This window comes from Pseudorhizobium tarimense (genome assembly GCF_022968135.1).
Lineage (GTDB): Bacteria > Pseudomonadota > Alphaproteobacteria > Rhizobiales > Rhizobiaceae > Neorhizobium > Neorhizobium tarimense.
The window spans coordinates 1-56300 of record NZ_JALJRA010000013.1 but is presented as its reverse complement, the minus strand read 5'-3'; the positions used below and the strand labels follow the sequence as shown (position 1 = coordinate 56300).

Annotated in this window: 52 protein-coding genes and 9 pseudogenes (1 of these 61 running past the window's edge); 31 read left to right on the top strand and 30 right to left on the bottom strand. The window is 61.6% G+C overall.

Features of this window, described 5'->3' with window-relative positions; all coding sequences use genetic code 11:
- The 7 genes and pseudogenes from gshB to rsmI all read right to left on the bottom strand — a co-directional run.
- Positions 1-7, bottom strand: the beginning of a protein-coding gene (gshB, locus tag MUU54_RS16365; RefSeq protein WP_247245095.1) for a glutathione synthase. The gene continues 944 nt to the left of window position 1, outside the view; 7 of the gene's 951 nt are visible here — the first part of the coding sequence; its start codon is at positions 5-7; its stop codon lies beyond the left edge, outside the window.
- 76 nt (positions 8-83) lie between these two features.
- The gene (locus MUU54_RS16360; RefSeq protein WP_247245094.1) at positions 84-1184 is read right to left on the bottom strand and encodes a sn-glycerol-3-phosphate import ATP-binding protein UgpC; all 1101 of its coding nucleotides are present in this window, start codon (positions 1182-1184) and stop codon (positions 84-86) included.
- Between the two features lie 12 nt (positions 1185-1196).
- Positions 1197-2039, bottom strand: coding sequence for a sn-glycerol-3-phosphate ABC transporter permease UgpE (ugpE, locus tag MUU54_RS16355; RefSeq protein WP_247245093.1), 843 nt, complete (start codon positions 2037-2039; stop codon positions 1197-1199).
- Between the two features lie 10 nt (positions 2040-2049).
- Entirely contained in the window at positions 2050-2979 is a 930-nt protein-coding gene (locus MUU54_RS16350; protein ID WP_247245176.1) for an ABC transporter permease subunit, read from the bottom strand.
- A gap of 103 nt (positions 2980-3082) precedes the next feature.
- Positions 3083-4381 carry an extracellular solute-binding protein gene (locus MUU54_RS16345; RefSeq protein ID WP_247245092.1) on the bottom strand — a complete coding sequence of 433 codons (1299 nt, stop codon included), beginning with the start codon at positions 4379-4381 and terminating at the stop codon, positions 3083-3085.
- A gap of 125 nt (positions 4382-4506) precedes the next feature.
- Positions 4507-4848, bottom strand: a pseudogene (locus MUU54_RS16340) (YraN family protein); the annotation flags it as partial.
- A 6-nt stretch (positions 4849-4854) separates the two neighbouring features.
- Positions 4855-5778 carry a 16S rRNA (cytidine(1402)-2'-O)-methyltransferase gene (gene rsmI / locus MUU54_RS16335; protein ID WP_247245091.1) on the bottom strand — a complete coding sequence of 308 codons (924 nt, stop codon included), beginning with the start codon at positions 5776-5778 and terminating at the stop codon, positions 4855-4857.
- Between the two features lie 249 nt (positions 5779-6027).
- On the opposite strand from rsmI, the gene dnaN reads away from it, so the two are divergent.
- The 11 genes from dnaN to MUU54_RS16280 all read left to right on the top strand — a co-directional run bounded on the left by dnaN (position 6028) and on the right by MUU54_RS16280 (position 14521).
- Positions 6028-7146 (top strand): DNA polymerase III subunit beta, encoded by a 1119-nt coding sequence (gene dnaN / locus MUU54_RS16330; protein ID WP_247245090.1) that lies wholly within the window; start codon positions 6028-6030, stop codon positions 7144-7146.
- A 119-nt stretch (positions 7147-7265) separates the two neighbouring features.
- On the top strand, positions 7266-7862 hold the full coding sequence (pmtA, locus tag MUU54_RS16325) for a phospholipid N-methyltransferase PmtA (RefSeq protein ID WP_247245089.1): 597 nt from the start codon (positions 7266-7268) through the stop codon (positions 7860-7862).
- A 7-nt stretch (positions 7863-7869) separates the two neighbouring features.
- Positions 7870-8469, top strand: coding sequence for a histidine phosphatase family protein (locus MUU54_RS16320; protein WP_247245088.1), 600 nt, complete (start codon positions 7870-7872; stop codon positions 8467-8469).
- Positions 8456-9148 (top strand): orotidine-5'-phosphate decarboxylase, encoded by a 693-nt coding sequence (gene pyrF / locus MUU54_RS16315; protein ID WP_247245087.1) that lies wholly within the window; start codon positions 8456-8458, stop codon positions 9146-9148. Before MUU54_RS16320 ends, pyrF begins: the two co-directional genes overlap by 14 nt.
- Before the next feature lie 25 nt (positions 9149-9173).
- Entirely contained in the window at positions 9174-9461 is a 288-nt protein-coding gene (locus MUU54_RS16310) for a DUF1330 domain-containing protein (RefSeq protein ID WP_247245086.1), read from the top strand.
- A gap of 101 nt (positions 9462-9562) precedes the next feature.
- Complete coding sequence (locus MUU54_RS16305; protein WP_247245085.1) at positions 9563-10543, top strand: complex I NDUFA9 subunit family protein; 981 nt, start codon at positions 9563-9565, stop codon at positions 10541-10543.
- Positions 10544-10734: 191 nt separating this feature from the next.
- Positions 10735-10899 (top strand): hypothetical protein, encoded by a 165-nt coding sequence (locus MUU54_RS16300; RefSeq protein WP_247245084.1) that lies wholly within the window; start codon positions 10735-10737, stop codon positions 10897-10899.
- Between the two features lie 141 nt (positions 10900-11040).
- Positions 11041-12174, top strand: a complete 1134-nt coding sequence (locus tag MUU54_RS16295) for a TRAP transporter substrate-binding protein (RefSeq protein ID WP_247245083.1) — start codon at positions 11041-11043, stop codon at positions 12172-12174.
- A gap of 86 nt (positions 12175-12260) precedes the next feature.
- On the top strand, positions 12261-12845 hold the full coding sequence (locus tag MUU54_RS16290) for a TRAP transporter small permease subunit (RefSeq protein WP_247245082.1): 585 nt from the start codon (positions 12261-12263) through the stop codon (positions 12843-12845).
- Positions 12842-14260 carry a TRAP transporter large permease gene (locus tag MUU54_RS16285; RefSeq protein ID WP_247245081.1) on the top strand — a complete coding sequence of 473 codons (1419 nt, stop codon included), beginning with the start codon at positions 12842-12844 and terminating at the stop codon, positions 14258-14260. Before MUU54_RS16290 ends, MUU54_RS16285 begins: the two co-directional genes overlap by 4 nt.
- Before the next feature lie 93 nt (positions 14261-14353).
- The gene (locus tag MUU54_RS16280; protein ID WP_247245080.1) at positions 14354-14521 is read left to right on the top strand and encodes a hypothetical protein; all 168 of its coding nucleotides are present in this window, start codon (positions 14354-14356) and stop codon (positions 14519-14521) included.
- A gap of 3 nt (positions 14522-14524) precedes the next feature.
- Here MUU54_RS16280 and MUU54_RS16275 read toward each other — a convergent pair whose 3' ends face one another.
- Positions 14525-15331: an undecaprenyl-diphosphate phosphatase gene (locus MUU54_RS16275; RefSeq protein ID WP_247245079.1), complete on the bottom strand. Its 807-nt coding sequence runs from the start codon at positions 15329-15331 to the stop codon at positions 14525-14527.
- Positions 15332-15492: 161 nt separating this feature from the next.
- On the opposite strand from MUU54_RS16275, the gene MUU54_RS16270 reads away from it, so the two are divergent.
- The 13 genes and pseudogenes from MUU54_RS16270 (at position 15493) to guaA (ending at position 28801) form a co-directional block, all read left to right on the top strand.
- Positions 15493-16185 carry a glutathione S-transferase family protein gene (locus MUU54_RS16270; RefSeq protein ID WP_247245078.1) on the top strand — a complete coding sequence of 231 codons (693 nt, stop codon included), beginning with the start codon at positions 15493-15495 and terminating at the stop codon, positions 16183-16185.
- The gene (gene queG, locus MUU54_RS16265) at positions 16166-17341 is read left to right on the top strand and encodes a tRNA epoxyqueuosine(34) reductase QueG (protein ID WP_247245077.1); all 1176 of its coding nucleotides are present in this window, start codon (positions 16166-16168) and stop codon (positions 17339-17341) included. The genes MUU54_RS16270 and queG overlap by 20 nt, the downstream gene beginning before the upstream one ends.
- Entirely contained in the window at positions 17341-18213 is an 873-nt protein-coding gene (locus MUU54_RS16260; protein WP_247245076.1) for an SDR family oxidoreductase, read from the top strand. Before queG ends, MUU54_RS16260 begins: the two co-directional genes overlap by 1 nt.
- Positions 18214-18588: 375 nt before the next feature.
- Positions 18589-18993, top strand: coding sequence for a septal ring lytic transglycosylase RlpA family protein (locus MUU54_RS16255; protein WP_247245075.1), 405 nt, complete (start codon positions 18589-18591; stop codon positions 18991-18993).
- Between the two features lie 81 nt (positions 18994-19074).
- Positions 19075-20367 (top strand): RsmB/NOP family class I SAM-dependent RNA methyltransferase, encoded by a 1293-nt coding sequence (locus tag MUU54_RS16250; RefSeq protein WP_247245074.1) that lies wholly within the window; start codon positions 19075-19077, stop codon positions 20365-20367.
- A 126-nt stretch (positions 20368-20493) separates the two neighbouring features.
- A complete protein-coding gene (locus tag MUU54_RS16245) occupies positions 20494-21768 on the top strand; it encodes an imelysin family protein (protein ID WP_247245073.1) in 1275 nt (424 codons plus the stop codon).
- A 108-nt stretch (positions 21769-21876) separates the two neighbouring features.
- Entirely contained in the window at positions 21877-23346 is a 1470-nt protein-coding gene (locus MUU54_RS16240; protein WP_247245174.1) for a di-heme oxidoreductase family protein, read from the top strand.
- Positions 23346-24452, top strand: a complete 1107-nt coding sequence (locus MUU54_RS16235) for an imelysin family protein (protein WP_247245072.1) — start codon at positions 23346-23348, stop codon at positions 24450-24452. The genes MUU54_RS16240 and MUU54_RS16235 overlap by 1 nt, the downstream gene beginning before the upstream one ends.
- Positions 24453-24454: 2 nt before the next feature.
- Positions 24455-25540, top strand: a complete 1086-nt coding sequence (locus tag MUU54_RS16230; protein WP_247245071.1) for a DUF1513 domain-containing protein — start codon at positions 24455-24457, stop codon at positions 25538-25540.
- Positions 25541-25580: 40 nt separating this feature from the next.
- Positions 25581-26032: pseudogene (locus tag MUU54_RS16225) on the top strand (TspO/MBR family protein).
- 72 nt (positions 26033-26104) lie between these two features.
- Positions 26105-26548: a PaaI family thioesterase gene (locus MUU54_RS16220; protein WP_247245070.1), complete on the top strand. Its 444-nt coding sequence runs from the start codon at positions 26105-26107 to the stop codon at positions 26546-26548.
- Positions 26545-27183, top strand: coding sequence for a 5'-methylthioadenosine/S-adenosylhomocysteine nucleosidase (locus tag MUU54_RS16215; RefSeq protein WP_247245069.1), 639 nt, complete (start codon positions 26545-26547; stop codon positions 27181-27183). Before MUU54_RS16220 ends, MUU54_RS16215 begins: the two co-directional genes overlap by 4 nt.
- 40 nt (positions 27184-27223) lie before the next feature.
- Positions 27224-28801, top strand: a complete 1578-nt coding sequence (gene guaA, locus MUU54_RS16210; RefSeq protein ID WP_247245068.1) for a glutamine-hydrolyzing GMP synthase — start codon at positions 27224-27226, stop codon at positions 28799-28801.
- Between the two features lie 317 nt (positions 28802-29118).
- Here the strand turns inward: guaA and MUU54_RS16205 are convergent.
- Positions 29119-29448: pseudogene (locus MUU54_RS16205) on the bottom strand (TrbC/VirB2 family type IV secretion system protein); the annotation flags it as partial.
- Positions 29445-30425 (bottom strand): P-type conjugative transfer ATPase TrbB, encoded by a 981-nt coding sequence (gene trbB, locus MUU54_RS16200; protein ID WP_247245067.1) that lies wholly within the window; start codon positions 30423-30425, stop codon positions 29445-29447. The pseudogene MUU54_RS16205 and the gene trbB, both read right to left, overlap by 4 nt.
- A 437-nt stretch (positions 30426-30862) precedes the next feature.
- Between trbB and MUU54_RS16195 the strand changes: the two genes are divergently transcribed.
- From MUU54_RS16195 to MUU54_RS16185, 3 genes are read left to right on the top strand one after another with little or no spacing between them, the layout of a single operon-like run.
- Positions 30863-31201: an ArsR/SmtB family transcription factor gene (locus MUU54_RS16195; protein ID WP_247245066.1), complete on the top strand. Its 339-nt coding sequence runs from the start codon at positions 30863-30865 to the stop codon at positions 31199-31201.
- Positions 31198-31662 carry an SRPBCC family protein gene (locus MUU54_RS16190; RefSeq protein WP_247245065.1) on the top strand — a complete coding sequence of 155 codons (465 nt, stop codon included), beginning with the start codon at positions 31198-31200 and terminating at the stop codon, positions 31660-31662. The genes MUU54_RS16195 and MUU54_RS16190 overlap by 4 nt, the downstream gene beginning before the upstream one ends.
- Positions 31659-32243, top strand: coding sequence for a glutathione S-transferase N-terminal domain-containing protein (locus tag MUU54_RS16185; RefSeq protein WP_247245064.1), 585 nt, complete (start codon positions 31659-31661; stop codon positions 32241-32243). Before MUU54_RS16190 ends, MUU54_RS16185 begins: the two co-directional genes overlap by 4 nt.
- A 73-nt stretch (positions 32244-32316) precedes the next feature.
- On the opposite strand, the pseudogene MUU54_RS16180 reads toward MUU54_RS16185, so the two are convergent.
- A pseudogene (locus MUU54_RS16180) lies at positions 32317-32535 on the bottom strand (CopG family transcriptional regulator); the annotation flags it as partial.
- Between the two features lie 2 nt (positions 32536-32537).
- Between MUU54_RS16180 and MUU54_RS16175 the strand changes: the two are divergent.
- Positions 32538-33044, top strand: a pseudogene (locus tag MUU54_RS16175) (substrate binding domain-containing protein); the annotation flags it as partial.
- Positions 33045-33208: 164 nt separating this feature from the next.
- On the opposite strand, the gene MUU54_RS16170 reads toward MUU54_RS16175, so the two are convergent.
- Positions 33209-34669 (bottom strand): MFS transporter, encoded by a 1461-nt coding sequence (locus tag MUU54_RS16170; RefSeq protein WP_247245063.1) that lies wholly within the window; start codon positions 34667-34669, stop codon positions 33209-33211.
- A gap of 97 nt (positions 34670-34766) precedes the next feature.
- On the opposite strand from MUU54_RS16170, the gene MUU54_RS16165 reads away from it, so the two are divergent.
- On the top strand, positions 34767-35582 hold the full coding sequence (locus MUU54_RS16165; protein WP_247245062.1) for a helix-turn-helix transcriptional regulator: 816 nt from the start codon (positions 34767-34769) through the stop codon (positions 35580-35582).
- Positions 35583-35619: 37 nt separating this feature from the next.
- On the opposite strand, the pseudogene MUU54_RS16160 reads toward MUU54_RS16165, so the two are convergent.
- A pseudogene (locus MUU54_RS16160) lies at positions 35620-35742 on the bottom strand (serine hydrolase); the annotation flags it as partial.
- Between the two features lie 129 nt (positions 35743-35871).
- Here MUU54_RS16160 and MUU54_RS16155 point away from each other — a divergent pair.
- Positions 35872-36564, top strand: a complete 693-nt coding sequence (locus MUU54_RS16155) for a TetR/AcrR family transcriptional regulator (protein WP_247245061.1) — start codon at positions 35872-35874, stop codon at positions 36562-36564.
- Here MUU54_RS16155 and MUU54_RS16150 read toward each other — a convergent pair.
- The 8 genes and pseudogenes from MUU54_RS16150 to MUU54_RS16115 form a co-directional block, all read right to left on the bottom strand.
- Positions 36556-36753, bottom strand: a pseudogene (locus tag MUU54_RS16150) (EamA family transporter); the annotation flags it as partial. The gene MUU54_RS16155 and the pseudogene MUU54_RS16150 sit on opposite strands and share 9 nt — an antisense overlap.
- Before the next feature lie 2 nt (positions 36754-36755).
- Positions 36756-37970 carry an MFS transporter gene (locus tag MUU54_RS16145; RefSeq protein ID WP_247245060.1) on the bottom strand — a complete coding sequence of 405 codons (1215 nt, stop codon included), beginning with the start codon at positions 37968-37970 and terminating at the stop codon, positions 36756-36758.
- A gap of 11 nt (positions 37971-37981) precedes the next feature.
- A complete protein-coding gene (locus tag MUU54_RS16140; protein WP_247245059.1) occupies positions 37982-38848 on the bottom strand; it encodes an NAD(P)-dependent oxidoreductase in 867 nt (288 codons plus the stop codon).
- A gap of 65 nt (positions 38849-38913) precedes the next feature.
- Positions 38914-39498, bottom strand: coding sequence for a TetR/AcrR family transcriptional regulator (locus MUU54_RS16135; RefSeq protein ID WP_247245058.1), 585 nt, complete (start codon positions 39496-39498; stop codon positions 38914-38916).
- Positions 39499-39583: 85 nt separating this feature from the next.
- Positions 39584-39697, bottom strand: a pseudogene (locus MUU54_RS16130) (DUF3363 domain-containing protein); the annotation flags it as partial.
- A gap of 453 nt (positions 39698-40150) precedes the next feature.
- Positions 40151-40822 (bottom strand): annotated as a pseudogene (locus tag MUU54_RS16125) (IS256 family transposase); the annotation flags it as partial.
- A gap of 210 nt (positions 40823-41032) precedes the next feature.
- Positions 41033-41863 carry an EamA family transporter gene (locus MUU54_RS16120; RefSeq protein WP_247245057.1) on the bottom strand — a complete coding sequence of 277 codons (831 nt, stop codon included), beginning with the start codon at positions 41861-41863 and terminating at the stop codon, positions 41033-41035.
- Positions 41864-42022: 159 nt separating this feature from the next.
- Positions 42023-43951, bottom strand: a complete 1929-nt coding sequence (locus MUU54_RS16115) for a methyl-accepting chemotaxis protein (protein ID WP_247245056.1) — start codon at positions 43949-43951, stop codon at positions 42023-42025.
- A gap of 371 nt (positions 43952-44322) precedes the next feature.
- On the opposite strand from MUU54_RS16115, the gene MUU54_RS16110 reads away from it, so the two are divergent.
- Complete coding sequence (locus MUU54_RS16110; RefSeq protein WP_247245055.1) at positions 44323-45366, top strand: SMP-30/gluconolactonase/LRE family protein; 1044 nt, start codon at positions 44323-44325, stop codon at positions 45364-45366.
- An 885-nt stretch (positions 45367-46251) separates the two neighbouring features.
- Here the strand turns inward: MUU54_RS16110 and MUU54_RS16105 are convergent.
- From MUU54_RS16105 to MUU54_RS16065, 9 genes are all read right to left on the bottom strand, one after another.
- Positions 46252-47385, bottom strand: a complete 1134-nt coding sequence (locus tag MUU54_RS16105) for an ABC transporter ATP-binding protein (protein ID WP_247245054.1) — start codon at positions 47383-47385, stop codon at positions 46252-46254.
- Between the two features lie 39 nt (positions 47386-47424).
- Positions 47425-48828 carry an NAD(P)/FAD-dependent oxidoreductase gene (locus MUU54_RS16100; protein ID WP_247245053.1) on the bottom strand — a complete coding sequence of 468 codons (1404 nt, stop codon included), beginning with the start codon at positions 48826-48828 and terminating at the stop codon, positions 47425-47427.
- Positions 48825-49694, bottom strand: a complete 870-nt coding sequence (locus MUU54_RS16095) for a PfkB family carbohydrate kinase (RefSeq protein ID WP_247245052.1) — start codon at positions 49692-49694, stop codon at positions 48825-48827. Before MUU54_RS16095 ends, MUU54_RS16100 begins: the two co-directional genes overlap by 4 nt.
- Before the next feature lie 3 nt (positions 49695-49697).
- A complete protein-coding gene (locus MUU54_RS16090; RefSeq protein WP_247245051.1) occupies positions 49698-50537 on the bottom strand; it encodes a sugar phosphate isomerase/epimerase family protein in 840 nt (279 codons plus the stop codon).
- A gap of 7 nt (positions 50538-50544) precedes the next feature.
- Entirely contained in the window at positions 50545-51405 is an 861-nt protein-coding gene (locus tag MUU54_RS16085) for a carbohydrate ABC transporter permease (RefSeq protein ID WP_247245050.1), read from the bottom strand.
- On the bottom strand, positions 51402-52370 hold the full coding sequence (locus MUU54_RS16080; RefSeq protein WP_247245049.1) for a carbohydrate ABC transporter permease: 969 nt from the start codon (positions 52368-52370) through the stop codon (positions 51402-51404). The genes MUU54_RS16085 and MUU54_RS16080 overlap by 4 nt, the downstream gene beginning before the upstream one ends.
- Positions 52371-52380: 10 nt before the next feature.
- Positions 52381-53706, bottom strand: coding sequence for an ABC transporter substrate-binding protein (locus MUU54_RS16075; RefSeq protein WP_247245048.1), 1326 nt, complete (start codon positions 53704-53706; stop codon positions 52381-52383).
- A gap of 85 nt (positions 53707-53791) precedes the next feature.
- The gene (locus tag MUU54_RS16070) at positions 53792-54805 is read right to left on the bottom strand and encodes an SIS domain-containing protein (RefSeq protein ID WP_247245047.1); all 1014 of its coding nucleotides are present in this window, start codon (positions 54803-54805) and stop codon (positions 53792-53794) included.
- A 166-nt stretch (positions 54806-54971) separates the two neighbouring features.
- Entirely contained in the window at positions 54972-55994 is a 1023-nt protein-coding gene (locus MUU54_RS16065) for a LacI family DNA-binding transcriptional regulator (protein WP_247245046.1), read from the bottom strand.
- Positions 55995-56300 lie beyond the last annotated feature (306 nt).

Below are 56300 nucleotides of genomic sequence, written 5' to 3'. Positions count from 1 at the left end.
GTGCCATAGCCCCTACCCCTTGTAAAATGCCCGCCTGATGTAGGACGACGGACCGTCAAAGGCAACGGCTGCTCAACCCGCCGTCAAGCGACTTCCATGACGGACGGCTGACTTGCCGGAGCCGTTCCCGGCGCATGGATGCGCTTGCCGGTGTCACGGGCAAAGAAGTGCAGCCGCCGCGGATCGATCGCCAGCTTCATCTCGTCGGCGAGCGCGACATCGAGAGCCATGGACGCCGTCAGCGCCTGGTCTCCGACGTGGCCGTGCACCAGACGTTGCGAGCCGAGTTCTTCGACATAATCCAGGCGGAACTGCAGGCCTTCCTCGTCCGACGAAGCGACCCGCAGGTCTTCCGCACGCAACCCCACGGTGACCTCCCCGGACGTCGGTGCGTGCCCGCCCAGCGTTAGAAGCGATGGCCCGACCGCAAGGCGATTGCCGTGCAGTTCGCCCTGCACGAGGTTCATCGCCGGAGAGCCGATGAAGCTTGCGACGAAGGTGGAGGCCGGCTGGTGATAGACCTCTAGTGGGGCACCGATCTGCTCGATCCGGCCACCATTCAGCACCACCAGGCGGTCGGCAAGCGTCATCGCCTCGAGCTGATCGTGAGTGACGTAGATGGAAGTCGTGCCGAGGCGGCGCTGCAGGCGCTTGATCTCACCACGCATGGAGACACGAAGCTTGGCATCGAGGTTGGAGAGCGGCTCGTCGAACAGGAAGGCCGCCGGCTGACGCACGATGGCGCGGCCCATGGCGACACGCTGACGTTGGCCGCCAGAGAGCGCACGCGGCTTGCGGTCGAGATACTGGTCGATCTCGAGCATGCGGGCTGCCTCGGCAACCCGCGCATCGATATCGGCACGCGGCGTATTGCGATTCTTCAGCCCGTATTCGAGATTCTGCCGCACCGTCATATGCGGATACAATGCGTAGTTCTGGAACACCATGGCGATGTCGCGCTCGGCCGGCTCAATCGTGTTGACGGTGCGGCCGCCGATCTTCACCTCTCCCTCGGAGATCTCCTCCAGCCCCGCTACCATGCGCAAAAGCGTGGACTTTCCGCAGCCGGAGGGGCCGACCAGCACGATGAACTCGCCGTCCTGGATGGTGATGTCAACGGAGTTGACCGCCTTGTTGCCGCCAGCATAGATCTTGGAAACCTGGTTGATGTCGAGGGATGCCATGACACGTGTTCCTTATTTGTCGCTTTCGGTCAGGCCCTTGATGAACCAGCTCTGGAAGATCACCACGATCACCACGGGAGGCAGCATGGCGAGCACCGCCAGCGCAAAGGCCTCATTGTAATCGGGGATCTGGGAGCCGATCCAGACCTGCAGGATCTGCTTGATGCCGCGCATCAGGGTGAAGAAGCGCTCGTCCGTCGTCATCAGCATCGGCCATAGATACTGGTTCCAGCCATAGACGAACATGATGATGAAGATTGCCGCGATCATCGTCCGCGACAGGGGGACGAGCACGTCGATGAAGAACTTGATCGGACCGGCACCATCGATGCGCGCCGCTTCCAAAAGTTCGTCCGGCACGGATTTGAAGAACTGCCGGAAGTAGAATGTGCCGGTAGCCGACGCCAGAAGAGGCACGATCAGGCCTGTGTAGGTGTTCAGCAGGCTGAGGTCGGACATGACCTGGTAGGAGGGCATAATGCGCACTTCGAGCGGCAAAAGTAGCGTCGTGAAGATCACCCAGAAGGCGAGCGTCGCAAACCGCATGCGGAAGTACACGATCGCATAGGCCGCCAGCATCGACAGCACGATCTTGCCCAGTGCAAATCCGATGCCGAGGATGAAGGAATTCATCACCATGCGCGACCCGGTTACCTGGCCGGTGAACCCGCCTTCGCGGGTGAGCACCTTTTCGTAGGTCTCTGCGAAGTTGCCACCCCATGTCAGCGACAGACCGTTGCTGTGGATGTCGGCGGCCGCATGCGTCGAGGTCATGAAGGCGACCACGACCGGCACCATGAGGAAGAGCGAGCCGAGGATCAGCACCAGATGGTCGGAGAGCTTGTTTTTCTGCATCGTCTTGCCCTCAGGTGTAGTGGATGCGCCGCTCAACGAAGCGGAACTGGAAGATCGTCAGCACGAAGACGACGATCATCAAGATGACTGATTGGGCCGAGGAGCTGCCAAGATCGTTGCCGCGGAAGCCGTCCTCGTAGACCTTGTAGACGAGCGTGATCGGGTTGTTCGCCGCCTTGTCCTTCACCATCACGTCGATGATGCCGAAGGTGTCGAAGAGCGAATAGGTGACGTTGATGATCAGCAGGAAGAAGGCGGTTGGCGCCAGCAGCGGCAGCGTCACCGTCCAGAACCGGCGGAAGCCGGACTTGCAGTCGATTGCTGCCGCCTCGCGCACCGAAACCGGCACGCTCTGCAGCCCGGACAGGAAGAAGATGAAGTTGTAGGGAACCTGCTTCCAGACGGCGACGACGATCATCGCGAAGGCGGTATCGGAATAGCTCAAGCCGACGCGCATGTCCCAGCCGAACCAGCTCGCCACTTCGACGAACGGGCCGATATGCTGGTCGAAGAACATCATGCCGATCAGGGCCGCCACGGGTGCAGCGATCGCATAAACGGAAATCAGCATGGTCTTATAGGCGGAGGAGCCGCGGATCACCGCATCCGCCTTCACCCCCAGCAGGAGGCCGATGGACAGCGAGAACAAAGTGACCAGGGCCGTGAACACCACGGTGAACAGCGCAATCCCGCGATACTGTGCGCTCGTCAGCACGTCCGTGTAGTTGCTCATGCCCACGAAGGTGGAGCCGAAGCCGAACGGATCCTCGATATAGAAGGATGAGCTGACCGCTTGGACGGAAGGCCAATAGAAGAAGATGAAAATCACCGCAAGCTGCGGCGCGAGAAAGAGATAGGGGAGGACGGGCGACGAGAACTGCACCCGCTTGGCACCTTCGGCAAAGACCTTCGGGCGCGGCTTGCGGGTGAGCCAGGGCAGGAACCGGGGTGATGGCGCGACATAGGCCAAGGCATATCCTCCTTACGGGAAGCCAGGCCGCTCCTTTTCAGGGCGGCCTGGCCTGTTCATTCAGAGGCTCAAATCAGCCGGCGGTCTTGGCGAAGCGGGCGAGCAGCTCGTCGCCTTCCTTCTTGATGGTTTCCATCGCGTCCTTGACCGATGTTTCGCCAGCGAAGATGCCGTTGTATTCGCGTTCCATAATAGTGCGGATCTGCGGGTAGAAGCCGAGGCGGTAGCCCTTGTTCCACTCGCCGCTCGGCAGCTGCAGCTGCTGGATGCCGACTTCGGCGGCAGGCTTTTCCTTATAGTAACCCTCTTCCTTGGCCAGTTCATAGGCAGCCTCGGTGATGGCGACGTAGCCGGTAGCCTGGTGGTAGAACTTCTGGATCTCGGGCGAGGTCAGGAAGTGGAAGAAGGACGCCGTGCACTTGTTCTCGGCTTCGGACTTGCCGGACATTGCAAAAAGCGCGGCGCCACCGATGAAAGTGTGAACACCTTCCGGGTTTACCGACTTCCAGTAGGGCAGGAAGGTTGCGGAGAACGGCATCTGAGCCGTCTTCTGCAGGCCGCCGAAGGAGCCGGACGAGCCGATCCAGAGGGCAACCTTGTTTTCTTCGAAGGGCTTCTGGTTGTCCGACCAGCCGGCACCGTAGTAGCCGAAGTAGCCGTTGTCGTGCCAGTCCTTCAGCTTCTCGTACATCATCACGTGGTTCGGATCGGTGACGTTGATCGTCGTGTCGACGACGCTGTCGTAACCGTTGTTGTTCGAGGCGAACTGGAGGTTGTGGCGCGAGAAAAAGTTCTCGGTGAACTCCCAGGTCAGCTGCGACTGGACGAGCGGGATGTAGCCGGCTTCCTTGAGCTTCGGAGCGATCGCTTCAAACTCTTCCCAGGTCTTCGGCGCCTCGACGCCGGCCTTCTTCAAGGCTTCGTCATTGATGTACATGATCGGCGCCGAGGAGTTGAACGGCATGCCGACGAACTTGCCATCGGAATCGGCGTAGAAGTAGCGGACGCCTTCGATGAAGTCGTCGCGGTTGAAGTCGTAGCCGGCGTCCTTGATCAGGTCTTCGGCGGCAACGGTCGCGCCCTTGGCGTTGATAATCGTGGCAGCACCTGCGTCAAACACCTGCAGGATGTTCGGCTGCTCGCCGGAACGGAAGGCAGCAATGCCGGAAGCGAGCGCTTCTTCATACGTGCCCTTAGAAACGGGTGTCAGTGCACACTCGCTCTGGGATTGGTTGAACTTCTGCGAAATCTCGTTGATGACTTCGCCGTTGCGGCCACCCATGCCGTGCCACCAGGTGATGTTGGTTGCGGCCAGCGAAGACGTGGCAGAGAATGTGACCGCAAGAGCGGCCATGGAAAATTTCGTGATCATGACTTGGTCCCTTCCCACTGGTTGATCGGTGAGCAAGCCAATAGGGGCGGCAAGTGACAGGGCCTTAACGGTTTCATGTCAGGCAGGTGACAAGCCACCAAGCGTTTGCAAACGTGCTCAAAAACCTAAAAGCCGTCCGGAAAATGCCTTGGCAACCGGCGAGGCATAACGACCACGATGTCGTATCTGCTGGACAACTTGACCGCATCCCGCTGCGTTGAAAGCCAGATCTCGCTTGCGGCCCCGATGCGCCTTTGTGCAGTAAAGCTGACCGCATCGACCGCTTCCTGCTCGCCCGCACGCGCCTTCACCTCGACGAAGACCACTAGGTCGCCCTTGCGGACGATCAGATCGATCTCGCCGGCCTTGGTGCGGTAGCGCAAGGCGACGAGCCGGTAGCCCTTGGCGAGCAGATAGAAGGCAGCGAAATATTCCGCCAGGTGCCCTCGCCTCTCCGCCCGGCGCCGAGCCGGTCAGGAGCCTTCGCCACCGCCTTCTTTCTTCAAAGCCAGCAGCCGCTGGTAGAGGTCCTTCTTGGAAAGCCCAGTCAGCCGCGCACCTTCGGCGGCCGCCTTGGAGGTCGACATGGTGGCCGCCAGCTCCCGCAGAAGGACGTCGACCTCCATCGCACCTGGAACATCGTCGATCTCCGGCGGAGCAATCAAGAGGACGATCTCACCCTTCACCGTACGGCCATCATAATGCACCGCTAGCTCTTCCAGAGTTCCGCGCTGGAACTCCTCATAGGTCTTGGTCAACTCGCGGCAGACGGCGGCGCGCCGACCAGGCCCCAAGACGTCGGCCGCCGCGGCGAGGCTGGCGCCGATGCGGTGCGGAGACTCAAAGAAGATCAGGGTTGCCGGAACGCGGGAGAGCTCCGCGAGCCGATCGCGTTTGCCCTTGTCCTTGACCGGAAGAAAGCCGGCGAACATGAAAGCGTCGGAAGGCAGGCCGGAGCCAACAAGGGCGGCGAGCGGCGCCGAAGGGCCTGGTATCGGTACGACCGTGTGTCCCGCCTCGATCGCCATTTGCCCCAGCCTGTAGCCGGGATCCGAGACGAGCGGCGTGCCGGCGTCGGAGACCAGCGCCACCGATCGCCCCTCCTCCAGCGCCGCGATCAACTTAGGACCGGCCTCATCGGCGTTGTGTTCGTGATAGGCAAAGGGTCGATTGACGATGCCATAGCGGTCGAGCAGTACGCGCGTCACCCGAGTGTCCTCGCAGGCGAGCACGTCCGCCCCCGCCAGTGTTTCGAGTGCGCGAAGGGTCACGTCGCCGAGATTTCCAATGGGCGTCGCCACGAGATAGAGCGCCGGCTCGAGCGGGCGCGCCGGAATAGCCATGTTGGCGATCCGGTAGGTTCGGGCGGTCGTATTCCTGTCGTCGCTCAAAGACATGCTCGGCAAATTGGAGGGGCCTTTCCTCTTATGGCACCCGAGGGCGCATCCGCAAGGAGGGCGTGAAACGCGCTAAGCTGTGGATCGCCGGGGGAAGTTCACCATCGCCATGCGCAGCGTTGTCGCGGCTCTTGCTTTATGGGTAAATCTTCTGCCATTTTGCGCGTCCACATCTTGCGGCCCCTGCGAGGCCGGCAACTATACGGGCGCCGTCGTCCCAGGCGCGCCCTGTCGAAAGCGGTAGCGTCCATGCGTATTACTCTTGAGCGGTCCAACCTCCTGAAGTCGCTGAACCACGTCCACCGTGTGGTGGAGCGGCGAAACACCATTCCGATCCTGTCGAACGTCCTGATGCGAGCCAGCGGGGCCGACTTGGAACTGAAGGCGACGGACCTGGATCTCGAAATCACCGAGGCCGTTGCTGCCATGGTGGAGCAACCGGGTGCGACCACCGTGCCGGCGCATCTGCTTTATGAAATTGTGCGCAAGCTGCCGGACGGTTCCGAGGTCCTGCTTGTGACCAACCCGGACGGCGGCTCCATGACCGTGCAGTCGGGCCGCTCGAAGTTCACGCTACAATGCCTGCCGGAAGCGGACTTCCCGGACCTGACGGCCGGTAGTTTCACGCACACCTTCAAGCTGAAGGCGACCGATCTCAAGATGCTGATCGACCGCACTCAGTTTGCAATCTCGACGGAAGAGACCCGCTATTACCTGAACGGCATTTTCTTCCACACGATCGAGGCAGGTGGCGACCTGAAGCTTCGCGCCGTCGCCACCGATGGCCACCGTCTCGCCCGCGCCGATGTCGACGCCCCCTCCGGCTCGGAAGGCATGCCCGGCATCATCATTCCGCGCAAGACGGTGGGGGAACTGCAGAAGCTCGTCGATAATCCTGACGCAACCGTCGCCGTCGAGGTTTCCGACGCCAAGATCCGCCTGACGATCGGCTCGATCGTGATGACGTCCAAGCTGATCGACGGGACCTTCCCCGACTACCAGCGCGTCATCCCGACCAACAACGACAAGGAAATGCGCGTCGACTGCCAGAGCTTCACGCGCGCCGTCGACCGCGTTTCGACGATTTCCTCGGAACGCGGCCGTGCCGTCAAGTTGGCACTTACGGATGGCCAGCTGACGCTGACGGTGAACAACCCGGATTCCGGCAGTGCGACGGAAGAGGTCGCCGTCGGTTATGAGAACGATCCGCTGGAGATCGGCTTTAACGCCAAATACCTGCTCGACATCACGGCCCAGCTTTCCGGCGAAGACGCGATCTTCATGCTGGCAGATGCCGGCTCGCCGACGCTGGTTCGCGATACGGCGGGCGACGATGCGCTCTATGTCCTGATGCCGATGCGCGTATAGATCCCGCGAAAAGCGGCAGTCACTCCTGCCGCTTTTTTTGTAGAATTTTCTGCCTGCGACATTCCGCCTTGTTTTTGCGTCATTGGCTGCGCATAACTGCGAGAGACCTTGGAGGAGGAATGATAGACATGCGACTGAAGGAACGACTGGGCCGGAAGTTCGACGAGGAAATCCGCTTCTTCAAGGGATGGATCGATGGCCCCAAGAGCGTCGGTGCCATTCTGCCCACCTCCGCTGTCACGGCCAAGCGCATGGCAAGCGTGATCGAGCCCTCCTCCGGACTGCCCGTTCTGGAGCTTGGCCCCGGAACCGGCATCATCACAAAGGCGATCATCGATCGCGGGATTGCCCCGGAGAATCTCGTCTCCGTCGAATACTCGACCGATTTCTTCCAGCACCTCACCCGCACCATCCCAGGCGTAAACTTCATCAATGGAGACGCCTTCGACCTCGACCGGACCCTCGGCGAGTGGAAGGACCGAACGTTCGATGCGGTGATCTCGGCCATTCCGCTCTTGAGCTTCCCGATGGAGCGACGCATTGCGCTTCTGGAGGATCTGCTCGACCGTATGCCGGCAGGCAGGCCCGTCGTGCAGATCACCTACAGCCCGGTCTCACCGATCGATGCACGGCCCGAACGCTTCCAGATCAAGCACCTAGACTTCATCGTCCGCAACATCCCGCCCGCCCAGTTGTGGGTGTATAGCCGAGGCTAGATCGCTCATGTTCGGGGTCTATATCACGCACCCGCAGGTCCGGATCGATCCCGACATAGCCGTTCCCGAGTGGGGACTGTCTGAGGTGGGCCGTGCGCGGGCACTGACCACGGCACAGCAGCCGTGGGTGGCGGCCTTGCAGCGCATCGTCTCCAGCGCCGAGCACAAGGCAATCGAGACCGCCGAAATCCTGGCGTCATTCCTGGACATCTCTGTCGAGGTCGTGCCCGACATGCACGAAAACGATCGGTCCGCCACCGGCTTCCTGCCGCCGGAGGAGTTCGAGAAGGCTGCCGATTGGTTTTTCGCGCATCCGTTCGACAGCTTTCACGGCTGGGAACGCGCCATGGATGCACAGGCACGCATCGTTTCCGCAGTCAGCCGCATCCTTGACGAACACAACCCGTCCGAGCCAATCGCCTTTGTCGGCCATGGCGGCGTCGGCACCCTTTTGAAGTGCCACCTCAGCGGACAAGCGATCGCACGAGATCGCGACCAGCCCGCCGGCGGCGGCAATCTCTATGCCTTCTCCCTTGCGAACCGCCATCTGGCATGCGACTGGACGCCGATGGAAGAGTGGAAGGGATTTGGACATGGACGCACGTGACTGCCTGATCATTGGCCTGGATAGTCCCATCGTGAACGAGGCTCGAGATCTGGTTACGGCCCTTGGCGACGATGTTTCCTTCTACAAGATCGGCTACCAACTCGTCTTCGCCGGCGGCCTCGACTTTGCCCGCGATCTTATCGCGGACGGTAAGAAGGTCTTTCTCGACATGAAGCTGCTCGACATCGATAACACGGTGGCAAAGGGTGTCGAGAACATCGCCAAGATGGGAGTCTCGATGCTGACGCTGCACGCCTATCCGAAGGCGATGCGCGCAGCCGTCGACGCAGCCAGGGGCTCGGACCTCACTCTTCTCGGCGTCACGGTTCTCACCTCCATGGACGAGGCGGATCTTCGGGAAGCTGGTTATGACAGTGACCCCAGAACGCTGGTGCTGCGCCGGGCCGAGCAGGCGCGGAACGCCGGCATGGGCGGCATCGTGTGCTCGGCAGAAGAAGCCGCGGAAGTTCGGTGGATCGTCGGGCAGAAGATGAGCGTGGTAACGCCCGGCATTCGGCCAACCGGATCGGATGCCGGAGACCAGAAACGGGTTATGACGCCCGCCAATGCGCTGCGCGCCGGGTCCAGCCATCTCGTCGTCGGTCGCCCCGTCGTCAAGGCGCAGGATCCAAAGGCCGCCGCCCGCGCAATCCTGGATGAGATGGCCGGCGCGCTCTAAGTTCAGCTTTAAGGAGGAGATCGTCATGGCCAAAGGATACTGGATCGCACGCGTCGACGTGCGCGATGCCGAGCGCTACAAGGATTATGTAGCCACGGCGAAACCGGCCTTCGAGCGCTTTGGCGCAAACTTCCTTGCCCGTGGCGGGGAGTTCGTCGAGCTGGAAGGCGGTGCGCGCGCCCGCAACGTCGTCATCGAGTTCCCCTCCCTGCAGGCGGCCGTCGATTGCTACAATTCCCCGGAATATCAGGCCGCGGCAAAGATCCGCCAGGAAGTCGCCGATGCCGAGATGGTGGTGGTCGAGGGCGTCTGAGGCGGGCCGCTGAATGCGGCATTTCTCCGGCTTCCCGTCGCGGAGCATTTGGTCTAAGAGACCGATAACAATCCGACCATCATAGCTCCCGGAGCAGCATCATGACCGTGTCCAACCTGCCACCCCTCGTTACCGTGTTCGGCGGATCGGGTTTTGTCGGGCGCCACGTGGTGCGCACGCTCGTCAAGCGTGGCTATCGTATCCGGGTTGCTGTGCGGCGACCCGATCTTGCCGGCTTCCTGCTGCCTTATGGCTATGTCGGGCAGATCTCCCTGGTGCAGGCCAACCTGCGCTATCGCCAGTCCGTGGATCGTGCCGTCGAGGGCGCCTCCTTCGTGGTGAACTGCGTCGGCATCCTGTTCGAAAGCGGCCGTAATTCCTTCTCGGCCGTCCAGGACTTCGGTGGCCGCGCCGTCGCAGAGGCGGCTCGTGCCGTCGGCGCCAAGCTGGTTCACATCTCCGCCATCGGCGCGGAGCAGAGCTCAGAGTCGAGCTACGCCAGCAGCAAGGCTCGCGCAGAGGCCGCTATCCTGTCCACCGTTCCAGACGCCGTCATCATGCGCCCGTCGATTGTCTTCGGTCCGGAAGACAGCTTCTTCAACAAGTTCGCCGGCATGGCGAAGATGTTCCCCGCCCTTCCCCTGATCGGCGGCGGCAAGACCAGGTTTCAGCCTGTCTACGTCGAAGACGTGGCACAGGCGGTGGCTCTCGGCGTCGACGGCGTCATCCCCGGCGGCAGGATCTATGAACTTGGCGGACCGGAAATCCTGACGTTCCGCGAGATCCTCGAACTGGTGCTGCGCACGACAAGCCGCAAGCGCGCGCTCGTCTCGCTGCCGTTTCCGATTGCCTCGCTGCTCGGTAGCGTTGCCTCGCTCGTACCGCTCATCACGCCGCCGATCACAGCCGATCAGGTGGAACTGCTGAAGCACGACAACGTCGTCTCGAAGGCTGCGATCGACGAGGGTCGGACGCTCGAGGGTATGGGCATCAACCCGACGCTCCTGTCTTCGGTGGTGCCGTCCTACCTGATTCAGTACCGTCCGCAGGGACAGTTCACCAATACCGGCAAGGCGGCCTGAAGCGGCGTCTTTCCCTCGTCGTGGCACCTGAGAAGGCACTCGATGTGGCACAATCGCCGCATCCTGAAACAGTCTGCCATTAACGGCCGATTCAGCAACTTCCGCTATTGAAAACGACACTGCAGACCAATACACGGCTGCGGCTACAACACGTTCCTGACGTCACGCGTCTTTCTGAAAGGCACACTTCCATGGGCAAGCCCATCGCACTCTTCTTTGTGTGCGCGGCACTTACCATTCTTGCCGGCTCGTTCATCGCGCCGAAGACCGGCGCCGCCGGCAATGGCGAATGTGCACCGGCTTATGGCGTCGACCCCTGCAGCACCGCCTCCATTCCGGCCGCAAAAGCTCGTTGAATCTCCCATACTTTTGTCTGAAATCGCGCCGGCGCACGCTTAATTGAGGCACCGGCAGGTCGCTTCTATTGAAGTTGATGTTCTTTTCCGGAATACTCCCCAGCGGGACAAGGGCAATAGCCCGCCCATTGGGAGGAGAAAATGATGGAAAAGTCAGAGAAGGCGCACACGCGCCGATCGTTCTTGAAAATAAGCGCAACCGCAGGTGGAGCTGCCGCAGGCACTCTGGCCGCACCCGCCGTCCTGGCACAATCGCCAATGGTGATGAAGATGCAGACCTCGTGGCCTGCTTCGGACATCTGGATGGATTTCGCCAGACAGTTTACCGAGCGCGTGGAAGCCATGTCGGGCGGTCGGCTGACGGTGGACCTGCTTCCGGCGGGCGCCGTGGTCGGTGCCTTCCAGGTGCTCGACGCATGCCACGATGGCGTAATCGATGCAGCTCATTCCGTTCCGGTCTACTGGTACGGCAAGCACAAGGGCGCATCGCTGTTCGGCACAGGACCGGTTTTCGGCGGTTCGGCCACGACCATGCTGTCCTGGTTCTATGAAGGGGGCGGTAACGAGTTCTACCGCGAACTGCAGCAGGACATCCTCGGCCTAGAAGTCGTCGGCTACCTGGGCTTCCCGATGTTCGCCCAGCCCTTCGGCTGGTTCAAGAACGAAGTCAACACCGTCAACGACATCCAGGGGCTCAAGTATCGCACCGTCGGGCTCGCCGCGGACCTGATGCAGAAGATGGGCATGTCCGTCGCCCAGCTTCCCGGCGGCGAGATCGTCCCGGCCATGGAGCGCGGCGTCATCGACGCGTTCGAGTTCAACAACCCGTCTTCAGACCTTCGCTTCGGCGCGCAGGACGTGGCCAAGAACTACTACCTGTCGTCCTACCACCAGGCCTCGGAATCCTTCGAGTTCCTGTTCAACAGGGGCTTCTACGAGGATCTGGAGCCGGATCTCCAGGCGATCGTCCGCTATGCGGTGGAAGCTGCATCGACCGCCAACACGGCATCGGCGATGAACAATTACTCGGCCGACCTCCGCAAGCTGGAGGAAGATTCCGGGGTTACCGTCCACCGCACGTCGCAGGACATCCTCGACGCGCAGATTCAGGCCTGGGACGAGCTGATCGCCGAGCTGGAGCAGGACGAGTTCATGAAGCGGGTGCTGGACAGCCAGCGCCAGTGGGTGGAGCGGGTCACCTATTACGAGTTGATGAACTCGCCTGACTACGCTCTCGCCTACAAGCACTACTTCCCCGACAAGCTCAAGCTCTGAGCCTCATTCTCGATTGCATGTCTTGGTCTCCGGCAGGGGCACGCCGCCCCTGCCGAATGTCCCTCAAGTGAAAGACGCACGCATCGATGGTGACATTCATCCGATTTGCAGATTCATTGTCGGCCTGGTTCGGCAAGGCCTTCGCCTGGCTCATCGTTCTGATGACCTTCGGCACCAGCTACGAGGTCTTCGTCCGCTACATCATGGGAAGGCCGACGCCCTGGGCGCTTGACGTTTCCTTCATCATGTACGGCACGCTCTTCATGATGGGCGGCGCCTATACCCTCTCTCGCGGCGGCCATGTTCGCGGAGACTTTCTCTACCGGCTCTGGAAGTCTCGCACCCAGGCGATGGTGGACCTTGTGCTCTACCTCATCTTCTTCTTCCCCGGCGTCACGGCCCTCATCTTCGCCGGGTGGAAATATGCCTCGCGCTCCTGGGGCTATGGCGAGGTGAGTGTCAACAGCCCGGCAGGGATTCCGATCTACCAGTTCAAAACGGCGATCGTGGCGGCCGGCATCCTGCTCTTCATCCAGGGCGTCGCCCAGGTCTTCCGCTGCATCTGCTGTATTCGTGACGGCGAGTGGATGGAGGCGGAGGAGGACGTCGAGGAAACGGAGGCGACCCTGATGAAGGGCCAGCAGCGCAAGACGGCCGGAGGCGAGGCATGACCGATCCTCAAGTCGCCCTGCTGATGCTGGGCCTTTTCATCTTCATCGTGTTTCTCGGATTTCCGATCGCCTTCACCCTGATGGCAATGGGCATCGGCTTCGGTTACTACGCTTATTTCGAGCCAAGCCGCATGTGGCGGGCCTTTAACCGTCTCGACGAGACCGCCAGCTGGTGGGACAGCACCAGCCTGTGGATCGAAGGTTTCTTCAGCAATCGTGTCTTCGACCTCTTCATCAACCAGACCTATACGGTGATGTCGAACGACGTTTTGACGGCTGTGCCGCTCTTCCTGTTCATGGGCTATATCGTTGAGCGCGCCAACATCGTCGATCGGCTGTTTTCGACGCTCAACATCGCCTCGAAGAACATTCCCGGCTCCATGGGGGTGGCGGCACTCATCACCTGCGCGCTCTTTGCTACGGCGACAGGCATCGTCGGAGCGGTTGTGACGCTGATGGGGCTGCTCGCGCTGCCCGCCATGCTGAAGGCGCGCTACGACCACTCCTTCGCCACCGGCATCATCTGCGCCGGCGGAACGCTCGGCATCCTGATCCCGCCTTCCATCATGCTGATCGTTTACGCGGCAGCGTCGGGCACTTCGATCGTGCGGCTTTATTCAGCGGCGCTGCTGCCGGGGCTGACGCTCGTCGGGCTCTATCTCGTCTACATTGTCGGCCGCTCGATCCTGCAGCCGAGCGCTGCGCCGAAGCCGACGGCGGACGAGGTGCCGGACGTGCCGTTCCTGAAGCTCGCGGTCATGATCGTGACGTCCTTCCTGCCGCTCGCGGTGCTCATCCTGGCCGTGCTCGGCTCCATTCTCTTCGGGCTTGCGACGCCGACGGAAGCGGCTGCAATCGGCGCTCTCGGCGGCATGGTGCTGGCTGTCGCCTATCGGGCGATGAGTTGGGAGCGGATGCGCCAAAGCGTCTACCTGACGGTCAGAACAACCGCCATGGTCTGCTGGCTCTTCGTCGGCTCCTACACCTTCTCGTCGGTCTTCTCCTATCTCGGCGGGGAGCAGGTGATCTCGGAGTTCGTACAGGGTCTGGATCTGACGCCGTTCCAGTTCCTGCTACTGGCGCAGTTCATCATCTTCCTGCTCGGCTGGCCGCTTGAATGGTCGGAGATCATCATCATCTTCGTGCCGATCTTCCTGCCGCTGCTCGACATGTTCGGCATCGACCCGCTGTTCTTCGGCATCCTGGTGGCGCTGAACCTGCAGACCTCGTTCCTGACGCCGCCGATGGCGATGTCGGCCTATTACTTGAAGGGAATTGCGCCGCCGGAGGTGCGGCTGACGCAGATCTTCAAAGGGGTCCTTCCCTTCGTGGCGATGGTCTTCATCAGCATGTCGTTGATGTACATGTTCCCGCAGATCGTGTTCTACCTGCCGGAGGTGTTCTATGGCCGCTGACGAAACTTTGCCCGCCGGTTCGACTGCGGCGAGCCTTGCCATCCAATTGGATCACCCTTCCGGTACTGCGTCTCCGGCGGAAAGGAGAACGGAATGAGAGACCGCGCCCTCGCGCTTTGCGGGTTCCTCGTGCTGTGCGGCTTCCTCGGCATTCTGCTCTGGAAGGTCCCGCGCATCGATCTCCTGATCGTCATCGGAGTGACCGTCGCCTTCGCCGGCTATGATCTCTTCTTCTACCATCGCCGTGACGACCACGGCTGACGGTCAGCCAAAGACGAAGAGGCCGATCAGGCCCGCCATACCGACGAAGATTCGCCACCAGGCGAACGGCGCAAAACCGCGGCTGGAGACGAAGTTCAGCAGTGACCGCACGACGAAAAGCGCGGTGACGAAGGCTGCGACGAAGCCGATGGCGATCACCGCGCCGTCGTCGAAGCTGATGGCGTCGCGGTTCTTGTAGAGATCGAGTGTGAAGGCGCCGAGCATCGTCGGCATGGCGAGAAAGAAGGAAAACTCGGCCGCCGAGCGCTTATCCGTGCCGAGCAACAAAGAGCCGACGATCGTCGCGCCAGAACGCGAGGTTCCCGGCACCATCGCCAGGCACTGGAACAGGCCGATCTTGAAGGCGAGAGAGAGCGGATAATCCGTCACGTCCGTGTAGCGCGGCTGCAGCGGCATGCGATCGACCAGCAGGAGAACGATGCCACCGAGAATGAGCACGACACACATCAGAGCCGGCGTTTCGAACAGGATCGTCTTGATGAAATCATGCGCCAGCGCACCGATCACGGCCGCCGGCAGGAAGGCCAAGAGCACGGCGAGGCCAAAGTGCCGCGCCTTGGGGCTTGTCGGAAGGTCGAGAGCGATGTCCAGCAGGCGGCGGAAATAGACCAGCAGGATGGCCAGAATGGCACCGAGCTGGATCAAAACCGCAAAGGTGTTGCCGGGAGATTCGAAGCCGAGAAAATGGCCTGCCAGAAGAACATGTGCCGTTGACGACACGGGTATGAACTCCGTCAGTCCCTCAATCAATCCGAGAACAAGAGCACTGACGATCGATGCTTCCGGCATTCTTTACCCTTTTCTTGATGGTCCGCAGGCTAGGCTGACGGAACCGGAGGTCGCAGCTTGCTTGCCTTGCCTCTTACCAAACCCATATAGCTGCGTTATTGCGTTCACGCCGCAGCGCAGCGACAATTTCTCTACACAGCATTTGTAAAGCTCACGTATCGATGCCCACGCTCTACCATCACCCGATGTCGTCCAGTTCGCGATTCGTCCGCCTTATCCTTTTGGAATATGGCTTTCAGACGGATCTCGTTGAGGAACAGCCATGGGAAAAGCGACGGGAGTTCCTGGCGCTCAATCCGGCTGCCACCCTGCCGGTCTACGTCGATGACAGTATGCGCGCACTGTGCGGGCCGGCTGTGCTGATGGAATTCCTCGACGAAACGCACGGCGTGCTGAAGCGCGACCGCCGGCTTCTGGCGGAGGACCCTTTCCAGCGGGCGGAAATCCGCCGCCTGACGGAATGGTTTCTGGCGAAGATGGAGAACGACGTTACCAAGCCGCTGGTGCGCGAGCGGGTCTACAAGCTGCAGATGACGGCAGCCCAGGGCGGCGGAGCGCCTGACTCCAAAGCCTTGCGAACCGCGCGCGCCAATGTCCGCCAGCACATGAAGTACCTCGCCTGGCTTGCCGGCTCGCGGCCATGGCTCGCCGGCGACCGATTGACTTATGCCGACCTTGCTGCCGCCGCCTCGGTTTCGGTGCTTGACTATCTGGGCGAAATCGAATGGGCTGAAACTCCAATCGCCAAGGACTGGTATCAGCGGCTGAAGTCGCGCCCCTCTTTCCGGCCACTTCTGGCCGAGCGGATCCGGGGCCTTACCCCGGTATCTCATTATGCGGACCTCGATTTCTGATCATGCGGCGGAGCGCACAGCGCCTGACCGCCGGCGGCAAGAAAAGCTGACTGCCTTCATCAAGGCGCAAGCAGCCGCGCAGGGCTTCGACCTCTGCCGCATTACTCATGCCGACAGTATTCCTGAAGCGTCCGGGCGTCTAGCAACCTATCTCGCCGACGGACATCACGGCACAATGGACTGGATGGAAGAAACGCGCGAGCGCCGCGGTGGGCCGCGGGCATTGTGGCCCGAGGTGCGGTCCGTCGTCATGTTCGGCCTGAACTATGGCCCGGATGAAGACCCGCGGGCGTTGCAGGCCAAGCGTAGCCATGGCGCCATTTCCGTCTATGCCCGCAATCGTGACTACCATGACGTCATCAAGGGGCGCCTGAAGGAGATCGCCACCCGTTTCGCCGCACGCGCCGGGGAGGACGTTAAGGTCTTCGTGGATACCGCACCGGTGATGGAAAAGCCGCTCGCCGAGGCGGCGGGTCTCGGCTGGCAAGGCAAGCACACGAACCTCTTGAGCCGGACCCACGGCTCCTGGCTCTTCCTCGGCAGCCTGTTCACCACCGCCGATCTCCTGCTGGACGAGCCGGAAGCGGACCATTGCGGCTCGTGCCGGGCCTGTCTCGATGCCTGCCCGACCGATGCCTTTCCGGCGCCCTACCGGCTGGATGCGCGGCGCTGCATCTCCTACCTGACCATCGAACACAAAGGCCCCATCGACCCGGACCTTCGACCGTTGATCGGCAACCGCATCTATGGCTGCGACGACTGCCTTGCCGCCTGTCCGTGGAACAAATTTGCTGTCAGCGCCTCGGAAATGAAACTCAAAGCGCGCGAGGACCTGAAGGAGCCAACGCTCTCTTTCCTGCTCTCGCTCGATGATGCTGCATTCCGAACCTTCTTCAGCGGCTCGCCGGTCAAACGCATCGGTCGTGATCGCTTTGTCCGCAATGTGCTGGTCGCTGCGGGCAATTCCTCGGATGCCACGCTGATCGAGCCGTGCCTGACGCTGTCCCGCGACCCGACACCTACGGTGCGAGGGATGGCGGTCTGGGCGTTGAAGCGATTGATGCGACCGGAGGAATTCGAGCGTTTTGCAGCGACGCGGCGCCAAGAGGATGATGCAGAGGTTCTGGAGGAATGGCGTTTGGCAGGAGTGGCGTGATGCAGATGATGATTTTCGGATGCGGCTATTCGGGCACCGCAATCGCCCGGTCCGCGGTTGGCATGGGTGCGGGTGTCGCCGGCACCACGCGGACCCTCGACAACGCGACCGCGCTTGCAGATGAGGGCGTCGCAGCCTTTGTCTTCGACGGGGCGACGATCACCGACGAACTCGCGACGGCGCTGGCTCAGGTGACGCATCTGGTTCAATCGATCCCGCCCCGTGCCCATGGCGATCCATTGCTGGCGCTGACAGGCGAATCCCTCCGTCAACTCTGCCCGAAGCTTCGGTGGATCGGCTACTTGTCGACCGTCGGCGTCTACGGCGACCAAGGTGGCGACTGGGTGGACGAGGAGGGCGAATGCTATCCTTCGCCCGGGCGGTCGCAGGAAAGAGTAGACGCTGAGAAGGCATGGCTGTCGCAGGGAGAGGGCATGGGCGTGCCGGTTGCGATCCTGCGGCTTGCCGGCATCTATGGCCCCGGCCGCAACGCTTTCGTCAACCTGGATAAGGGCACGGCCAAGCGCATCGTGAAGAAGGAGCAGGTCTTCAATCGGATCCGTGTGGAAGACATTGCTGCGGCGACGCTGTTTCTGGCGCAGGGCGGCCATTCAGGGATCTTCAACATCACCGACAATGAGCCGGCGCCCCCTCAGGACGTCATTGCCGAGGCCGCGCGGCTGATGGGTGTGGAGCCGCCGCCGGAGCAATCTTTCGAGACGGCCAACATGACGCCGATGGCGCGCTCCTTTTACGGCGCCAACAAGAGGGTCTCCAACCGCAAGATCCGCGAGTTGGGCTTCTCGTTCCGCTTCCCCCACTACCGCATGTCGCTGCAGCAGCTCTGGACCACCAGCGATTGGCGCGGGTAAGCGACAGCTCCGGGAGATGAAAATTCCATCCTCGGGCGCATTTTCTACATCTTCACCGTCCTCTTTGCCACAAAGGCGCCAAAATTTAGCGCGCGGAACGCGTTAACTTCATTTTGCAAGGAAATTATTTTCGCGAATTTCGTGATTAGGTGCGGTGGTGTGAGCCGCGGAAGCCTATTTCCACTTTCTCACTGAAATAGATCAATTTTTCTCATTTCTGCGCCAGGCGTTAAAAGTTCCATAGCTCAGTATGAAATCACAAATGTTACGGAGCGCAACATTCCGTTACCGAGTGGCGCACTTTTTTGCCAATTTTCGACCTGCTTAACCCGTCCCGCACGCCACGTGCAGCACCACTGAACGGGGACGACGGATATGAAAACCTTTCGACGCACCACTCTCGCCGCAGCCGCATTCGCTGCATTCGCTATGCTCGGCTCCACGTCAGCTCAGGCCGCTCCAGGTTGCGGTCACGCCTCCTGGTATGCGCTGACCTCCAAGACCGCTTCGGGCGAACGCATGAACCCGGCCAAGCTCACCGCTGCGCACCGTTCGCTGCCGTTTGGCACGAAGGTGAAGGTCACCAACAAGCGGAATGGCAAGAGCGTCGTCGTGCGCATCAACGATCGGGGGCCTTTCATCAAGGGTCGTATCATTGATGTGTCCAAGGCTGCCGCCCAGAACATCGGCATGGTCCGCTCCGGCACCGCCCAGGTCTGCTATCAAATCGTCGACTCCGGGAACCAAAAGGTTGCAGGCCGGGGCCTGAAGGACGGCTGAGCCGCCCAAAGCATCGCTTGCTCTTGAGAAATATCCCCGTTAGGACCCGCTCGAACGGGTTCAACCGAGACGGAGAGCGACATGCGACTGGGCGGACGGCTGAGCGGAGCCATTGATGTTCTGACCGACATCGAGGAGCGCAGGCGTCCCGTCGCAGACGCTCTGAAGGACTGGGGACTGGCCCATCGTTTTGCCGGCTCCGGCGATCGCGCCGCCATCGGCAACATCGTCTACGATGCGCTTCGCATGCGCCTTTCGCACGCCTGGCTGATGAACGACGCCAGTCCCACAGCTCTCGCCTATGCAGTTCTCCTTCGACAGTGGGGTTTTTCGCCCGACGCACTCGCCGCAGAACTTGAAGGCGACCGGTTCGCACCGCCGCCGCTGTCGGAGGAGAACCTGGCGGCGTTCTCCTCCAGACGCCTCGAAGATGCGCCGCTTCACGTGCAGGGCGATATTCCGAACTGGATCCAGCCATCCCTCGAAGCTGCTTTCGGCGACGGATGGCTCACGGAAGCCAAGGCGCTGGCAGAACGCCCAACCCTCGACCTGCGGGCCAACACGCTGAAGGCGTCGCGCGACAAGGTCGTGAAGGCGCTGGAGCGATCCGGTGCCGCGCCGGCGCCAATCGCGCGGTATGGTGTGCGTATCCCCGCCGGAGACGGTGCGTCGAGACTTCCGAACGTCACCGCCGAGCTTTCCTTCCAGAAGGGCTGGTTCGAGGTCCAGGACGAAGGCTCACAGATCGTCGCCGATCTCGCTCATCCGCAGGAGCATGACCAGGTGCTGGATTTCTGCGCCGGTGGTGGTGGCAAGACGCTTGCCATGGCGGCGGCAATGAACAACAAGGGCCAGGTGCACGCCTATGACGCCGACCGGAAGCGGCTGGCACCGATCATCGAGCGCCTTCGCCGTGCGGGCACGCGAAACGTTCAGGTACATGACGATGTGCGGCAGTTGGATGCGCTGAAGGAGAAGCTGGACGTGGTGCTGGTGGATGCTCCCTGCACCGGAACCGGCACCTGGCGGCGGCGACCGGATACGAAGTGGCGGCTGACCCAGAAGAACCTCGACGAGCGCGTCGCCCAGCAGCAGGAGGCGCTGACGGGGGCGGCCGCCTTCGTCAAGCCAAGCGGCAGCCTTGTCTATATCACTTGTTCGGTCCTGCCTGAGGAGAACGACCGCCAGATGGAGCGCTTCTGCAGTGAAAACCCGCAGTTTTCGCCGGAGCCTGTCTTGGAAACCTGGACCAGTCTTTCTGGAAATGGAGCTCCCCGTCCGGTCACCCGCGACGGCCGCTCTGTGACCCTGACCCCTGCCAGCACCGGCACCGACGGCTTCTTCTTCTGCCGCCTGCGGAAGGCACCTCAGTGAATTGACGATCTTCAAGTCCATGTGGTCGTTTCAAACTTTTTCTAAACTAGAATATTTGACACAAGTTTTTACATGGGTCATTCAGGGGCTGTGCAGCCGAGGGATGAGGCTGCCGAAGGAGGGACAATGATCCGCAAGACACTGCTTGGCGCAACAATCGCGCTTCTGGCCGCCTCCGCGGCTTTCCCCGTGACCGCTGCCGCAGCCACTGAGCCGGCTGCCGTTGTCGAACATTATGCCGACTTGGCGCACGCCAAGTACGAAGACGCGCTGAGCACCGCCAAGGCTCTGGATGCGGCGATCGATGCGCTGATCAAGAGCCCGAGCGAAGAAACACTTAAGGCCGCGCGGGGAGCGTGGATCGCCGCGCGCGTTCCCTATCAACAGACGGAAGTCTATCGCTTCGGCAACCCCATCGTTGACGAATGGGAAGGCCGGGTAAACGCGTGGCCGCTCGATGAAGGTCTGATCGACCATGTCGACGCCTCATACGGCACCGAAAGCGACAGCAATGCGCTCTACGTCGCAAACGTGATCGCCAACCCCAGCCTCAACGTCAACGGCGAAGAAATCGACGCCAGCAACATCAACCCCGACCTGCTGCGCAGCCTGCACGAGGCGGGTGAGATCGAGGCAAATGTAGCGACCGGCTACCACGCGATCGAGTTCCTTCTCTGGGGCCAGGATCTGAACGGTACGGACGCGGGCGCCGGCAACCGTGCCTATACCGAGTTTGACACATCCAATTGCACCAACGGCAATTGCGACCGCCGCGCCGCCTATCTCAAGGCCGCCTCTGAACTGCTGGTCTCGGATCTCGAAGAGATGGTTGCCGCCTGGGCGCCGGAAGGCGATGCGGCCAAGGCCGTCACTTCCGATCCGCAGGCAGGTGTTCGCGCAATCCTGACCGGCATGGGTTCGCTTTCTTACGGGGAACTTGCCGGCGAGCGCATGAAGCTCGGCCTTCTCCTGCACGATCCGGAAGAAGAGCACGACTGCTTCTCCGACAACACGCATGCCTCGCACCTCAACGACGCGATCGGCATTCAGTCGGCCTACACGGGCGAGTACACCCGCGTCGATGGCACGAAGATGACGGGCCCATCGGTGTCCGATTTGGTTGCCGAGAAGGATGCAGCCCTCGACAGGGAAGTGAAGGGCAAGCTGGACGCGACTCTTTCCGCCATGAATGCGATGGCGGAGCGTGCCGCAGGCGGTGAGGCCTACGACCAGATGATCGGCGAAGGCAATGCGGAAGGCAATGCCGCCGTTCAGGCTGCCATTGACGGCCTCATCGATCAGACCCGTTCCTTCGAACGTGTGATTGCATCGCTGGATCTTGGCGCAATCGAGCTTGAAGGTTCCGACAGCCTCGATAATCCTGACGCTGTATTTCAATAAGACCTGAGGGAGCCGCAGACCCACTGCGGCTCGACATCCATGAGAGCGCCCAAACACACCATCTTTTTCCTGCCGGTTCTTTCGGGCGCTCTCCTTCTGACTCCGCTGATGGCGATCGGCGAGAGCCCGAGCTTCCCAACCGAACGCACAGACCTTTCGCCGAAGGACAAGAAGCGGGTCGTCGGTGTCACGCGACCGACGCAGAACTTCTCCAAGGCCGAGAACTTCGAGACGATGCAAGGCGGTTCAGCAACCTCGAAGGCGATCGTCAACGGGGACGCCTTCTCGCATTTCTCCGCCAACATCACCTTCGCCGAAGAAGAGACCTTCAAACTCGGCAACGCGCTTTTCCGCAAGCTTTGGGTCTCGTCGCCTTCCTCGACACAGGCCTCCGATGGGCTCGGGCCACTGTTCAATGCCCGCGCCTGCCAGAGCTGCCATCTGAAGGACGGGCGCGGCCACCCGCCGGAAGGAACCGCTGACGACACCTCCATGTTCCTGCGCCTTGCACGCGATGCTCGGGATGCGAAGGAGCAGCAAATCCTTGCCCGCCACGAGGCGCTGAACTTCCCTGACGTGACCTATGGCAAGCAGCTTCAGGAATTGGCCGTTCCGGGCCTTGCGTCGGAAGGCACGATGAAGATCGCCTATGAAGATGTGCCGGTCACGCTCGGAGATGGCGAGGTCGTGTCGCTGCGCAGGCCCACCTATTCCGTCGAAGGCTTGAAGTATGGCCCACTAGAGCCGGACGTCACGCTGTCGCCGCGGGTTGCGCCCCCGATGATCGGCATGGGCATGATCCAGGCGATCCATGAGGCAGACATCCTGGCAAAGGCCGATCCTGATGATGCCGACGGCGACGGCATCTCTGGCAAGGCCTCGCTCGTGCGGGATCACCGCACCCGGGAACTGAAGCTAGGGCGCTTCGGCTACAAGGCCGAAAATGCCACCATTCGCGACCAGTCGGCATCGGCCTTCGTCGGCGACATGGGGATATCCAATCCGGATGCACCCTTCAATCAGGGCGACTGCACGAGCAGCCAGCAGGCGTGTCTCGACCGCCCGACAGGCGTGCAGGAGCGCCTCGGCGCGACGGAAGCGCCCGACCCGGTGCTCGAACTGGTAACCTTCTACTCGGAGAACCTTGCGGTACCTGCCCGCCGCGATCCCGGTGACCCAAAGGTGCTGAAGGGCAAGGAGCTGTTCTACCAGTCGGGCTGTGTCTCCTGCCACACGCCGAAATTCGTCACGCGTCGGGATGCAGAAAACAAAGCGCATGCCTTCCAGCTGGTCTGGCCCTATTCCGACTTCCTGCTGCACGACATGGGCGAAGGACTGGCGGACGGGCAACGGGTCGGTGTCGCCGACGGGCGGGAATGGCGCACGCAACCACTCTGGGGGATTGGCCTCACCGAAACCGTGAACGAACACACCTTCTTCCTGCACGACGGCCGCGCCCGCAATCTCACTGAAGCCATCCTCTGGCACGAGGGCGAGGCCCAGGCGGCGCGCGACGCCTTCGCATCGCTCGACCGGGACGACCGCATCGCCCTCATTGCATTCCTGGAGTCGCTGTAATGCTGAAAATCCTGATCGGCGCAGGCCTTGCCGCCATGCTGACATCCGCTGCAGTATACGCGCAGGAAGAGACCCTGCTGCCAGAAATGCCGGAGGACGCCGAGATCCACCGCGCGATCGTCAAGGCCGTCGACGACTTCATCCGGCCTGGCTACCGAGAATTCCACTCCACCGCCGGCGCCCTAGCGCAAGAAATGGATGCACTTTGCGAAAACCCCTCCAAAGCTGCGCTTGCTGAAACGCGTGAAGCTTTCACAGCGGCCGCCAAGGCCTGGGCAAAGATCGAGATTGTCCGCACCGGACCGGCGATCCAAGAGAACCACTTCGAACGGATCCTCTTCTATCCCGACCGCAAGAGTACCGGTCTGAAGCAGGTACAGGCACTGCTGGCAAAGCCGGACGAGAGCGTGGTTACACCGAACAGCCTGTCCGGCAAGAGCGTCGCCATACAGGGCTTCGGCGCACTGGAGTTCGTGCTGGCCGGCACCGGCTCGGAGGAACTGGCCAAGGCGCCTGCGACCTTCCGCTGCCACTATGGTCGCGCCGTCGCCCATAATGTCGAGCAGGTCGCTGCGGAACTGGAGCGGCTGTGGGAAGACCCGGAAGGAATCCAGCAGGACTGGAAGGAGCCCGGGCCGCACAATCCGCTGTTTCGAACCCAACAGGAAGCATTGACGGCGCTGCTCGGCATCCTCGTGCATGGTGCAGAGATGGTGCGCGACCAGCGGATCGAGACCTTCTACAAGGGCGAGGACAGCGTCGCGTTTCCAAAGCAGGCAATCTTTTGGCGCTCCGGCAACACGTGGACAATGGTAGAGGGCAATCTCCAAGGCCTGCGGGATCTTCTTCACGTGTCCGACATGGCCACGCTTCTGCCGGAGGACCAGACGTCCATCGTGGCGTCCGCCGACTTCGTGCTGAAGTCTATGCTGCGCGTCAGCGCAGAGATGAACAGCTACATCGAGGCGGCGGTTGCCGATGAGGCGCAGCGCCAGAAGCTCGACTTCCTGCTCCTCAACGGGCGCGACCTGATCACCCGGCTGAACGACCACTACGGCGGCGCGATTGGCCTGACCTCCGGCTTCTCCTTTTCCGACGGGGACTGACCATGACCTGGCGGAGCGGATTGATCGACCGCCGCAGCTTCATGAAGGCCGCCGGCATCACCTTTGCCGCGGCACTCTCGCCGCAATCGCTGCGGGCTCTCGAGCTGACCGATGCCGTCTATGCGTCCGGCTTCCGCGCCGCGGATGGCTCGTTCGGCATCGCAACCGTCTCCGAGCGCGGCGAGATCGTCGACCGGGTCGCCCTGCCCGCCCGTGCCCATGGAATGGCCTTCTGCCCCTCCTCCGGTCATGTCATTGCCTTCGCGCGTCGCCCCGGCACGTTTGCGGTAGCTTTCCGCGCCGACCGCGCCACCGAGCCGGCGATGATCGCGGCGCCCGAAGGGAGGCACTTCTACGGCCATGGCGCCTTCTCGCCAGACGGTCGCTTCCTCTACGCAAGCGAGAATGACTTCGACGGCAATCGCGGTATGATCGGCCGCTATGATGCGAAGGACGGTTTCGCCCGGATCGGCGAGTTCGATGCCCAGGGGATCGGCACGCACGACATGACCGTCTCGGAAGACGGCGCCATGCTCGTCGTCGCCAATGGCGGCATCGAGACGCATCCGGACTTCGGCCGCACCAAGCTCAACATCGACCGCATGGAGCCGTCGCTTGTGCTTCTCGATGCCAGAGATGGGCGCCTGATCCAGAAGCATACTCTGCCGTCCTCATTGCGGCAGCTTTCCACCCGGCACCTGGCCGTCGGCGACGATGAACAGATGTGGTTTGCGGGCCAGTGGGAAGGAGCGCGGAATGCCTCCCCGCCGCTGGTCGGCCACTTGAGGCGCGGCGAGGACATCGCGCTCGTGACCTTGCCGGAGCGGGTGACGGAAGGACTGGCCAATTATGTCGGGGCGATCGCCGTCAATCGCCGCGAAGGCATCATTGGCCTGACCTCTCCCAAGGGTGGCTCAGCCGTGACGCTTGATGCCAAGACGGGAGCCGTTTTGCGCGAGGAGCGGGTCGCGGATGCCGCCGGGGTGGCACCGGCCGCGGAAGGGGTGGCCGTCTCCTCCTATCGCGGGCGCTTCAACGACACCGTGAGCCACGTCGCCTGGGACCAGCACATCATCCGGCTGGCATAACGGTCTGGAAGGCGCGCACGGCTGCGCTAGATGGATCGGCATGAAACGCGCCCTCACCTATATCCTCTTCATCGCCCTCGTCGTTGGGTTCGGGGCCCTCAGCGGCGTCAGCAAATGCCGGGAGAGTGGTACCAGACGCTGGAGAAACCGTCCTTCCAGCCGCCGCCTTGGCTCTTCGGCCCAGTCTGGACGACGCTCTACGTGCTGATCGCCATCGCCGGGGCAAGAACCTGGCTTGCCGCTCCCGCCTCGGGTCGCATGCAGGTCTGGTTCGGACAGATGGCTCTCAACTTCCTCTGGTCCCCCGCCTTCTTCGGCGCCGAGAGCCCCGTTCTGGGGCTTGTCGTCATCGCGCCGTTGCTTGTGGCGATCATACTCTTCATCAGGATGAGCTGGAGCCCAGACCGGGTCAGTGCATGGCTGTTTCTGCCCTATCTGGCCTGGGTCGGCTTTGCGACGCTGCTCAATCTGTCGATTGTCTTGCTAAACTGACTCCGCCATTTTCCGCAGCTTGTCGAACGGCCGGCAGCGTGCCAGTTTCGCCCCGCGAAAACGGATGCCGAAATGACTGACGACAGCGACTTTGGTGAGCGGATCCGGCAAAGCTTCGGCCGGCAGGGCACGATGGCGATGATCGGGGCCGAGCTGACCCGCATCGAGCCGGCCATGGTGCAGATCGAGCTGCCGTTCGATCCGAAGCTGACGCAGCAGCATGGCCTTCTCCATGCCGGGATCATCTCGGCCGCACTGGAAACCGCCTGCACCTGTGCCGCCTATGCCAAGGTTGATCCTGAGGTTTCACTTCTGACCATCGAGTTCAAGGTCAACCTAATGTCGCCCGGACGCGGCGAGCGCTTCCTTTTCCGCGGCGAGATCACCAAGCCCGGCTCCACCATCATCGTCGCCGATGGGCGTGCCTATGCCATCTCGGATGGTCCCGCCAAGCTGATCGCCTCCATGACCTCCACCATGATGGTCATCCGGGGTCGGGAGGACATCGTCGGATGAAATTCGAAGTGAAGCAGGCAGGTGGCAGATCGATCCTCTTCGTCATGGCTGTCGATGCCGAGTATGGTGAGCACCTGCGCCGGCGGATCGTTCCGCTGATGACCGGTGTCGGGCCAGTCGAAGCAGCCGTCGTTCTCACGCATGCGCTGACGAGACTGGAAGCGGAAGCTTCGCTGCCGGATCTTATCGTCTCTCTCGGATCGGCCGGCTCGCGCAGCCTCGAGCAGACGGAGGTCTATCAGGTGTCGTCGGTCGCCTACCGGGACATGGACGCCTCGCCGCTCGGCTTTGAAAAGGGCCGCACGCCTTTCCTGGACTACCCGGCAGTCATCGACCTGCCCCACTGCATCCCGGACGTTCCAGCAGCCTCGCTTTCGACAGGCGCCAACATCGTCTCCGGCGCCGCTTACGATCTGGTCGAGGCAGACATGGTGGACATGGAAACCTTCGCCTTTCTGCGCAGCTGCCAGTTGTTCCGCCTGCCGCTGATCGGACTGCGCGGCATCTCCGACGGCAAGGAAGAGCTCAAGCATGTCGGCAGCTGGACCGCATACCTGCACGTCATCGACGAGAAGCTGGCGCGTAGCGTCGACCGTCTTTTCGCTGCGCTGGAAACCGGCGAATTGGCTGTTTGACACAGTTGCACAAAGCGCGCGTTTTCACTAAAGGCTCGACATGACCCAGATAGCCCATCCCGACAGCATCCTCATCATCGATTTCGGCAGCCAGGTAACGCAACTGATCGCGCGCCGCATCCGCGAAGCCGGTGTCTACTGCGAGATCCACCCGTTTCAGAACGCCGCCGGCGCCTTCGAGAAGATGCAGCCGAAGGGCGTGATCTTTTCCGGGGGGCCGGCCTCCGTCACGGCTGAAGGCAGCCCGCGGGCGCCGCAAGCGGTGTTCGACTCGGGCGTGCCGATCCTCGGCATCTGCTATGGGCAGCAGACGCTCTGCACCCAACTCGGCGGCGTCGTCGAGGGCGGCCATGCGGCGGAATTCGGCCGTGCGGACCTGGAAGTGAAGGCGGCAAGCCCGCTGTTCGACGGCTTCTGGGAAGTCGGCGGGCGCTATCCCGTGTGGATGAGCCACGGCGACCGGGTCACAAAGCTGCCCGAGGGCTTTGAAGTCATCGCGACGTCGGAGAACGCGCCCTTCGCCATCGCCGCGGACGAGAGGCGCCACTACTACACCACCATGTTCCACCCGGAAGTGGTGCATACGCCGGATGGCGCAAAGCTCCTATCCAACTTCGTGCGCAAGATCGTCGGACTGAGATCCGACTGGACGATGGCCGCCTATCGCGCCGAGATGATCCGCAAGATCAAGGAGCAGGTCGGCTCCGAGCGCGTCATCTGCGGCCTGTCGGGCGGCGTCGACTCCTCCGTCGCGGCCGTGCTGATCCACGAGGCGATCGGCGACCAGCTGACCTGCATCTATGTCGACCACGGCCTGATGCGCCAGGGCGAGAGCGAGCAGGTCGTCGGGATGTTCCGCGACAACTACAACATCCCGCTCGTTCACGTGGACGCATCGGACCTGTTCCTCACCGAACTTGCCGGCGTCACCGACCCCGAGATCAAGCGCAAGACGATCGGCCGCCTGTTCATCGAGGTCTTCGATGCGGAAGCCACCAAGATTGCCGAAGACGGCAAGGGCGCGCCGAAATTCCTCGCGCAGGGAACGCTCTATCCGGACGTCATTGAAAGCGTCTCCTTCTCCGGCGGTCCTTCGGTCACCATCAAGAGCCATCACAATGTCGGCGGCCTGCCCGAGCGCATGAACATGCAGCTCGTCGAACCGCTGCGGGAGCTCTTCAAGGACGAGGTGCGTGCGCTCGGCCGCGAGCTCGGCCTGCCGGAAAGCTTCATCGGACGCCACCCCTTCCCTGGCCCGGGTCTCGCCATTCGCTGCCCAGGCGCCGTTACCCGCGAGAAGCTCGACATCCTGCGCAAGGCCGATGCCATCTATCTCGAGGAGATACGCAAGGCCGGCCTCTACGACACGATCTGGCAGGCTTTTGCCGTGCTGCTTCCGGTCCAGACGGTTGGTGTCATGGGCGACTACCGCACCTATGACTTCGTCTGTGCCCTGCGCGCCGTCACCTCGGTCGACGGCATGACAGCGGACTTCTACCCCTACGACATGAACTTCCTCGGCCGCACCGCCACCCGTATTATAAACGAGGTGCGCGGCATCAACCGGGTGGTCTATGACGTGACCAGCAAGCCACCCGGTACGATCGAGTGGGAATGATTTTGACCTATCCAAACGCCGCCAATTTCACGCCATAGCCCTCCATAAGACACTGAAACAGTTCAATAAATCCTACGTCTTCTATCGCTGTCTATCGCGGGGCAAGCCTCGTGATAGACGGTATGGCTGACGGTATGGCGACTCTTGTCGCATTGGTAGAATACATATACCGTCACGGCTTAGAGAGCTTGTGACGGTATTTTTTAGGCGTCATGACCTTGATACAAAAGGGAATTTCGCCATTCAGGAAGGCCAATTTTGGCCTGACGGTATATTTGAGGGCTCTCTCGCGTTTTCTGAGCGATCTCGGAGGGTCCAATGCTGACTGATGCGCCAAAGCTAAAGAAGCTGAGAAAGAACGAGCTGGCCGCAAACGCGATCGAAAGGCCGAAGACGATCTGGATCAGCTTGCGGAAACCGCCCGACGTGTCGCCGAAGGCGAGCGCAAGGCCGGTCGCGATGATGATGATGACGGCGATGATCTTGGCGACCGGGCCTTCGATCGACTGGAGGATTTTCTGGAGCGGTGCTTCCCACGGCATCGAGGAGCCGGAGGCATGGGCGGCCGGGGCGAGGACGAGACTGACGTAAGCGAAGACGGCGGCGGTCGCGATCGTGCGACGCACGCGCAGGGCGGCGCGGATCATGAAGGGTCTCCTATGCTGGGGGTGGCTTGGGTGATGCGATAGTCGCCGTCCGGGCCGATCCCTTCGACGCGGGCGAGTTCGGTGAGCCGGCGCGCGGAGCCGCGGCCGGAGAGGACAGCCACGAGGTCGATCGTCTCGGCGATCAGGGCGCGCGGAACGGTGACGACAGCTTCCTGAATGAGCTGTTCGAGACGACGCAGCGCGCCGATGCCGGTCCCTGCGTGGATCGTGCCGATGCCGCCGGGGTGGCCGGTGCCCCACGCCTTCAGGAGGTCGAGCGCTTCAGCGCCGCGCACCTCGCCGATGGGGATGCGGTCGGGGCGCAGGCGCAAGCTGGAGCGGACGAGATCGGAGAGCGTGGCCACCCCGTCTTTCGTCCGCATCGTGACGAGGTTCGGCGCGGCGCATTGCAGCTCGCGGGTATCCTCGATGATGACGACGCGATCCTGCGTCTTCGCCACCTCGGCGAGCAGCGCATTGGTCAGCGTCGTCTTGCCGGTGGAGGTGCCGCCCGCGACGAGGATGTTGGCGCGGGCCGCGACGGCTTTGCGCAGGGTCGCGGCCTGATCGGCGGCCATGATGCCGGCGTGCACATAGTCGCCGAGCGTGAAGACCGCGATGGCGGGTTTGCGGATGGCGAAGGCCGGTGCGGCGACGACGGGCGGAAGCAGGCCCTCGAACCGCTCGCCAGTCTCGGGCAGTTCGGCCGAGACACGCGGGCTCCGGGCGTGAACCACCGCGCCGACGTGATGGGCGACCAGGCGCACGATGCGTTCGCCGTCTGCGGGGGACAACAGCTCGCCGGTGTCGGCCAGCCCTTCGGACAGCCGGTCCACCCAGATCCGGCCATCCGGGTTCAACATCACCTCGACGATGCCGGGGTCTTCGAGAAACCGCGATATGGCCGGACCCAGCGCTGTGCGCAGCATCCGCGCGCCGCGTGCGATGGCTTCCGGTTTTTGATAGCTGGCAGTCATATCGGCCCCGTTTCTCCACGAGGCGCCACAGACGGTCTCGGGATCAGGGTTGATTAAAAGAGCCGGAAATCAGGCCGATTTAACAAGTATCGAATGCCATGCGGGGTTCGGCGGCCATCGGCGGTGAATAGGATAGGCCACTCCACAGAGGGGAGGAACGGAGACCCGACAGCTCTCACTCTCGCTAGTCAGAAACCTGTTTCTCGGCGGTCGCAGAAGTCCTCCGGCTTGATCGCGATTTCACGACACAGCACTGCGACAACAACTTCCCTAGAACTTCACGGGAGCGGTTGGCGTAACACTTACGAATCGCACGACAACTCCGGTCTTCTCCTGTGGAAGGCGGCCAGCGATCCGAGGAGCGTGCCGGACTTGACAAATTGCCTTCGACCCCGTACCTAACCATTAGGTTAAGTAACCAAATGGTTTTGTTGAGCATGGCGACCGATCCGCTCGGCCTCACCTTCTCGGCGCTCGCCGATCCCACCCGGCGAGCCATTGTTGCCCGTCTCGCGCAGGGCGAAGCGACCGTGTCGCAACTTGCGGAGCCGTTCGACATGAGCAGCCCCGCTGTTTCCAAGCATCTGAAGGTGCTGGAGCGGGCTGGGCTGGTGGAGAAGGGACGCGAGGCGCAGTTCCGTCCGCGCAGACTGAAGCCCGAGCCGCTGCGCGATCTCTCAGGTTGGTTGGAGAGCTATCGCCAGTTCTGGGACGCGAAGTTTGACAGTCTCGACGCCTACCTCAAGGAAATCCAGAACAAGGATACTCCTCAATGAACGCATCGAACAAAGCGGCGATTGCGCGACCTGAACTGACGATCAAGCGCATCTTCGATGCGCCGAAGGAACTCGTCTTCGACTGCTGGACCCAGGAGAAGCACATGGCAAAATGGCTCTTTCCCAAGGACTTCACCTTGCCATTCTCGCAGAGCGACGTCCGTGCTGGAGGCTCCTACCGCTCCTGCCTGCGCGCGCCTGACGGGACGGACCATTGGCTGGGCGGGACTTATCGGGAGCTAACGCCGCACGACCGCATCGTCTTTACCCACGCCTGGCAGGATGAAGCCGGCAATGCAGATCACGAGACGGTCGTCACGATCACGCTCAAAGATCTTGGCGACGGCCGCACGCAGCTCACGTTCCACCAGGAGTTCTTCCTTTCGGAAGCCTCGCGTGACGGCCATGCCGAGGGTTGGAAAGAGGTCCTCGACAATCTCGAAAGGTATCTGGCGCCATGAAACTCTATCTCACGCCCGGGGCATGCAGCCTCGCTGATCACATTGCCCTGACGGAGGCCGGCATCGACGTCGAGACCATCAAGGTGGATTTGCAAACGCGGCGCACCGAGCACGGCGATGATTTCGTGGCCATCAATCCGAAAGGTTACGTGCCAGCGTTGGTGTTCGACGACGGCGAGATGCTGACCGAGAACGTGGCGATCATGGACTGGATCGCGGGAGAGACACCGCACCTTGCGCCTAAGGGTCGGCTCGGACGATCGCGCAATATCGAGATGCTGGCCTTCCTCGCCACCGAAATCCACCGACCGTTCATGCGCTTGATGTTCTCGCCGGCGAAGGCCGAGCAACAGGCAGCGCGACAGGCGATCATCGAACGGCTGGCGCTCATCGCGGAGGGGCTGGACGGCATCTATCTCTTTGGTGACGCGTTCACCACTGCCGATGCCCTTTGTTACGTCATGGTCCGCTGGGCGCGCGATTCAGGCTTCGAGCTTCCGGATAGGCTGACCGCCTATGCCGAGCGTATCGAGGCGCGGCCGGCCGTCCAAAAGACGCTTAGGACAGAGGGTTTGGCTTAATCCCTGGCGAACCACTCTCGACTAGAGCGACTCCGCCTCCTTCATGAGCGGCTGCAAGAAGGCCAACGAGACGCTACTCCCGGTGGGTAGTTCGTCCGTTGCCGTCTGGTGCAGCCTCGACGGAACCATCAATGTCGCGCGACAGCTCTTTGAGGAGCCTGTCGCCGGTCGCCAGTCGCTTGCCGAGCGATTGCAAGAAGCCGTCGAAACGCTCCGCGCCCTTGGCGCGCGCCGATGCTTGTGCATTGTCGGAAAGTGGCGGCGTGAAGATCAGCCAGTAGCGAACGAACAGCGGACATTGCGCTGCGGCTTGGCCCCCTCGCTGACAGCACGATGAAATTGCGCGCGCTTGGAACAAGCCGGCGTGTCCTCGTCGGCTCGCCCGAATATCTCGCACGGCATCGGCGACCGAGGATGCCCGACCTCGCGACGTTGGATGGCATCCGAATGTCGAACATAGCCGGGGCCGACACCCTTTCGCTGGAAGGACCAAACGGCGAAAGCCAGGCCGTGCCCTTCGGCGGACGCCTCCGAGTCGATCATGGGCTGGCCGCACGAGAAGCCTACCTCGCAGGGCGCGGTATCGGCCCAGCACACCTTTGGTTGGTTGACGATCTGCTTTCCGATGGGCAGCTCGAAACGATCCTGCCGGACTACGCGCCGCCGCCCGTGCCACTCAACATGCTTATCGTGCCGGAACGGGCTAACATTACGCGTGTCAGGCTGATGGTGGAGTTTTTGGCCGAAGCGGTAGCCGACATTCCCGGCATAGAAAGGACGACCACCCCCATAAGAATCTGACGAGTAGTTCCACTTCAATGGCCCACTCGTCGCAGAACTTGCGATGGCAAACGTCTGGATCAGCGATGCCAGGCGAATGCGCGACCCGGGTGAGGTCGGCAACCCCCAAGGACGAACATTGATCAGTGCTGATCGTCGCCCCCGCATCGCTTAGATCACCACGTTCAATTCGTGTGGCGCCCATAGACAGCTAGTCGCACCAATAGGACCGCTGCGATGATGGCGGCGGCAACATTGTAGCTCATGCCAGAGACGAAGGCGGTGGCGTAGCGCGCGGCCTGTCCTTCCGATCCTGCCCCGAGCGTCGCACCGAACAGGATACCGACCGCCGCCACACCGAGCGCCGCGCCAACCTGCTGGAGTGTGGAAATGACACCAGAGGCCATGCCAGCCTGTCGTTCCTCCACGAAGCCAAGCACGAGGTTGAGCAGCGGCGTCATGATCATCGCCTGCGCTCCCCCGATGACGATCAGTGCCGGAATGAGGTGTACCACCACCAGGTCGGCCCCGGCGATCCAGACCTGTCCGATCAGCACTCCAAACGAAATCGCGTAAACCAGCGCGCCCATGGCGATGGCAGGCGTCCCGAAGTGTGCGACGAGGCGCGGCGCGCTCAAGGAGAGGATCACGAAGGCGATGGAGCACGGCACGAAGACGATGCCAGCATCGAACGGACTCAGCCCGAACCCCGTCTGCACCAGAAGCGCGAAGCAGAGGAAGAAGGACGAGGCCGTCGAATGGATCAGCAGCACCAGCAACCCGCCTTGCGCAAAGCGCGGCTGTCGCATCAGCGCCATGTCCACTAAAGGCTGATGGCCAGCTCTGCTGCGACGCTCCTGATGGCGGTAGAAGGCAACAAGCAGGATTGCGGCTCCGGCAAGCGACAGGAAGCTCCAGAGCTGCCAGCCATGGGTCGGGGCTTCTACCAGCGGCACGAGAAGGAGTGTTAGCCCGAAGCTGACCAAGGCCACGCCGGGCCAGTCGAGTGTAGGGCGTTCGGGCGCAATCGTTTCGGGGATGAACCGCGCCATGGCAATCGCGAAAATGCCGATCGGCACGTTGATCAGGAAGATCGTGCGCCAACCGAGATCGAACAGGTTCGCCTCGACCAGAAACCCGCCGAGGATTTGCCCGGCGATGGCGGCAAGGCCGAGCGTCATGCCAAGGAAGCCGAAGGCACGGCGGCCGTTGTCGCCAGAGAAGTTCACGCGGATGGAGGCATAGACCTGCGGGAAGAGCAGCGCGGCCGCCAATCCCTGCAACACGCGTGCGCCGATTAGGATTTCCACGGTCGGGGCTACACCACAAAGAAGCGAGGCCGCCGTAAAAGCAGCCATGCCGAGAATGAACAGCCGCCGCCGTCCATAGAGATCGCCAAGCCGGCCGCCGGTGACGAGCAGCACACCAAAGGCCAGCTCGTAGCCCGCGACGATGAACCCGATCTGCGACAGGCTCGCCCCCAGCTCGGCCTGCATCGAGGGGATCGCGACATTGACTACGAAAAGGTCGAAGATTGTCACGAACCCGGCCAGCAACAGGACGGACAGACCAAGCCAGGGCGGGCGGTGGGTCGTATCGGTAGGTGACGGGGGAAGCGTATCGGCTGTGCAGGTATCGGAACTCATTGGGCGTCCTTTTGTGTTGACGCACCACCGATTCCATAGCCATTATCCTTTTACAATTTAACCAATTATGCTGTTGCTTCTTGTAATAGGTAGACCCGTGCGCACCCTTGAACGAACCCGCCCCGAGCTTGCCGAATTCCTGCGCACGCGACGCGAGCGGCTGTTGCCGCAAGATGTCGGCCTGCCGACCGCCAAGCGCCGGCGCACGCCGGGGCTGCGGCGTGAGGAAGTCGCGGCCCTCGCAGGTGTCGGATTGACTTGGTATACGTGGCTTGAGCAGGGCCGCGAGATCGGGGTTTCCGCCGACTTCCTCGACAATCTCGCGCGTGTCCTCAAGCTCGATGCGGCGGAACGCCGGCACCTGTTCATGCTCGCCCATGAGCGTCCGCCGGCGGAACCCGGCAAGACGTTCTGCATCGTTCCCTCGCTGGCCTCCCGATTGGTGGAAGACCTTGCGCCCCACGCCGCCTATATCATCAACCTGCGCTGGGACGTGCTGGCTTTCAACGGACCAGCCGACCGTCTGTTTAGGTTTGGCAGGCATGACCCCGGCCACCGCAATCTGCTTTGGGCGTTGTTCACCGACCCCGAATTGCGGGAAGCCTTTGTGAATTGGGAGCAACAGGCACCAGCGATGCTCGCCAGCTTCCGCCGCGACTTCGCCGCTGCGCGAGAAGATGCCGATGCCCGTGCCTTGGTCGATGAGCTGGAACGTGTCTCGCCCGAGTTCAAAGTCTGGTGGCGGAGCCAAGACGTGCATGCACCCTGCACAGGCACACGCACGATCAGCGTGGAAGGAACGCCCGTCGATTTCGAGCATACGTCGCTCACCATAGACGGCGGGCAGCATCTGCGGCTCGTCGTTTATGCAGAGAAACAGAAGCCTGCTTCGGGGTTGCCGGTCGATCTGTAACGGTGAGACGGGCCGTCTTTCTCAATTTGCACCTACCTTAGTTATAGACGGAGTTTCTAACGTCAGTCGGAAACGCACCGGCCATGCCCTCGAAGGCGGTGTTCGTCAGGGCGACCACCGACAGGCCGTTCTCTCGGTCGATGAACCAGGAATGCCCATAGGTGTCTTGCCGGAAAACTCGAACTTGGACATGGGATCACCTATTTATGTGTTGACCAGCACAAAAATAGGTGATTGCCCCAACCCTGTCGAGTGATTTATATGTTGTTCGACACAAAAAGAGGAAAGCATGGCCGAACGAGGACGCCCGCGAAATTTCGACCGCACGGAAGCGCTGAACCGGGCGCTCATAGCGTTCTGGCGAAACGGCTTTGAGGCGACCTCCATGAACGATCTTGTCGAGGCGATGGGAATCAACTCGCCGAGCATCTATGCGGCATTCGGGTCGAAGGAAGCCTTGTTCGCGGAGACTGTGAAGTACTACCACGCGGCCTATGCGAACGGATTGCTTGAAGCCTTGAACGATGCGCCCGATGCTCCAAGCGGTATTGATGCGATGTTTGACGCTGCGGTCGAACTGTTTACGCGCCCGGACACGCCGGGCGGCTGCTTCGTCGTAAACTCTGTGGCGAGCAATGCCCCGAATGGGCCTGAAACGGTTCAAACGCTGAAAGGGGTCCGGCGTGAACGCTCGGAACAGATAGCCGAAAGGCTTGCCAAAGATATGCACAGCGGCAGACTTCGGGATGATACCCCCGTTCAAGAATTGTCCGACCTCTACGCGGCGATCCTCCAAGGTCTTGCCCAGGCCGCGCGGGACGGCCTTGGGAAAGAACGTCTGGCTAAGCTGTCCGAGCATTCTAGGAACCTCATTGCGCCCTGGATGCTGGATCGAAACATCCACCAAGGCACGGCAGAAGCTGAGATGTTCGGCGACGGCGAGCGTTTGAATAAGCGATGCGAGAGGGATGCGCGAGCGTAGCCACCATATGCCGGAGGGCAATTCCCGAACGACTAGCAGCAGCAACAGACCTGCCGGCAAGGCACGCAACATCGCAATCGTGATCGGTGAAAAGCCCGGCAGGAATTGCGTGGTGACGATATAGGTACTGCCCCATATGGCGGGCGCAATCGCGGTCAGCAGAAGATCGAAATTGCGCCCGCCTATCATGGTCAAACCTCTCGCTGCCCGGCGCGGAAGCCGTGGCCTTTCGCCTGCCATGTCGTCACCAGAGCGACGATGGCGAGCGGCAGCAATATCCACGGCAGCGCGGTCGCGCCGGCCTTGTCCATGACCAACCCGCCGACCAGCCCGCCGCCCGCGACGGCGAGGTTGAAGATCGTCACGAGGATGGATTGCGCGACATCGGCATGTTCACCGGCAGAGTCAGCCAGCGCCGTTTGCAGCATCGTCGGAGCACCGCCGAAGGTCAGGCCCCAGATCGCCACGCCCGCCAGCACGAGAACCGGGGAGCCTTGGGAGATCGCCAACAGCAGCACCGCACCGGCGAAGGCGGCGAGACTCAACAACGTGAGGCCACGCAGGCGGCTATCCACCAGAACGCCGGTGCCCCATATGCCGGCGACCGACGCGACACCGAAGACGAGCAGAATCATATCGACCCGCAGGCCGGTTTCCGTCGCGCCGAGGAACGGCGCGATATAGGTGTAGAGGATGTTGTGGGCGAGAATCCACGCGAACAGCACCAGCAACACCGGGCGAACGCCGGGAATGGTGAAGACGCGGCCAACAGACAGGCGCTGATGTTGCGCTTGGCCGGGGAAGTCGGGCACCCCTAGCCGTACCCAGACCAGCAGCAGCATGGCGACAGCGGACATGATCCAGAAGACAAGCCGCCAGTCCGACAGGCCACCGAGCCACGCACCCAGCGGGACACCGAGCGATAGGGCGATGGGCTGGCCGACGCCGACAATCGCCAGTGCCCGGCCTTGCAGATGAGGCGGAGCGAGACGCCGCGCATAGCCTGCGACAAGGCCCCACACGACGCCAGCCGCCATGCCCGCGATGAAACGGGCCACGAGCGTCAGGCCGTAGTGCGCAGAGACGGCAGTAAGCGTGTTGAAGATCAGCAGCCCGGCGATTGCGAGCAGGAACAGGGGGCGCCGGTTCCAACTTCGTGTCGCCGCGATAACCGGAATCGCTGCCACGACCGAACCGAGTGCGTAGAGCGTCACGGTCTGCCCGGCCATTGCTTCGGAAACCCCAAGGCCATCGCCGATTTGCGGCAACAGGCCGGCGGGCATGTTCTCGGTCATGATGGCGAGGAAGCCCGCCACCGTGAAGGCGAGCAGTTGACCGACCGGAAGGCGATCCGGCGTAACGCTGCCTTTGGGTGCTACGCCCTGTATGTTTTCAGAGATTGTCATTGGATCGTCCGTCAGGCGAGGAAGGAAGCGGCGATGTCCTTGTCGCCATGGCCGGCGTCGGCCGCGCGTTGAAAGCGGGCAAGTCCGGCCTCCGCCAGATCGGCGCAGACACCGGTTCCCTTGAGGGCTTCCACGACCAGCCGCGCGTCTTTCACACCGTTCTCAACCGAGAAGCTGGTGGCGAAATCACCCTTGAGCATCGCCGCGCCCTTGCCCTGGAAATAATTGCTGTCGAGCGGGCCGCCCGTCACCGCCTCGATCACCAATGCCGGATCGACGCCGAGCGCGCGGGCGATGGCGAGGGTTTCCGCCGTGCCGTGGGTCAGCGCGAAAACATAGGCATTGAGGGCCAGCTTCAGTCGGCTGCTTACGCCAGCGGTATCGGACACCCACAAGGTCTTTTGGCCGATTGCGTCAAAAACGGATTGAGCTGTCTCGCGCATTCCATCTGGGCCGGAAGCGAGGATGATCAGCTTCCCTTGTTCGGCGGGATGGCGGGTTCCCTGCACCGGCGCATCATAGAGGACGAGATCATTCGCGGCGGCAAAGCCTGACAGGCCGTCCATTGCTTCAACGCCGACTGTGCTCAGTTGCAGCCAGATTGCGCCTTTGGTGACGCCGGGTAGCGCTGCATTCATTGCCTCGGCGACCGCCGGCCCGTCTTTCAACACGGTTACGATGATCGTCGCTCCGCGAACCGCATCTGCGGCATTCTCGAACGGCGTGACGCCATCAGCGGCGAGCGCCTGCGCTTTCTCCGCTGAGCGGTTCCACGCGCGAACCGCGAAACCCTTGCGAGCCAGATTGCGTGCGACGGCGGCGCCAATGATGCCGGTGCCGAGAACGGCGACCGGGAGAGCGGATGAATTATCTGTCATGGGATACTCCTGTGGGTTGGCTATTGTTTAATGATCGTTCCAGAATTGACCAAAAAAAGGGGCTGTCAGGTCAATGCTGCGAGCGTCTGGTCGATGACGGCGGCGAGTTTGGGGCGGTCCTTGGGGTGGAAGGTCTTGGCAAGCACTCGCAACCCTTGCACCGCATTGAACAGGAAAAGCGCGAGGACAGCGGCATCGGCTTCGGGCCTGATCTCATTGGCGGCTTGGCCGCGCCGTATCGTCTGTTCGATACCGCGCACCAGAATATCGAAGTTCTGCCGCACGAGGTCAGCGACGCGGGGGTCGCGCCCGGCCATTTCAACCGCGCTGTTGGTGGCGAGGCAGCCACGTTTGTGTGGCGCGGTTAAATCGGCCTCGACAATATCGGTCATCAACTCGCGCAGCCGCTCAATGGGTGATCCCTTTTGCCGGAGCTTATCGACATGGGCTTGCGCGCGCTTGTGGTAGCGGAGCAACGCCTGTTCAAACAGGCCGTCCTTATTGGCATAGGCCGCATAGAGACTGCCGCGCCCCAGCCCGGTTGCGTCCACGAGGTCCTGCGCGGACGTGCCCTCGTAGCCATTGCGCCAGAAGGTCTCCATCACCGCGTCTAGAACACGTTCTTCATCAAACTCTCGTGGCCGGGCCATATCGTTCCTGCTTCAATTATGGAACGAATATACCATAACTCCATCAGCATGTTTGTCAAGGAGGTCAGATCCATATTGGGAACGACTACAGCCCCAATCCCCTCTGCCGCCCCAACTGCCACGACACCGATCCGCCCTGGACGATACCGCTGACCTCCTTGCCAAGCTGGCGGTCGATGACCGGCCGCCACGGGAGGGCATTGCTGTGCTGGCGGGCGATCTTCTTGGCCTGCGTGAGAAAGCTCTTGGCCTTGCCTGTCTTCGGCGCATCGGCGCGCACACGGCCGGGTCTCGGGCGGAAGCGGAATTCCTCGTCGTCGCTCAAGCCAGCGCCTCCGAGGCAATACCACGGAAAGCCGCCGAATTCGGGCTATGGTGCCGCTCAAAACCCAGCAAAGCCAAGGCTTTGCGCCAACACGCGGCACGCGGGGTCCAAAACAAAGGTGCCGTCAACGCCGCCCCAAAACAGTGTGCAGACAAGGGCTTGCCCCGAAACCGCACCAACGGAGTGCCGGTTTCCTTTATCTTGCCCTCGACCTCTTCCAACCTTTCTGCCCTTCCTTCCAAGAATGCAGCCAGGCGCGACCCTGCCTGACTGCACACCGGAACAAGAGGAAGCGAACGTGGGAACGCAATCCTCATGGTGTTCTCCGACGAGTTTGACTCCGCGCAGGCCCCGCCTTGTCAGCTTGCGCAGGAATTCCGTCCAGATCGGCTCGGCCTCGGACGTGCCGATCTCCATGCCCAAGACCTCTCGGCGTCCGTCGGTGTTGACGCCGACGGCGATGATGACGGCGACGGAGACGATGCGCCCACCGCGCCTGACCTTGAGGTAGGTGGCATCGATCCACAGGTAAGGCCATTCACCCTCTATGGGCCTGTCGAGGAAGGCCTTTACTTTGTCATCGATCTCTTCGCAGAGCCGGGACACCTGGCTCTTAGAGATGCCGCTCATGCCCATCGCCTTGACCAGGTCATCGACGGAGCGGGTCGAAACACCCTGGATGTAGGCTTCCTGGATCACGGCCGTCAGGGCCTTCTCTGCCATGCGGCGTGGCTCAAGGAAGCTCGGGAAATAGCTGCCGGTGCGCAGCTTCGGGATACGAAGCTCGACTGTGCGCGCTCGTGTCTCCCAGTCCCGGTCGCGATAGCCGTTGCGCTGAGCAAGTCGAAAACCATTCTTCTCGCCATAGCCCGCGCCGGTCTTCGTCCCGACCTTCAGCGCCATCAGCTTCTCGGCAGCAAAGCCAATCATATCCCGGAGCAAATCGGCGTCGGCGCTCTTCTCAACGAGTGAGCGCAGGTTCATCATGTCGTCGGTCATCGGTGGTGTCCTTAAGGTTGGTCTTGAACAACCCGACCCTACCGGAAAACACTGGTGACCAGCGCTACCCTGCTACACCACGTGGAGGGACACGATCCTGACTACTATGAAATCACCGATAACCTGCCCCAAAATCAGCAGTGAGGCAGGTCCACTCTAATGTGGGCTGAGTTTTCAGACGGTCTGCCTATTTTTTTCGTCACCTGCAAATCAAAGCCCGAGCAGGAACGCGCCGACCGCGACGATCTGGCAGGCGAAAATGCGCCGGACGCTCAGAGCTTCACCAAGAAACATCCAGCCGATCAGAACAGCGAAGACGACGCTGGTTTTCCGCAGCGCCGTGATCGGGCCGGCTGGACCGAGAGCGAACGCCGCAGCCACGACGCCATAGGCGACCATCGCGACCAAGCCACCGCCAAGGGCCTTCCAAGTGCCCGGTGCGCGAAAATCGACCACGAGTCGCTGACGCAGGGCAAGGTAAGCGGTCGGAAGGAATAACCCGTAGAGCACGAGCACCCAAGCCGTGGAAGACCCCGCTTTGTCCTGTTTGCCGTACCCCATGGAATCCACAGTCGCATAGGCGGCGATGATTGCGCCGGTCGCCAGTGCGAACAGAATGGATGATGCCGAGGCTCTTCCTCTCCCAAGCGCCAGACTCATGATGCCCAGGGCAATAAGGACAACGCCGGCATTCTGGTAGGAATTCAGTGTGTCGCCGGTGATGACTAACCCGCCTGAAGTCCCCAGAAGCGGCACGGTTCCCCGCACGATCGGATAGACTTGCCCCAATTCCCCGTAACGATAGGCGGCGACGAGGAAGATGCTGTATCCGAGCTGAAGGATGGTCGAGAGAACGAAATAGAGCCAGGCATCCGATACCGGCAGGGGATAGATGAGCACGAACGGGAGGGTGAGAACCGTGCTGGCGAAGCTCATGACGGTGACGGTCCAGAGCCGATCGCCGCCGTTGCGCAGGAAGGCATTCCATGTTGCATGCAGGATCGCGGCGAACAGGGCGAGACCGATAACAACCGCGCTCATTGAGGCTGCTTGTACAGCGTGCGTCTGGTTGCTGCCGGTAGAACCTGTAAAATCCGGCGGAACAGCCGGACGTACCAGCCGGTTGGCCGCAGACCTGACGCCTGCGGCCGAAGGACAATCACAATCTCCGCACCTGCTTCGGTGCCGTCACATCTTCAGTCAAAACTCTTGCCAATTGTCCTGATCGATCGCAACGGCGGCGTTACCGGAGAGGGAGGTTGTGAGCTTCCGACGGAGCGCGCGCGCCGGTGAGGTTACAAGCGTTTCATCTGCCCGGACCGCACGCGCGTTTGAGCTGTATATTTCCGTCGACAGCTTGAACTGGGCCAGCAGCTCATTCAGCGACGCCGCATCGCGAGCGAGACCATGGCTTGCTGCCGTCTGCTCTTCGACCATGGCAGCGTTCTTCTGCGTGTCCTGATCCATCGTGTTGACCGCTGTGTTGATCTGCTGCAATCCCGACGATTGCTCTTGAGCGGACTCAACGATCGCGTTGACGTTGCGATTGATCTCTTGAACCTCGCTTACGATCGTTGTCAGCGCCTTTCCAGTTTCGCCGACGAGGCGCACTCCGTTCTGGACCTGCTCATTTGAGGCTTTGATCAGGGCCTTGATCTCTTTTGCCGCATTGGCGGAACGTTGTGCGAGTTCACGGACCTCCTGAGCAACGACCGCAAAACCCTTACCGGCATCACCTGCACGCGCAGCTTCGACGCCGGCGTTCAACGCTAGAAGGTTCGTCTGAAATGCGATTTCATCGATAACGCCGATGATGTTTCCGATTTCGCCTGATGAGTTCTCAATCTGCTCCATGGCTCGTACTGCATTTTGAACGACGGTTCCGGAGACTTCGGCACCTTTTCGGGTCCGGGCGACAAGAGCGCCCGCTTCCTGGGCGCGGCGGGCGGCATCCTTCACAGCGGTAGTGATCTCTTCCAGAGCTGCGGCGGTTTCTTCCACCGAGGCAGCCTGCTGTTCGGTGCGCTTGGCAAGGTCGTCGGCAGCCGCCTTGATCTCGGCCGAACCGGCTTGGATGCTGCGAGCGTTTTCGGCCACCTGTTCCAGCGCGCTCTGCAGTTTAGAGGCAGAGGCGTTGAAGTCGTTGCGGACGCCATCGAGCGCTGCCGTGAACGGGTGTTCGATACGGTAAGAGACATTGCCGTTGGAAAGATGGCTCAATGCCTGGGCGATATGATCAACGGCGAACTTGACGTCGGCCACTTCGCGGGCCTTGGCGGCTTCGCGTTCGATGCGTTCTTTTTCCGACAGACTGCGGTTGTCGTCGGCTTCCTGCTCGAGGCGAGTGCGTTCAATAGCGTTGTGGCGGAAGACTTCCACGGCTTCGGCCATTTGGCCGATCTCGTCCTTGCGGTCGAGGCCGTCGATTCCGGCGCGGGTTTCGCCGGCAGCCAGCGAGGCCATGCGTTCCCGCAGGCGTGCCATCGGCCCGGTTATGCCCTTCTGGGCGATCGTCAGTGCGAGAACAACGGCAACGGCGATGCCGATCAGCATGCCGACGACAGCGAACTGGATGGTTGAGGAGACCTCGGCTGATAGCTGGTCGCCTCCATTCTTTATCAGGTCTGCCATGGCACCGTTGCTTGCACCGAATTTCGGCGACAGTTCCACGATGGTCTTGTCAAGATCGCTCGACAGCGCCGTGACTTTGGTCTTGTCACCAGCGGCATGGGCCCTCAGCAGTTCGTCGCCGATTGCCTTCAGCTTGTCCGCACCTGCCAGCAACTCGTCGGTTGCAACCTGACGGCTCGGGACAAGTCCCGGAACCTGCGCGAGACGGGCGCGTGCACCGGTTATCTCCTTACCGAAGCGCTCGGATAGGTCCTTGAAGGCAGCGGACTGGGGATCCTGCGCAAGGGCACGGCTGAGCCAGGTTGTAGCCGTCCACATGCCTGCGGCGCCGCGCGGAACGAAGGTCGCAGCCGTGCTCTCGTTACGCAGGAAACTGGAATAAGACTCGTTCGCGGCACTGAAACGCTGGGTCACGAACAGCAGACTGGCAAGCGAAATGACGCCAAGGACGGCGATCGCCATCAAAAACTTGGTCGTGATTCTTAAATTCTTGAGCATGGGGACCTTCTCAGGAAACGAAATAGGCATTCGGGGGAGGAGGAAAAAAGCAGGAACCGCCTTTCGACGGCGCGCATCATGCGCGTAAAGGATCGGCCAAGCGATCACGCGTCCTTGTCGCACCCTAAGGCAAATTTTATAAGAAGATCTTACACTTGCTGCGGTGCGGTGCACTTTTGGCGAAGTCAAGGAGTCCAGTCCGACGCCGGCCTCAGGTATCTTCATGTGTGCTTAATCATGTCGGCAGCACCTCTGAGTTTTATGTTGCGACGCACAACATTCCAGCGCTAACACGCCGCAAAGGCGATGATTGCCGGCTTCCGCAAGCAGATTGATATGAGATCAACAATCATTCATCAGAGGACTTTCCCGTGGATCTTAGCCGCCGCAAACTCATGACTTTTGGTGCCGTCGCAGCCGCAACGGCCGTCAGCACCAAGATCGCCTCCGCACAAGTTGTCAGCTTCACACCCTCCCCGATCTACCCCGATCCGGCCATTCAGGTCCTTGATCCGAGCTTCGCCAAATACCGCGTCGCCAGTGCTTCGCTGGAACAGGTTGCGACTGGCGCCCGCTGGCTGGAAGGCCCGGTCTACTTCGCAGACGGCAAGTACCTCCTCGTCAGCGATATCCCCAACAACCGGGTGATGAAGTTCGACGAGACCAACGAGACCTGGAGCGTGTTCGACGCCAACTCGAACTATGCCAATGGTCATTGCCGCGACCTGCAGGGCCGCCTGCTAGCCTGCGAGCACCTCACCCGCCGGGTCACGCGCACGGAGCATGACGGCTCGATCACAGTCCTGGCCGACAACTACAAGGGCAAGAAGCTCAACTCCCCGAACGACATCGTCTGCAAGTCGGACGGCTCAATTTGGTTCACCGACCCGCCCTTCGGCATTGCTGGCGAATGGGAAGGCGAGAAGGCGGAAGCCGAACTGCCACATTCCGTTTACCGTATCTCGCCGGAAGGCACGCTGGAACTCGTCACCGACGAACTGAAGGGACCGAACGGCATCGCGTTTTCCGAAGACGAAAAGAAGCTCTACGTGGTCGAAGGCCGCGCACAGCCTTACCGCATCGTCTGGTCTTACGATGTCGGCAACGACGGTAAGACGCTGTCCGACAAGAAGGCGTTGATCACCGCAGACGACAATGGCGGCCTTGATGGTTTCAAGGTCGACGTGGACGGCAACTTGTGGTGCGGCTGGGGTTCCAGCGGCGCCGCCGGCGCAAAGCCCGAAGACCTGAACGGCGTCAAGATCTTCAACAAGGAAGGCAAAGCCATCGGCTTCATCAAGCTGCCGGAGCGTTGCCCGAACCTCGTCTTCGGCGGGAAGAAGAGGAACCGGCTTTACATGGCAAGCAGCCATTCGGTCTACGCACTTTATGTCGAGACTCGTGGCGCCGTTTGATGACCCAGCTTAGGTGATGTCGACAGTTGGAACGAGCCGGAGAAGTCCGGCTCGCTTCTTGAACGCGGAAGCTCGTGGGCGGCACGCTGAAAGCAGCGGAATGAATGCTGACAGTGGGTTCCTTGCACTTCGGCTCGGCGTTGCCAATCGAGTGGACGATTAGGCGCACCTTGTCGTGCCGATTTCTGCACCACGAGCGAACTCGGGTAGTCGCGGGTTTCAGTAAGCCCTGGAACATCGGCTTGCAACACCGTCAGCTTTACGGCTATGACCTGCTCTGAAGCTGCCTGTCGGCTGTCAGCCCCAGCCCGGCCATTCAGCATAGCCGTTCAGCCCGGTGTTTAGGTGGTAGATTGACCAGCGTCGCAATCGCGTCCGGAACTGCTACGTGTGGCCTGACGGTACTTTCTGCAGAGCAGCCTGGTCGACCCGCACCGGTCAGTAAAGCCCTTCTGGGGTCGATTGATATCGACTGTTGGTGAAACCTCGAAAAAATTTGCAAGGAGAATATGAGAGCAAAATCAACATCATACGAATTTGACGGGCCCCATGCCAGTCCTGTGCGACGGGGGCGAAAACAATCCAGCAAAATCAATCGTCTAGCTGGGTTCTGAACAATCGAGTGGGAGTGACGAGAGCGTAGTGCCGGCTACTATGGGATACGATATCGAAGAAAGGGCGGTGCCGACCCACCCAATAGCTCGCGACTGACATCAGACACAGCGAAAAAAGCAATCTCTGGAATAAGAAACGCAGAAGGCCTCGGCGTTATTGCAGCAAGAGCTGGCGGATACTTCGCAATCGCGTCCTCCTGAAAGTCGGCTTTGATCGTCACCGCTATCCTGATGAGCCTTCTGGAGGTTATGCCTTCCGGACGGTGCCCCTTTAGAATAAACCAGCGTTCTTGAACACTTCTTTACCGCGCATCTCGCTATTGTTGCCTAGGGCGTCAAAGATGTGAATGTCCTGGGGGCGTGCTGTAAAGCAGATTTTCTGCTTGCGTGCGAAGGAACGCTCTCCATCCGCCTTGATCAGGAACTTGTCGCTGGACCCGGGCAGATCCAGATAGAGAATCTGCACCTCGCCGAGATGTTCGACGAGATCGATGGTACCGGTAAATGTGCCGTCCCTCCCGTCGTCTTCGTGGATCCGCGTGTTTTCGGGGCGGATGCCAATACTGATCGGCTCGCCTTTCGAGAGCTTGCCGGGCTCTGCCGCCAGCTCGATCACCACACCGCCGTCGAGCAGGCAGCGCGCCGACGTGGCGGAACGATCCGTGACGGTTGCCTTCCGGATGTTCATCGCGGGCGAACCGATGAACTGGGCGACAAAGAGGTTCGCCGGTCTTTTGTAGAGCTCCGCCGGGGTGCCTACCTGTTCTATGCGTCCGTCCTTGAAGACGACGATCCGGTCTGCAAGAGTCATCGCCTCGACCTGATCGTGGGTGACGTAGATCATCGTCACGTCGGGCATGCTCTGCTTCAGCTTGGCGATCTCTATGCGGGTTGCCACGCGCAGTGCAGCATCAAGATTGGACAGCGGCTCGTCGAACAGGAAGACGCGCGGATTGCGCACGATCGCGCGGCCGATCGCAACGCGCTGCCGCTGCCCGCCGGAAAGCGCTTTTGGTTGACGTTGCAGGTATTTGTCGAGCTGCAGGATTTCGGCGGCCTTGCATACGCGCGCGTCGATCTCGGCCTTCGCCGTTCCGGCGATGCGCAGCCCGAAAGCCATGTTTTCGTATACCGTCATATGCGGGTACAGGGCATAGGACTGGAACACCATCGAGATGCCGCGCTTCGAGGGTGCGACCGAATTCATGCGCTCGCCGTCGATGACAAGATCGCCGGACGTGATCGTTTCCAGGCCGGCAATAGACCGCAGCAGCGTCGACTTCCCGCAACCCGATGGCCCGACGAAGACGATGAACTCGCCCGACTTTACCTCCAGGTTGATCTCGTGCAGGACCTCATAGTCGCCATAGGCCTTGCGGATGTTTCTCAGTGACAAATCGGTCATCGGTCCCCTTCCATTCTTCTGTTTCGAGGCGGCGCGTCGTCAGGGAGCGAGCCCGGCGAGAAACCGGGTTACCGGATCCGGCTTCCTGTTGAGGATTTCGAGGTCGTTCTTGCGCCGGATGGCACGTCGTACCATGCGGGCCCCGAGATAGCGCAAGGGCTCTGGCGGCAGCCGCGTACGCCTGTCGAGACCGACGAGCCCGCAGCGGCTCCAGGCGTCGTCATGGCCGAGAACAAGGCTGGCCATGATGTGACCCGCGACCGGCGTCTGCGCGATGCCTGTCCCGTTGAAGCCCATGGCATAGAAGATGTTTGCGTGGTCCTTGAGGTGCCCGAAGACCGGCAGGTGCTGGGTCGTGCAGTCGATGGGGCCACTCCAGTCATGAAGCACGGGCACGTTCTTCAACTGAGGATAGACCCGGTGCATTTCGCGCAGGTTGTCTGCGCCGCCATCGCCGCTGCGGTTGAAACGCGCATCGATGCGGTCGCCATAGGCGATGCCGCCCGTGCCGCGCCCAAAGATGACGGTGCCCTCGGGCGTGCGCTGGTAATAGAGCACGTGCTGTTGCGCATCGCAGATCGAGACGCCTTCCGTCCAGCCGATCCTCTCGAGAATGTCTGGCGCGGGCGCAGTCGCAATGAGTTGGCTGCTGACGACATAGAGATAGGGATGCAGTTCCGAAATGGTCGAAAGCCAGGCATTGGCGGCCAGCACCACCTTGCCGGCAGAAAGCGCGCCCCCTGCGGTGCGCAGCTCAGGCCGGGATCCCGGCGCGATTTCAAGGACCGGGCTCTGCTCATGGATGATGATGCCCCTTTCAAGGGCGAGCCGCCGCAGGCCGAGGGCGAGCTTTGCCGGGTGGAGGGTCCCCGCTCTCTCCTCGACGATGCCGAGATACGAGGCGCTGGAGCCTGTCCGGCGCAGGATATCGCCGCGCTGGAGCGGGCGGAAGCGCTCCTCACCGAGAGCGCGGCAGAGATCGTCGGCCGCTGCCCAGGCGCCTTCCTGGGCTGTCGAGCTTGCCGTCCACAGCCAACCGTCGAGCCTGAGGTCCATGTCGATCGCGCCCGAAGCCTGTAGCTGGTCCAGTTCCTCGATCGCGTCGGCCGTCGCTCGGCATAGCATCAGTGCGTCATCCTCGCCGACGAGCGTGTGCAGCATGTCGAGCTCGGCGAACCAGCTATGGACCTGGCCGCCGTTGCGGCCCGAGGCGCCGGAGCCGCAGAAGTCCGCTTCCAGCACGGTGATACGCGTGTCCGGAGACTTCTCCTTGATCCGCAAAGCGGTCCACAGACCGGCGTAACCGCCGCCGACAATCGCAACGTCGCAGTCCGAACTGCCCTGCAAGGGCGACGTGACCGCATCTGCCCCGATGTTTTGGAGCCAGTAGGAGCGATCGCTCCTCGCTGCCGCCACCGGCGGCCTCATCGTGATGGTGGTCATGTTCCAGCCTTCTCAGTGGTACGGATGACGCTGTCATACTTGGCGAGCAACCATTGCGGGATTGGCCCAATGGGCTGGGGAAAGCCGCCGAGATGGGTGCAGGTTTCGGATGCCCTGGCGGCTGAACGATCGAGAGCGGCCTGCGCCGGGAGGTCTTCGAGGAAGCGCGCCACGATGAAGGTGGCGATGAAGCTGTCCCCCGCGCCGCAGGTATCCACGACGGCGACGGGCACAGATCCTGCTGTCGCCAGGGCACTGCCATCGTCATAGAAGGAGCCGCGCTTGCCGCAGGTGATCACCACCTGGCGCGCGCCTGCGGCCTTGATCTGCGCGATCAGCGGTTCAACCGGTTTGGCGGGATCATCCGGGCCGGAGGCGAAGACCACCGGCACGTCTTCCAGCGAAAGATCGAAGTGCCGGGTGGAGACATCGATGCTGAAGGGTACGCCATCGGCAACGAGCCGACGGACGAGCGCCTCGCTGGAGTTCGTGCCAAGATGGACCCAGTCGGCCTGCCGCAGTGCGGCGTAGCGCTCGGCGCTCGGGACGTAGCCCTCGCCCACGCCCAGCGATTCGAGGAGGAAGCGCCGCTCCCCTGCATCGTCAGCAAGCAGCGTCACGGCGGAAGAGCCGGGGCAGATTTCGACGTCGCTGCGGTCAAGCCCCGCCTCTTCGACGGCGGCGAGCATGATCTCGGCTTCAGCATCCGGCGCCAGCGCGCCGAAGTAGCGGGCGTTCAGTCCCTGCCGCCGCCATTGCACGGCAACGTTGAGGGCATTGCCGCCCACGGTGACGAAGCCCTTGGTCAAATAGGCGTCGAGGCAATTGTCGCCGACAGCGATCAGATTGGGATTGGCTGTCATCATGCTTCAGTCCGCCTGATCGAGATGGGGGGTAATGGCCTCGAGGCAACGTCGCCAGACGGTGACGGGATCGAGTGAATAGGAGCCGTTGCCGAAGGGTTCGAAGGTGAGCGTGCCGGCGAAGCCGTGTGCACCGAGCGCGGCGATGTACTCGTCGAGCGGCAGGTTTCCATCCCCCCAGGCAAGATGTCCGGCGGGTGTTCCGTCGACGACATGGACATGCGCCACGCGCTGACCGAACCGCTCCAGGTAGCCGCCGACGCTGTCGCCGGCGGCCGCCATGGCAACGAGATCGAGCACGATGTCGAGATCGTCGGCGTCGAGAGCACGCCACAGGGCGTATAGTTCTTCTGCATTGGTCGCGATGTTGCTCTCGAGGCGCTGCAACGGCTCCAGCAGGCAGGAAACGCCGAGCGACCTCGCATGCGCCGCGATCCGGTTGATCGAGTCGACCGAATGCGCCCAGGCCGTATCCCGGCTTTCGCATTCGAAGCCGCGGCCTGGCGTCAGGAACAGATATGTCGCACCGAGCTCCGCACAGATATCGGCTGCGCGCATGAAGCGCTGCACACTTGCCTGGCGATAGGTACCGTCGCCGGACGCGATGTTGATCGGATAAAGGACCTGCTCGGGCGTGAAGCAACGAACCGTCAGGCCGTTGTCATCGAGGATCGACTTCACCTCGACGAGCCGCGCGCCGTAGTCGTGGAAGAGGTCGAGGTGCGGAGCTATGCCCCAGAACTCCATCCGGTCGAACCCCATGCCGCTGAGCCGTTCGGCGGTCCAACGGAAGGGGTGGTGCTGAAAGGAAAAATTTGCACCGATGAGCTGTCTGCGTTTCATCATTTTTCGCCTACTTTCCGATACCTTCGGCAAGCCCGCGAATGAAGAAGCGCTGTGCCGCGAAGAAGGTCATGACGATGGGAAGCGCCGACAGCGTCATGGCGGCGAAGACAACGGCATAGTTCGTGCCGTGTTTTGCCATTATCGACGTCAGGCCGACGGGCAATGTCTGCAGATCTGCGCCACTGGTGAAGATCATCGCGAAAAGATACTCATTCCACGCGAAGAGCACGTGCAGGATGACGCAGGACACCAGGATCGGCTTGCAGAGCGGCAATGTCACCTTCCAGAAGATCTGGCCTTCGCTGGCGCCGTCCATGATCGCGGCCTCGTCGAGATCGCGCGGTAGCCCGAGCATGTAAGCCCTGATCAGGAACGTGGTGAACGGAATGCGGAAGGCGGTGTAGAGGATGATCAGCGCCCAGTAGGTGTTGTAGAGGCCAAGATCCTGCATCATGCGCACCAGCGGGATGACGGCGACCGTCGGGCTCAGCATGAGACCGCCAAGCACGATGCCAACGAAGAACGGCTTGCCCGGTAGCTTCGAGCGCGTGAGTCCATAGGCCGTCCAGGCGCTGACGAGCACGGTGCAGATCGCCGACCCGAGTGTGACGATGACGCTCGTTGCGATGTAGTTGCGGATGCCCTGGTTCCAGGCCGAAATGTAATTCGCAATGCTGAACCCGCTCGGCAGCGCGAAGGGATTGCCGAACATTTCGGCATTGGTCTTGAACCCGTTCAGCGCCATCCAGAGCAGCGGATAGAGGACGACGATGCCGAGGCTCGTGAGGAAGGCGACGAGGCAGACTTTGGCCAGCACGGCCGCGAAGTCGGTGCGTTCGGTTTCCGATGACTGGTAGGCGATGCTCACAGCTCGACCCTCCGTCTCTTCGTGTACCAGAGCTGTGCGAACCCGGTGACCAGAGTGATGGCGAAGATCACCGATGCAATTGCTGCACCGTAGCCGAAGTCGTTTTCGATGAAGCCCTGCTGGTAGAGCCATGTGCCGAGAACCTGGCTGCTGTTGTTCGGCCCGCCGCCGGTCATCACCATGACCTCGTTGAACACCTGGAAAGCGCCGGTGATGGTGACGATCACCATCAGACCGGTCATCTCGCGGGTCAGCGGAAAGGTGATGTTCCACAGGCGCCGCCACGTGCCTGCCCCATCCATGATCGCCGCGTCGTAGAGTTCGCGCGGGATCTTCTGGATCGCGATGGCAAAGAGCAGCGTGGAATAGCCGAAGCCTTGCCACTGGCTCATGGCGATGATGGCGTAGATGGCCGTCCCCTCCTCGCCGAGCCAGGCGCGCGACCAGTCCGCGAGACCGACCTGCGTCAAGGCCGAGTCCAGAAGGCCGATGTTGGGCTGGTAGATGAAGTAGAAGAGAAGGCCGGTGACAGTGATGGAAATGGCCGAGGGAACGAAATAGACGGCACGCCAGAACCGGCGCGACCTCTCCTCGGCCAATCCCTCGATCAACGACGCCAGCACGAAGGCGCCGAACACCTGGAATACGACGGAAATGACGGCATAGAGCACGTTGTTGACGATCGCCGTCCGGACGACCGGATCGCCCTGCAGCCGGCGGTAGTTGTCGAGCCCTATGAAGGCGGTTTCGCCCGTGAAGATGTCCTGGCTCTTCGTGCTGACCACGAAGTTGTCGATGATCGGGTAATAGACGAACCAGAGGATCAGGACGAAGGCGGCGAGAACCCAGCGGAAAGACAGGATCCCCGCCACCGGGCCGAGTCGGTCGCTCTCGGACCGGCCCGACCCGGCAAAGCCGATCGTAACGGCTCCACCCTTCTGCGCATGCTTCATGACAGTCACCACGGGCCTATCCTTATTTGGACGAAGCTGCCGCTTCCTTGATCCGCTCCATGACCTCTTCAGGTGTCATCGAGCCGCCGACCAGCGCCTGGAGGCCGGAGAGCCAGGCCGCAGCGACACGCGGCGGATTGGCGGTATCGAGCCAGGGCATCAGATAGGAGGAGTTCGCGATCGCCTTCAGGCCCTCGACCACAGCGGGGTTCATGGTGTCGGCGGAATATCCCCCAACCGTCGCGCTTGGCTGGCCGTAAGGCGGAGCCGAGAGAACCTTGCCGTTTTCAGCGGAGGTCGCGAAGCGCATGAAATCGATCGCAAGCGGAATGTTCTCGGAGGCCGAATTGATCATGTAGCCTTCGGGTGCGCCCTCGATGGCGTCGACATCGCCTTTGGCGTCCTTCGGTACCGGCAGCTTGAAGAAGCCGAAGTCCTCGCGCTTCAGCGCCCCCTCGACCGTTGCCTGATCGAATTCGATGATTTCCTGATAGTACATGGCCGACTTGCCGCTGCTGAATTGCTGCAATGCGGAGGCATAGGAGGATCCGTTGGTACCCGAGCCGTCCGTGCACTCATCGACGAGCTGCTTGAACTGCGTCAGGCTCGCGACATAGCCGGGGTCGCTGAACTCAGCTGTCGCCGGAACGAAATCCTTTTCGAGTGTCGCCTGCGGCACGTTGTAGGCGAGAAGCTGCCCGGCGTAATGCACGCCCGGCCAGCCTTCCTTGTTGCCGAAGGATATCGGGGTCACACCGGATTCCTCGAGGGCTGCGCACGCGCCCAGCAGGTCTTCGAAGGTCTTGGGCTCGGCAACGCCGGCCTTTTCGAACAGGTCCTTGTTGTAGCCCATGAACTTGGCATCAAGATAGAGCGGGATGCCATAAAGCTTGCCGTTGTACTGGAAGGCGGAGACGGCGGCCGTGGCGAGCGTCTTGCCCCATTCGGTGTCCGGGCCGATGACGGGGGTCAGGTCGACGGCGCGGTTGCCGCGCACGAAGTTCTCGCCCCAGCTGCCGGTCCAGGTGAAATAGACATCCGGCAGCGAGTTGGATGCGACGAGCGCTTTCGTCTTGCCCTTCACGCTATCGTCGCTCTCCTGGATCAGTTCCACCTTCACACCCGGATGGAGCTTCTCGTATTCCCTGGCGACCTCGACGAAAAAAGGGGAAAGCTGCTGTAGGCCGAATTTCGTCAGCACGCTGACCGTGCCGGAATAGTTGACCTTTGCGTTAGGATCGGCGACGACCGGATCGGCAGCAGACGCAGCACTGACACTGCCAACGACGAATGCGGCGACAACTAGCGATCCGAAGCTTGTGGTGCTTAAGAACGTATGGGCTTTCATTTCGCAGTTCCTCTCTGTTGTTATTCGTTACGTCAGGCATGCACGGCAGGCGTCCGGTCCGGCGTCGCCGCCGGACCGGACATTTTCAATATTCGACGCGCTTGTAGTAGCGCCGCGTCGTCAGCGGATGGTCGCGCAGTACCTCAAGATGCGCACTGAGGCGCTCCAGCATGGTTGCCAGGATGATCGGCGAAATCAGGCTGCGCGTCTTGGCTGAGACGCCTGGGAGACTGGCGGACGCCGCATCGAGAATGCGCACCTTCTCGGTGTAGCGTTTGGCGAAGTTCTCCACCCGGTCCGTCAGCGGCCGGAAGGCGTCCTCGCCCTTGAAGATGAAGAGGCTCACCCCTGGCTCCACCAGTTCGAGCGTTCCGTGGAAGAAGTCGGATGCCTGCACCGGACGGGTACGGATCCACTGCATCTCCTCAAGGATGCACATGCCGTAGTAGTGCGCTTCCGGCCAGACGGAGCCGGCGCCGGTGAAGATATGATAGGTCTCGTCCTTGATTTCCCGCGCAAGAGCGGCGGCGTCGGCCTCATAGCCTTCCTTCACCGAAACCAGCAGTTCTGGCAGCAGCGCCAGTTCGGCCACGGTGGCGTCGAAATCGGCATACTCGCCACGCTCCGCCAGAAGGGCCAGGACGATAAGCAACGTCTGGAGGTAGAAGGATTCGGAGGACGTATCGTCTTCGGCAAAGTTGGTGAAATTGTAATCAGCGTCGCGGCCGAGCGGCGTGTCCTTATGGCCCGTGAGCGAGAGCGTCTTTACGCCGCGTTCCTTCAGCAGCGACAGAAGCTGTACCGTTTCCTTGGTCGTACCCGAGAGCGACGGCATGACGACGAGCGCCTTCTCGTCCAGACCCGCCGGTGGCTCCAGCACGACCTGCGCCGGATAGGCCGCGGAGACCGGAAAGAGCGTCGCGTTGCGGGCAAATTCGATAGCCGGCTGAGTGAGGAACTGGACGCCGCCGGTTCCCATGAAGAAGATGCGTTCGAGACCGCCGTCCAGCAGATTGCGCATCAGGACGCGCATGTCGTTGGCAATTGCAACTGCGCCGCTTTGGATCGTCACGAAGCGATCCCTATCGAAGTTGAGCATTTAAAACCTTCCCGTTCTGCGTTTCCGATCGCCCTCGAAGCGAGCTGGCGTCGTCACGGAGAAATCCGTTTGAACCATGTGAGATCGATCTCACAGACATTTAACGCACAGGAATTCGGTGCTGGCAAGTAGGGCGGCGAAAAATTGTGGGCAGCCGTTTTTGCGCTCAGCCGGCGCTGTGACGGCTCACGGAACCGCGAACGACTAGCTTGGTTTCAAACCGGATTTTCTGCGGGGGAGCGTCTTGTCCGGAGAGCCGTTCGAACAACAGACGGGCAGCTACGCGCCCGATTTCCGAAACCGGCTGGGAGACGACGGTGATCTGCGGGTCGGTGAAGGTCGCCAGATTGAAGTCGTCGAATCCGATCAGCGAGACGTCGTGAGGGATCGAAATGCCCATGGAACGGAACGCCAGGAGGGCACCTTGGGTCATCAGGCTGTCGACCGTGAAAAGCGCCGTCGGCGGTGCCTTCTGGCTGAAGAGCCGTATGGTCGCATCGACCGCGTGTTCTACCGTGGATTGCGAGACAGCGATCATGCGGTCGTCGAGCGAGATGCCGTTCGCGGAAAGCGCTGCGCGATAGCCGCTCCTGCGTTCACGGGAGGTGAAGATGCGCATGTCGTCCTGTAACAGTCCGATGCGGCGATGGCCCATTGTGATCAGATATTCGACCGCCTTGCGCGCTCCTCCTTCATTGTCGACCACGACACTGTCGCAATCGACGCCCTCTGCGACACGGTCGATCAGGACCAGCGGCACGTTATTAGAAACAAGCTGTTGCAGATGGCCGTTGTCGTCCGCCGAGGTCGGCGCGACAATGAAGCCGCGAATGGAGAGCGATTGCAGGCTGCCGAGCAGGGAGATCTCCAGCTGAAGCACCTCCTCGCTGCTACCGATGACGAGATTGTGCCCCCGTTCGCGGGCAATAACCTCGATGTCATGCGCAATCCGGGCGAAGAACGGGTTCTGGATGTCGCCGAGAATGCAGCCGACGATCGGCAATTGCCCATTGCGGAGCGCCTGCGCGAGGCGGTTGCTCCGGTAACCGAGCTGTTCTGCCGCCGCCTGGACCTTCAGTGCGGTTTCGCCGCCGACATAGCCATAGCTGTTGAGGGCCCGGGCAGCCGTTGCCCGCGATACATTCGCAAGCGCCGCCACATCCTTCAAAGTCGCCGGTTTGCGAACCATGTCATCCTTCAGCCAAGCAAGTGGGTCCTCGTGGATCTCCTTGTAGCTTCGGGTTGTCCGTTCGCATAGACCCTGCCGCAATGGGAGTGCCGTCACGCTCCCACTGCAGATTGCGGGCAAGCCCGCCAGAGCCCGCCTTACCTGGAGGCGAAGCGCTCCGGTCGGAAGGTCGCGAGCATCGGATGTTGGCTGCCTGTTGCAATCTCGTATGCAAGCAGCTCGCCGACAAACATGGGGCATTCTCGTAGAGGTCTTCAAGATCCTCCATGATGCCCTCCAGTCCAGTTTGAACGTCCGCCTTACACA

Excerpts from the sequence above, each read along its gene's own strand:
- MUU54_RS16360 (WP_247245094.1), bottom strand. The coding sequence starts at position 1,184 with ATGGCATCCCTCGACATCAACCAGGTTTCCAAGATCTATGCTGGCGGC.
- ugpE (WP_247245093.1), bottom strand. The coding sequence starts at position 2,039 with ATGCAGAAAAACAAGCTCTCCGACCATCTGGTGCTGATCCTCGGCTCG.
- MUU54_RS16345 (WP_247245092.1), bottom strand. The coding sequence starts at position 4,381 with ATGATCACGAAATTTTCCATGGCCGCTCTTGCGGTCACATTCTCTGCC.
- rsmI (WP_247245091.1), bottom strand. The coding sequence starts at position 5,778 with ATGTCTTTGAGCGACGACAGGAATACGACCGCCCGAACCTACCGGATC.
- dnaN (WP_247245090.1), top strand. The coding sequence starts at position 6,028 with ATGCGTATTACTCTTGAGCGGTCCAACCTCCTGAAGTCGCTGAACCAC.
- pmtA (WP_247245089.1), top strand. The coding sequence starts at position 7,266 with ATGATAGACATGCGACTGAAGGAACGACTGGGCCGGAAGTTCGACGAG.
- MUU54_RS16320 (WP_247245088.1), top strand. The coding sequence starts at position 7,870 with ATGTTCGGGGTCTATATCACGCACCCGCAGGTCCGGATCGATCCCGAC.
- pyrF (WP_247245087.1), top strand. The coding sequence starts at position 8,456 with ATGGACGCACGTGACTGCCTGATCATTGGCCTGGATAGTCCCATCGTG.
- MUU54_RS16310 (WP_247245086.1), top strand. The coding sequence starts at position 9,174 with ATGGCCAAAGGATACTGGATCGCACGCGTCGACGTGCGCGATGCCGAG.
- MUU54_RS16305 (WP_247245085.1), top strand. The coding sequence starts at position 9,563 with ATGACCGTGTCCAACCTGCCACCCCTCGTTACCGTGTTCGGCGGATCG.
- MUU54_RS16300 (WP_247245084.1), top strand. The coding sequence starts at position 10,735 with ATGGGCAAGCCCATCGCACTCTTCTTTGTGTGCGCGGCACTTACCATT.
- MUU54_RS16295 (WP_247245083.1), top strand. The coding sequence starts at position 11,041 with ATGATGGAAAAGTCAGAGAAGGCGCACACGCGCCGATCGTTCTTGAAA.
- MUU54_RS16290 (WP_247245082.1), top strand. The coding sequence starts at position 12,261 with ATGGTGACATTCATCCGATTTGCAGATTCATTGTCGGCCTGGTTCGGC.
- MUU54_RS16285 (WP_247245081.1), top strand. The coding sequence starts at position 12,842 with ATGACCGATCCTCAAGTCGCCCTGCTGATGCTGGGCCTTTTCATCTTC.
- MUU54_RS16280 (WP_247245080.1), top strand. The coding sequence starts at position 14,354 with ATGAGAGACCGCGCCCTCGCGCTTTGCGGGTTCCTCGTGCTGTGCGGC.
- MUU54_RS16275 (WP_247245079.1), bottom strand. The coding sequence starts at position 15,331 with ATGCCGGAAGCATCGATCGTCAGTGCTCTTGTTCTCGGATTGATTGAG.
- MUU54_RS16270 (WP_247245078.1), top strand. The coding sequence starts at position 15,493 with ATGCCCACGCTCTACCATCACCCGATGTCGTCCAGTTCGCGATTCGTC.
- queG (WP_247245077.1), top strand. The coding sequence starts at position 16,166 with ATGCGGACCTCGATTTCTGATCATGCGGCGGAGCGCACAGCGCCTGAC.
- MUU54_RS16260 (WP_247245076.1), top strand. The coding sequence starts at position 17,341 with ATGCAGATGATGATTTTCGGATGCGGCTATTCGGGCACCGCAATCGCC.
- MUU54_RS16255 (WP_247245075.1), top strand. The coding sequence starts at position 18,589 with ATGAAAACCTTTCGACGCACCACTCTCGCCGCAGCCGCATTCGCTGCA.
- MUU54_RS16250 (WP_247245074.1), top strand. The coding sequence starts at position 19,075 with ATGCGACTGGGCGGACGGCTGAGCGGAGCCATTGATGTTCTGACCGAC.
- MUU54_RS16245 (WP_247245073.1), top strand. The coding sequence starts at position 20,494 with ATGATCCGCAAGACACTGCTTGGCGCAACAATCGCGCTTCTGGCCGCC.
- MUU54_RS16240 (WP_247245174.1), top strand. The coding sequence starts at position 21,877 with ATGGCGATCGGCGAGAGCCCGAGCTTCCCAACCGAACGCACAGACCTT.
- MUU54_RS16235 (WP_247245072.1), top strand. The coding sequence starts at position 23,346 with ATGCTGAAAATCCTGATCGGCGCAGGCCTTGCCGCCATGCTGACATCC.
- MUU54_RS16230 (WP_247245071.1), top strand. The coding sequence starts at position 24,455 with ATGACCTGGCGGAGCGGATTGATCGACCGCCGCAGCTTCATGAAGGCC.
- MUU54_RS16220 (WP_247245070.1), top strand. The coding sequence starts at position 26,105 with ATGACTGACGACAGCGACTTTGGTGAGCGGATCCGGCAAAGCTTCGGC.
- MUU54_RS16215 (WP_247245069.1), top strand. The coding sequence starts at position 26,545 with ATGAAATTCGAAGTGAAGCAGGCAGGTGGCAGATCGATCCTCTTCGTC.
- guaA (WP_247245068.1), top strand. The coding sequence starts at position 27,224 with ATGACCCAGATAGCCCATCCCGACAGCATCCTCATCATCGATTTCGGC.
- trbB (WP_247245067.1), bottom strand. The coding sequence starts at position 30,425 with ATGACTGCCAGCTATCAAAAACCGGAAGCCATCGCACGCGGCGCGCGG.
- MUU54_RS16195 (WP_247245066.1), top strand. The coding sequence starts at position 30,863 with ATGGCGACCGATCCGCTCGGCCTCACCTTCTCGGCGCTCGCCGATCCC.
- MUU54_RS16190 (WP_247245065.1), top strand. The coding sequence starts at position 31,198 with ATGAACGCATCGAACAAAGCGGCGATTGCGCGACCTGAACTGACGATC.
- MUU54_RS16185 (WP_247245064.1), top strand. The coding sequence starts at position 31,659 with ATGAAACTCTATCTCACGCCCGGGGCATGCAGCCTCGCTGATCACATT.
- MUU54_RS16170 (WP_247245063.1), bottom strand. The coding sequence starts at position 34,669 with ATGAGTTCCGATACCTGCACAGCCGATACGCTTCCCCCGTCACCTACC.
- MUU54_RS16155 (WP_247245061.1), top strand. The coding sequence starts at position 35,872 with ATGGCCGAACGAGGACGCCCGCGAAATTTCGACCGCACGGAAGCGCTG.
- MUU54_RS16145 (WP_247245060.1), bottom strand. The coding sequence starts at position 37,970 with ATGACAATCTCTGAAAACATACAGGGCGTAGCACCCAAAGGCAGCGTT.
- MUU54_RS16140 (WP_247245059.1), bottom strand. The coding sequence starts at position 38,848 with ATGACAGATAATTCATCCGCTCTCCCGGTCGCCGTTCTCGGCACCGGC.
- MUU54_RS16135 (WP_247245058.1), bottom strand. The coding sequence starts at position 39,498 with ATGGCCCGGCCACGAGAGTTTGATGAAGAACGTGTTCTAGACGCGGTG.
- MUU54_RS16120 (WP_247245057.1), bottom strand. The coding sequence starts at position 41,863 with ATGAGCGCGGTTGTTATCGGTCTCGCCCTGTTCGCCGCGATCCTGCAT.
- MUU54_RS16115 (WP_247245056.1), bottom strand. The coding sequence starts at position 43,951 with ATGCTCAAGAATTTAAGAATCACGACCAAGTTTTTGATGGCGATCGCC.
- MUU54_RS16105 (WP_247245054.1), bottom strand. The coding sequence starts at position 47,385 with ATGACCGATTTGTCACTGAGAAACATCCGCAAGGCCTATGGCGACTAT.
- MUU54_RS16100 (WP_247245053.1), bottom strand. The coding sequence starts at position 48,828 with ATGACCACCATCACGATGAGGCCGCCGGTGGCGGCAGCGAGGAGCGAT.
- MUU54_RS16095 (WP_247245052.1), bottom strand. The coding sequence starts at position 49,694 with ATGATGACAGCCAATCCCAATCTGATCGCTGTCGGCGACAATTGCCTC.
- MUU54_RS16090 (WP_247245051.1), bottom strand. The coding sequence starts at position 50,537 with ATGATGAAACGCAGACAGCTCATCGGTGCAAATTTTTCCTTTCAGCAC.
- MUU54_RS16075 (WP_247245048.1), bottom strand. The coding sequence starts at position 53,706 with ATGAAAGCCCATACGTTCTTAAGCACCACAAGCTTCGGATCGCTAGTT.
- MUU54_RS16070 (WP_247245047.1), bottom strand. The coding sequence starts at position 54,805 with ATGCTCAACTTCGATAGGGATCGCTTCGTGACGATCCAAAGCGGCGCA.
- MUU54_RS16065 (WP_247245046.1), bottom strand. The coding sequence starts at position 55,994 with ATGGTTCGCAAACCGGCGACTTTGAAGGATGTGGCGGCGCTTGCGAAT.